We start from the raw sequence: 56,198 nt of genomic DNA on the forward strand, positions 1-56,198 counted from the left end.
GCCGCCATCCGCCAGCGAGGTCGCCGCCGGGCGTTGCAGGTCGATCTCCGGCGAGGCCACCGTCAGCGACGCGCTGGAGGTGCCGGAATTGCCCAGGCTCGACGTGAGATCGCCGCTGGTGTTGCTGTAGCTGCCGTCGCTCGCGGCGGTCACATCCGCCTGCACCGTGCAGCTGGCGCCCGCGCTCACCGTGCCGCCGGTGTAGGAGATGGTGCTGCCACCGCCGCTCGCCGTCAGCGTGCCGCCGGTGCAGGTGGTGGAGCCATTGGGCGTCGCCGCAACCTCCACCCCCGCGGGCAGGGTGTTGGTGAAGTCCAGCGCCGTCGCCGCCGTTGCATTGGCGCTGTTGTCGATGGTGAAGGTCACCGTCGCGGTTCCATCCGCCAGGATCGTCCCCGGCGCGATCGCCTGACTGAACGCAGGAGCCTGCGTCGCCGTGCCGCTCACGGTGAAATTAAAGGGATCTTCGTCCGCGTCACTGTTGACGAAAGACAGACCGAAGGAGAACGCGCCAGCCGCCGTCGGCGTGTATTGCACGTTGAACTGCGTGGTCCCGCCCGCCGCGGCGACGGTTGTGCTCCCGGGCGCGCTGATCGAATTTACGGTGACGTTGCTCGCAGCGGATGAGATCGCCGTGGCCACGGTCAGGTCCGCGGTTCCGGTGTTGGTGATCGTATAGGTGAGCGTCTGCGCGCTGCCCGACGCCACCGTTCCCTGCGCATCACTGCCACCATCCGCAACCGTGTTGGTTGTCGAGGAGGTCAGATCGCTGATCTCGGCTTCGGCATTGATCGTGCCCGAGATGGTGACATTGAACGTGGTTTCATCCGTGCCGTCATCGGCGTCGTTGGTGGTGAAACTGAACGGGACTGTGAACGTCGCGCCATCGGTGGTGGAGCTGGGGGTGAAGGTGATGCTGATCGCATCGGTTTCCGTGCCGCCCGCTGCCACGGAGGCCGTATCGATGGAGGTGGAGCCGAATGACGCATTGGTCGGGGCGCCCGGCGTCAGGCCCGACAGCGTCAATGTTTCCGACCCACTGTTGCTGACGTCATAGGTGATGGTGGTCGGGGTGCCGCTGTTGATCGCCGTTGCAATCGTATCGGTGCCGCCATCCGCCACGCTATTGCCGGTGGATGAGCTGAGATCGTCGATCTCTGCCGCGCCATCGATCGTGCCTGACCCTCCTCCCGATGCCGTGTAGCTGAAGCTGAAAGCTGTGCCGCCGTGCGAGCCGCTCACAGTACATCCTGCTGCGCAATCGACTCCGTTCAGACTACTGCCATCCGCATCAAGTGTCCCCTGCGGGCTTCCGTTGTTCACCGAGAAGACCAGATCACGCGCATCGCTCGCCCCTTCATTCAGGATGAAGTTCGTGAGGGACCCAGAATTGATTTGGATTTGTATCCAATCTTTAGAGAGAATAGCCGGAAAAGCTGCGTCGTCTTGCAGGGTGCATTCATCGTCTGTGAGGTTCAGGGTAATCGGGTTCGTCGGCACCGTATTCGCCGGACAATCGGTGAAGGATGCCAGCGCGGCCTGTGGCATCAGGCCAAGCGACAGGGCCAGAAACAAGCCAAGCGCGCAGAGCCATTTTGCAATCCGGGCTCTGGCCGTGAGATGACCAGAATCCAAACCTGCCTTGTCGCTGCAACTGACCCCGGGCGTGCCGCCGTGCCTAAACTCAACCATGACCAATCCGTTTTCAAACTGCCAATCGCGCAGGAAGGAAACGCCCATGCGCGAAACAAATTACATCCACCACTAGATTTTGAGAAATTTCAAAACAAGTATAATTTGCAGATCGACATCTGCGAGCTTCCAATCGACGCCAGATAAACATAACAACTATAGGCACTTATATACAAAAAATATATGCCAAACAACTGCCACACACGCGGCCTGAGACTTCGGTGAAGGTGGCGCGCAGCGGGTCAAGAACCGGCGCGGGGGCCTCAGTGTGATAATTATATGAATTATTTCATGACACTAACACGCACCTGCGTTTCAAAGCCACCCTTACATCCCGGCGCGCCTTGCCGAACGCAACTGCATGCACCGGCTGAACGGAAACGCGACACAAAATCAACCATAGGAATATTTTTATTGTCAAAGTGACGAGACTTGTGTGAGGCTCGAAGAATCATAGAGGCGCATTTTCAAACTCAACCCTTGGGGTATTTTATGCACACCCACGGGACCTTAATCGGTTTCAACCACACCAGAAACGCGCGCCTTGGGGGAGATTATGTCAGAACCATTTCTCGCTGAGATCCGCATTGTCGGGTTTAATTTTGCGCCCCGGGGCTGGGGCTTCTGCGACGGGCAGATCCTGCCGATCAATCAGAACCAGTCACTCTATTCGCTGCTGGGCACCACCTATGGCGGCGACGGGCGCACGTCCTTTGCGCTGCCCGATTTGCGCGGCCGCACCCCGCTGCATGTCGGTGAGGGTCACAGGCTTGGTGAAAGGAGTGGCGAGGAGACCTCGACGCTGAGCGTCAGTGAGATGCCCGCTCATAAACACAACGCGCGCGCCTCAGCGTCGGCGGGGAACGCGACCACTCCGGCCGGGCACCTCCTCGGCGCAGAGGCGACACCGGATGCCGCCTATCACTCTGCCGATGCGGGGACGCTGGTCGGCCTGCACTCCATCACAAATGTTGGCGGATCGCAGGCTCATGAAAACATGCAGCCCTACCTCGCGGTCAACTTCTGCATTGCCCTGCAAGGGCTGTTCCCGTCGCGCAACTGATCACGAAAGGACACAGGATGTCGGAACCCTTTGTAGGTGAAATCCGCATGTTTGCGGGCAACTTCGCCCCCCGCGGCTGGGCCTTCTGCGATGGGCAGTTGCTGGCGGTATCGCAGAACGACGCGTTGTTTTCCCTCTATGGCACCATCTACGGCGGCGATGGCCGCACCACATTTGGCCTCCCCGACATGCGGGGGCGATTGCCGGTCCACGCGGGAACCGGCCCGGGGCTCAGCCCCCGCCGCCTGGGCGCGAAGGGCGGCGCTGAAAAGGTCACCCTGACGGTCAATCAATTGCCCAGCCACACGCATCCGCTGCAGGCCTCCACTGCGCTTGCAGAGGCGGTCAGCCCGCAGGACAACGTTCTGGCGACGGGCGCCGGGATTGCCCATTACACGACCTCCGACCCGTTTGTGCAGATGTCGTCGCAGATGGTGACCCACACGGGTGGATCGCGATCCCACACCAACCTGATGCCCTATCTGTGCGTGAATTTCATCGTGGCGCTGTTCGGCATCTACCCGAGCCGACACTAGGAGGCGAAAATGTCTGAACCCTTTATCGCTGAAATCCGGATCTTTGCCGGGAATTTTGCACCGCGCAGTTGGGCGTTTTGTAATGGTCAGCTTTTGCTGATCGCCCAGAACACCGCCCTGTTTTCGCTGATCGGCACCACCTATGGCGGCGATGGCCGCAGTACAACGGCGCTGCCGAATTTGCAAGGGCGCGCGCCGATGCACCCCGGACGCGGCCCGGGCCTGACCTCCCGCCGCCTTGGGCAGCGCGGGGGCAGTGAACAGGTGACACTCACCGAAGCGCAGCTTCCCAATCACACCCATACGGCCATGGCCAGCACCGAGTTCGCAGATACAAGCACGCCGAGCTCCTCGACCACGCTTGGCAACACCGGCTTCGACACTCTCTACCAGACCGATACCGACTCCAAACACGTCGACCTGGCATATGAGGCGATGCCCGAGGCGGGCGGCGGGCAGTCGCACAACAACATGCAGCCCTATCTGACTTTGAATTTCATCATCGCGCTTCAGGGCCTCTATCCGTCACGCAGTTGACCCCTGCCCCAGCGACATCGCCTGCGCCAGCCCAGCCTATCGGAAGGACATTTCGACATGTCAGTTGAAGACGCCACCCCCGCAGAATTCGAAGGAAATGTGGTCACGGAACCGAGCTACTTTCGGATCTTCTTTACCGCCCTCACACCGGCGGGCGCGTTGGGTTACAAGGACCAGACGGTCGAAAACGGCGGTTTTGACAGCGGCTTCACGGCCTTGACCAACACCAGCTATCAGCCGGAGCATTTGAACGCGTCGGTCACCCAGGATGGATATGTCTCCGTTCTGGCTGTGGACGCGGCCACCGGAGACCTGACCTATATCCGAGAAACCCGGAACGAGGACGCCGACAGCCGTTTTGCGCCGCCTCAGACCCTGGGCAAGCCGGACGGGGTGAGCGGCGTTCTTGATACGGTGCTGATCAATGGTCTGACCGGACGCGCGAACGTGTTCCTGTCCAGTGCCGAAGCGGACAATTCCATCTGGTGGAAGTTCCAGAATTCCAACACCGTAGTTGAGAAAACCGTCAAAGTCGTGCCCCCCGGCACCGAGACACCGATCGAGGTGACAGTGCCCGTCGAAGTGCCGCCAGCGCAGATCTGGTCGGACTGGCAACAGCTGCCCGGTGCGCTTGTCAGCCTGACCGCCACGCAGAACGCGGATGGCCGCCTTTTTCTGGCCGGTATCAACGCGAATGGGGTGGCCTATTTGAACCTCCAGTCCAGCGACAGGCCATTCTTGCCCGAGGGCTGGAGCGGCTGGCAGGACATCTCCGAAGGGCTGACCGGCTTCGAACAGATCGTCTGTGGCCTCGACCATAACGCGCTGGTCCATATATTCGCGCGGATCGGCGACAAGATCTACATGAAGCTGCAACAACAGGTCAGTTCCAGCAGCTTTGGCGGCTGGGTGCTGTTTGCCTCCTTCGGGTCACCGGTGCATACGATGGATGTGTCCACCTCGCCCCTAGGCGGTCTCTACCTTGTCGCGCAACTGAGCTACGGGGCAAACTGCCCGGTCTATGCAAAATACCAGACCGGGACCGGATCGGATGACTGGTCCAGCCCGGCCGTCATCGGGCATGTCTATCAGAACTGCAACCTGATGCTGCAATCCAACGCGGACACCAGCCTCAGCCTGTTTTCGCTCGACCCGGACACCGGCAAGGCGGCTTATCTGCGTCAACAGTCCCTTGGCCATTGGTCGGCGACATGGACCGAGCTGGGGGCGGGCTATGCCGCGATCGCGACCACACAAGACATCACGCCAAACCCGTCATGATCCCTGCGTCCGTCCTCTCCGCAAAGTTCGAGGTGCGACGGCAGTCGACCGCCCCCCTGCCAGTGCAGGACCGTGCAGCGGCTCTGGGGCTGGGGTATCGATGGATCAGGCCCGAGGACTTTGATTTCCTCGCGGCGCTCTATCGAAGCACACGTGAAGCCGAGCTGGATCGCACCCCCTGGGACGAGACAGAGAAACAGGCATTCATCGCGATGCAGTTCGAGGCACAGCATGCTCATTACCAGGCGCATTATCCGCAGGCGCTGTGGCTGGTGGTTCTACGCGACAAGACCCCCGTCGGGCGCTTCTATCTGGAACGGTGGGACAGCGAACACCGCATTATCGACATTGCGATCATACCCGAGGCGCGGGGCCAGGGCCTCGGACGTGCAATCCTGTTGGACCTTCAGGACGAGGCCCAGGCTGCGGCAAAACCGGTGAGCATCCATGTGGAAAAGGCCAACCCGGCGCAAACGCTCTACCGTCGCCTTGGATTTCGCACGCAAGAGGACAAGGGCGTCTACGATCTGATGCGCTGGGATCCCCCGCCGATCAGGTAAAGATCGCCTCATACTGAATGCCCGCGTCCTTTTCGGCGACCGGCACCAGGAAAAGCTCCTGCTCGCCGAACTCCTGCTCAAACAGACGATAGACCGATTGTTCCAGCACGGGCGATTTTGGCCCCTGCCACAGGGTGGAGAACGCCCCGCCCTCGCGCTCTCCCGCGCCCAGGGGCTTTACCTCGATCAGCGATAGCTGCACCTCATCCGCAACCGACCGCACGTCGAACACCCGGTTGAGGAACGCTTCGAAATCACCGGAGGTGAGCGATTGCAGAGTGGCCATGTGATCTCCTTGAGCGTGGGGTTTGGTCCCGCACCCATGGTGCGCAACTTATGCGACGCTAACCGAACACCCCCACAACCGTAAAGCCCGTTTCCCATGCCAGACCGCTGTGACCCGCAGCCACGCCAATTGCCGACCGCGAACACCTCGGCACGTTGCCGAAGCCAAGGCAACAACGGGTGATCTGGGCGGTTCGGTTCCCGTTCCAAGTTGGTCAGGGGTGGCCACCGCAGCCCCTTTTGCAAAAGAATCCTTGCATTGATGCGGCAGAGCGCCCATCTGTGCAGGGCTAACGTTTCTTCTCTTCGAATTTCTGCTTCCGCCCAAACGGTATCAGTCGATCGACTTGGATCAACTTTTGCCGACCTGTCGCAATCCCGCGGACAGACTTTTTAGGAGATTACGGATATGGCCAATGGCACCGTGAAATGGTTCAACTCTACCAAAGGCTTCGGCTTCATTCAGCCTGAAGATGGCACTCAGGACGTGTTCCTGCACATTTCCGCAGTTGAACGCGCCGGCATCAACCGCATCGATGATGGCCAAAAGGTCACCTACGACCTCGAAAGCGGTCGCGACGGGCGCACCTCTGCCGGAAACTTGGCACTCGCATGATTGCCATTGCCGGGGACACGGACAGATGACCGAACCCCCGGCAAACAAGGACGCCCCGGATATCTTTGCATATCTCTCGGTGTCCGCTGCAAAATCAAAATCTTCGGAATCTTTGTCAGCGGCCGATCGGACAACACTTGTCGTCAAGCGCCTGCGCGACGAGGAAGCCAAGGCCAACGCTGAAAAGACCGCACGTCTGAGAGCGTTTCGCAAAAAGACGGATCCGAGATAGAGGGAGCGACCCGCTCCCTCGATACCCGATCGCACCTTGTGAACGCACGCAGGGTGCAATTCCTTTTTCAAGCGAATGCGTTGGATGAATTCACCTTCGAAGGGTGAGTGTCGCGCATCTCAATCGCAGGCCCCGCGGCCCGGATCGCCGCGCCCTCCCTGCAAAACCTCTCCGGCAGAAAATCTGATATGCGACAGTGCCCCTGAACAGTGCGCCCAGCCGTGCCTTGCGCCCCGTTGCGATGCCTCCAATCGATCAGACCCTGCGGGAACGAAAACGGGGCAGAACGCTACAATGGGTGACTTTGTGGGAAACTGCCAAGTTCCGGCCATTCCCGAGGTTCGCATGAAGTTCTGTAACCCATTGATTTAATGGCGGGGAGACAGGGATTCGAACCCTGGGAACGCTCTCACGTTCAACGGTTTTCAAGACCGCCGCATTCGACCACTCTGCCACCTCCCCGGTCACAGATCGAACTGCGGAGCGGTTTAGGATGCCGATGGCGCAGTGGCAAGGAGAAATCCGCAAGACCTGCCGCATTGCCGCCAACATCACAAACACGCAATCTGTCGCCCATTGCCCCGCTCAGGCGGAAAGGCAGGGTTTCCATACCAAATCACAGCGTTTATGGTTTGCTCAAAGGCGCGGAAGACCGGAAAACCGGCACAGCCCGAACAGATGCCGCGGCAGCGGTTCTTTGGGCGCAAGCGCTGAGGCGAATACGGATACAGGCGGACCATGAGCAGGCAGGACAGGCGCATGAGCGATAGAAACTTGAAACGAGCGGCCCCGCGCAAGCCCGCCAGGGCGGGGTTGGCCCTGGCCTTGGTCAGCACATTGGCGTTGACCGCCTGCGAAGAGGGCGCGAACCTTTCGTTCCTCCAACCCAAGGGCGAGGACACCCAGGGCCTGGCCAGCAATTCCACCAAACTCGTGGAACGGGATGTCGAAGCCCCGGATGTCTTTCAGGTTACCGAAGCGGGCCTCTGGGACGGGCGCCCCTCGATCGGCGGTGTCTGGGTCGCGCATCCGGATGTCAACGAACCCGAACGCGTCATCATTCGCAACAACGCCAACGGCAAATTCGTGATCGGCGCGCTGTTCCGCCGCGAACGCGCCCTGCCCGGGCCGCGCTTGCAGGTGTCCTCCGATGCGGCCTCGGCGCTGTCGATGCTGGCTGGCGCTCCGGTGGAGCTGAATGTCACGGCCCTGCGGCGCGAGGCGGTTGAGGAAACCCCGCCGGAGACCGCGGTGCCGGAGATCGAAGGCCTCGAGGACGACGCGGCACCGGTCGCGGCGAGCGCGGAGGTCGAAACCCAGGCGCTCGATCCCATCGCAGGCGGCGCAGCAGCGGCGATCGAGGCCACCGCACCGGCGGCGACACCGGCCCCAGCCCCTGCCCCATCGCAGCCCACTGCGCCGCAACGCTCCGCGCTGGCAAAACCCTACATCCAGATCGGCATCTTCAGCGTCGAGGCCAATGCCAAACGCACCGCCGACCAGATGCGCAATGCCGGCATCATTCCCACGGTCTATGAGCAATCCTCCAACGGCAAACCCTTCTGGCGTGTTGTCGTGGGCCCGGCCCAGTCCAAGGGCGAGCGGTCGCAATTGCTCAAGGCCGTGAAGGACGCGGGCTTTGGCGATGCCTATGCGGTGACCAACTGACCCGGGCCCGCGCCCGGATCAGCGATATGAGACAAGCGACGAAGGGAGACCCTTCCCCATGACCATCCGCTTTACCCCCGTTCTCCGCCTTGGCGCCCTGGCCGGGCTTTGGCTGGCGGCTGCCGCCCCCGCCGCGCTTGCCTTTGACACCAAGGCGCGGGCCGCCTTTGTGGTGGATCAGGGCACCAACACGGTCCTGCTGGACAAGAACGCCAACGCGCCGCTGCCGCCGGCCTCGATGTCGAAGCTGATGACGCTCTATGTCGCCTTTGAGGCGGTGCGCGACGGACGCCTCACGATGGACGAGCGGCTGCCGGTCAGCGAACACGCCATGAGCTACAAGGGCTCCACCATGTTCCTGGACACCACCGACCGGGTGCGGGTCGAGGATCTGCTGCGCGGCATCATCGTGCTGTCGGGCAATGACGCCTGCGCGGTGATCGCCGAGGCGCTCAGCCCCGATGGCACAGAGGCCGGCTTTGCCCGCTACATGACCCGGCGCGCCCGCGAGATGGGCATGACCGACAGCACCTTCATGAACTCCAACGGCTGGCCCGACCCCAGCCACCGGATGTCGGTGCGCGACCTGGCGATCCTGGCCGAACATCTGATCGAGGATTTCCCCGAATTCTACCCGATGTTCGCCGAGCAGGAATTCGAGTTCGACGGCCGTGCCCCGTCCAATACCCGCAACAGGAACCCGCTCTTGCAACTCGACATCGGTGCCGATGGTCTCAAGACCGGGCACACCGAAGAAGCCGGTTACGGGCTGGTCGGATCCGCCAAGCAGGGTGACCGGCGGGTGATCTTTGTCATCTCCGGCATGGACAGCACGCTCGACCGTGCCGAAGAGAGCGAGGCGATCGTCAACTGGTCCTTTCGCCAGTTCACCAAAAAGACCATAGCCCGCGAGGGTCTGGCCGTGGAACAGGCCGAGGTCTGGATGGGCGCCAGTCCCACCGTCGGACTGGTGCCGCCGGAGGATCTGCAAATCCTGCTGCCGGCGCTTTCCGATGATGCGGTCAAGGCGGAAGTGGTCTATACCGGCCCCGTCACCGCGCCGATCCAGGCCGGTCAGCAGCTTGCCGAGCTGGTTGTGCAGCCCGAGGACCTGCCCGAAATGCGCCTGCCGCTGGTGGCGCAGAGCGACGTGGGCACCGGTGGCTTTCCGGTCAAGGTGATGACGGCGGCCCGGGTCCTGGTGAAGCGCTTTCTGAACGGCCCCGAGGACGCATTGTGAACGACAGCCAAGGCCGCGGCCTGTTTCTGACCTTCGAGGGCATCGACGGGTCGGGCAAATCCACTCAATGCCGCCTGCTGGCGGAGCATCTTCGCGGCCTTGGCCGGGAGGTGGTTCTGACACGCGAACCCGGCGGCTCGCCCGGGGCGGAGGAAATCCGCCGGCTGGTGCTCGAAGGGGACCCGGACCGCTGGTCGGCGGAGACCGAGATCCTGCTGTTCACCGCCGCGCGCCGCGATCACCTGGAGCGCACCATCCGCCCTGCCCTCGCGGCGGGCAAGGTGGTGATCTGCGACCGGTTCGCCGACAGTACCCGCATGTATCAGGGGCTTTCGCGCGGCGACCTGCGCGCCACCGTCGACAGCCTGCATGCGCTGATGATCGGGCGCGAACCGGATCTGACCCTGCTGATCGACATGGATCCGGCGACAGGACTGGCCCGGGCCAAAGGACGCCAGGGGGCGGAGGAACGGTTCGAGGATTTTGGTCTCGACCTTCAGAAAAAGATGCGCGCGGGCTTTCTGTCGCTTGCCGAGGAATTTGCGGATCGGTTCCGCATCGTCGATGGCGCGCAGGATATGGACAGCGTCGCCGCCGATGTGGCGCGCATCGTGACCGAGGCGCTGGACGCAGCCAAATGAGCGATACCGACGACCTCCCGCGGGCCGATCAGGCCGAGGGTGCGCCGCATCCGCGTGAAACCGCCCGGCTGTTTGGCCATGCCCAGGCAGAAGCGGATTTCCTGCGCGCCTTTTCCTCGGAGCGGCTGCATCATGCCTGGCTCATCATGGGGCCGCGCGGGGTGGGCAAGGCGACGCTGGCCTGGCGCATCGCCCGGTTCCTGCTGGCGACCCCGGCACAAGAGGACGACGGGTTGTTCGGCGCGCCGCCGCCGCCCACCAGCCTCGATATCGACCCGGATCACCCGGTCAGCCACCGCATCCAGGCCCTGGCGGAGCCGGGCATGGCCGCCATCACCCGCAGCTACAACGACAAGGGCCGCCTCAGGGACCAGATCGTGGTCGATGACATCCGGGTGCTGAACAAGTTCTTCGGGTTGTCCTCTGCCGAGGGCGGGCGCCGCGTGGTCATTGTCGACAGCGCCGACGAGATGAACGTCAATGCGGCCAACGCCCTGTTGAAAATGCTCGAAGAACCGCCGGCGCGCACCACGCTGCTGCTGATTTCCCACCAACCGTCGCGCCTGCTGCCGACGATCCGCTCGCGCTGCCGGACCCTGCGGCTTGGGCCGCTCGGCGCCGAGGACATGCAAGCCGCGCTGGAACAGGCCGGGGCCGATCTGCCCGCCGATTCGACCCATCTTGCCGCCCTCGCCGCGGGCTCTGTCGGGGCCGCGATGCGTCTCTTGTCGCTCGACGGGCTGAAACTCTATGCCGAGGTCCTGAAAATCGCAGACAGCCTGCCCCGGCTTGACCGGCAGGGCGCGATGGCGCTGGCCGAACGCGCCGCCGCCCGCAACGCAGGCGAACGGTTCGAACTGATGCTGGGGCTGATCGACCTGCTGCTGGTGCGGCTGGCGCGCACCGGCGCCACCGGCCAGCCGCCCCTGCCCCAGGCAGCCCCGAACGAAGGCGCGATCCTGTCGCGCCTGTCGCCGGATCCTCACAGGGCGCGGGCCTGGGCCGACCTGGCCGCCCGCGTGACCGACCGCACCCGCCACGGGCAAGCGGTGAACCTTGACCCTGCGGCGCTGGTCCTAGATACGGTGTTCAAGATGCAGGAAACCGCCGCGCGCTGACCGGCCCGACAGCCCCGGCGCGCATAAGGGCGCAACCGCGACAGTTTGACCGCGACAGAGGCAACCATGACGACCCCGCAGATCACCGACAGCCACTGCCACCTCGATTTCCCGGATTTCGACGGCGAATTGCCCGAGGTCCTCGCCCGCGCGGCAGAGGCCGGCGTGACCCGGATGGTGACCATCTGCACCCGGCTGAAGAACGAACCCGCCGTGCGCGCTCTGGCCGAGGCACATGCGCCGGTGTTCTATGCCGCCGGCACCCACCCGATGAGCGCCGCCGAAGAACCATTGGCCACGGTGGAGGAACTGGTCGCTCTGGCGCAGCACCCCAAGTTCGTCGGCATCGGCGAGACCGGTCTGGATTATCACTACACCGGCGACAGCGCCGAGGTGCAAAAGCAGAGCCTGCGCATTCATATCGAGGCCGCGCAGGAGACCGGCCTGCCGCTGATCATCCACGCCCGCGCCGCCGATGACGACATGGCGCGCATCCTGCGTGAAACCCATGCGCAGAAAGCGTTTTCCTGCGTGATGCATTGCTTCTCCTCCTCTGCCGAACTGGGCCGTGCGGCGCTGGATCTGGGGTTCTACCTGTCGATGTCCGGCATTGCCGCCTTCCCCAAGAGCCAGGAGCTGCGCGACATCTTCGCCGCGGCCCCCGTCGACCGCATCCTGGTGGAAACCGACAGCCCCTACCTTGCGCCGCCGCCCTATCGCGGCAAGCGCAACGAGCCCGCCTATACCGCCCATACCGCCAAGGTCGGCGCCGAGGTCTTTGGCCTCGACTACGGCGACTTCGCCGCCCGCACGCAGGAGAATTTCGACCGCCTGTTCTGGAAAGCCGCTGCCTATGAGGCCGCCGCCTGATGCCGGAACTGCGCTTCACGATCCTCGGCTGCGGGTCTTCCGGTGGCGTGCCGCGTCTGGGCGGCCACTGGGGCGACTGCGACCCCGACAACCCCAAGAACACCCGCCGCCGTTGCTCCATGCTGGTGGAGCGTGACGGGCCGGACGGCACCACCACGGTGCTGATCGACACCAGCCCGGACATGCGCGGCCAGCTCCTCGATGCGGGCGTCGGGCGTCTGGATGCGGTGGTCTATACCCATGCCCATGCGGATCATGTGCACGGGCTCGATGATCTGCGCATGATCGTCTTCAACATGCGCGAGCGCATCCCGGTCTATGCCGATGCACCCACCCGGGCGGATCTGATGGACCGGTTCGGCTATGCCTTCATCCAGCCCGACGGGTCGAGCTACCCGCCGATCCTGGAGATGCGCGACATCGACGGCGCGTTCGAAATCTCCGGCGCCGGGGGGCCGATCCCGTTCCTGCCGTTCCTGGTCAATCACGGCGGCATCGACGCGCTTGGGTTCCGTATCGGCGATCTGGCCTATCTGCCGGATGTCGCCCGTATCCCCGAGTCCGTGGTGCCGCTGCTCGAAGGGCTCGATTGCTGGGTTCTGGATGCGCTGCGCCGCAGCCCGCATCCAACGCATTTCTCCTATCAGGACGCGCTGGCCTGGATCGACCGCATGCAGCCCGCCCGTGCGGTGCTGACCAATATGCATATCGACATGGACTACGACACCGTCGAGGCCGAAACGCCGGACCATATCACCCCCGCTTTCGACGGCATGGTCATTCATTCGGATTATTGATCTAAACGCCTTCAGACCTCGCGCCAGGACGACCTACAATGATTTTCAACCTCATCAATGTCGTCCTGCCGGTCTTTGTTGTTGTCGGGGTCGGCTACGGGCTCACCCTGCGCGGCGTGTTCCAGCAATCCCAGATCGACGGGCTGATGAAATTCGCCCAAGGGGTCGCCATTCCCTTCCTGCTGTTTCGCGCCATGGCCGGCATCGACCTCGGGTCCGGCTTTGACCCGCGCCTGCTGGTGTCGTTCTACACCGGGGCGGGCACCTGTTTCTTTGCCGGTTTCCTGGGCGCGCGCGTCCTCTTCAAACGTGAATGGGAGGACTGTGTCGCCATCGGCTTCTGCTGCCTGTTCTCCAACTCGGTTCTGCTGGGGCTGCCGATCACCGAACGCGCCTTTGGTCCGGATGCGCTGGTCGGCAATTACGCCATCATCGCCTTCCACTCGCCGTTCTGCTATGCGCTGGGGATCACCGCGATGGAGATCATCCGCAATCGCGGCCAGGGCGGTGTGCGCACCGTCACCTCCGTGCTCAATGCGATCTTCCACAACAACCTGATCCTCGCGATCCTCGCCGGATTTGCGTTCAACCTGGCCGGCATCACCCTGTGGGAACCCGTGGACGATGCGCTGGCATTGGTGGCCTCTGCCGGCCTGCCCACGGCGCTATTTGCGCTTGGTGGCATCATGGTGCAGTACCGCCCCGAAGGCGATCTGCGCACCATCGCCATGGTCTGCGGTATTTCGCTGCTGCTGCATCCGGCGATCGTCTTTGGCCTCGGCTCGGCGCTGGATGTGCGCCAGGACCTGTTCCGCTCCGGCGTGTTGAACGCGGCCATGGCGCCGGGGGTCAACGGCTACATCTTTGCCAATATGTACGGTCGCGCCAAACGAGTCGCCGCGTCCTCGGTGCTGATCGCCACCGCCTCCTGCGTGGTGACGGTGCTGCTGTGGCTGACCCTGCTCAGCTGACCGCTGCGGCAAATCGACAGCACAGCGACCGTAAAACGGTCACAAAAGCAGCAAATGCGGCGTCGCGGCATTGGGGATTGAATCACTTCCGTGAACTTCTGCCCTGCCCCCTTGAACCCTCGCCCAGATCGGGTAAGACACGGGCCGCAATCCACACAGTTTCAAGGATCTCCCATGTTTGCTGGACAAAAACTTCCCCAGGTGACCTTCCGCACCCGTGTACGCGACGACAGCATCGAGGGCCCCAACCCGTTCCGCTGGCAGGACATGACCACTGCGGATTATTTCGCGGGCAAGCGCGTGATCCTGTTCTCGCTGCCGGGGGCCTTCACCCCCACCTGCTCCACCTACCAGCTGCCCGGTTTCGAAGACGGTTTTGCCGATTTTCAGGCCGAAGGCATCGACGACATCTACTGCATGTCCGTCAACGACAGCTTCGTGATGAACAAATGGGCCGAAGCCCAGGGCATCAAGAACGTCAAGGTGATCCCCGATGGGTCCGGCGAGTTCACCCGCAAGGTCGGCATGCTGGTGGCCAAGGACAACCTCGGCTTTGGCATGCGCTCCTGGCGCTATGCGGCGATCGTCAACGACGGCGTGGTCGAAGCCTACTTCGAAGAGCCGGGCCGTGACGACAACCACGCCGAGGACCCCTATGGCGAGTCCTCGCCCGAGAACCTGCTGAAGTACCTGAAAACCAAGGTCACCGAAGCCGCCTGATCCAATCGCCCCGAACCCCTCGGGGGATCGTCAGCATTATCACGCCCCGCAGGATGTCTTGCGGGGCGTTTCATTTGCCGGACCCTCTCGGGAAACGCCCGGTTGCGTCGCCGGTGCGGCGTTTCAGTCCCGGAACACCCGGGCGGCCAGGGCAACCCGCGACACCGCGGTGACAAAGCACAGCACCGCAAAGACATAGGCCAGCGGGACAAACGCCCCCGGCAGGCAGCACAGAAGCACAAAAAACCCGATCGTTTCAGCGCCTTCGAGCAACCCGCCGGTGAAATACAGCGTCTTTATCCCGCGCGCCTCGGTGTGCATCTCGCGTTTTTCGGCCAGCACCGCATAGCCGAGGAAACTCGTACCGTTGACATAGAAACTGCAGATGAGCACGGCCCCCGCCAGACCGTTGACGTCAGGTGCCAGGGCGACAAAGGCAAGCGGCACCGCACCGTAGAACGTGAAATCACAGACGATATCGAGATAGCCGCCGAAATCGCTGGGTTTCCCGGCCCGCGCGACCGCGCCATCCAGACCGTCGGCCAGCCGCGACGCCAGCAGCGGCAGCAGCGCCCAGCCGGTTGCGCCGCAGGCGATCAGCAGCGCCGACACCAGTCCCAGCGCCAGCCCCAGCAGGGTGATCTGGTTGGCGGTCACACCACGCGCCGCCAGGCGTGCACCCTGGGTGTTCAGCATCGGATCAATGAGCGGGCGTATCTTGGCATCAAACATGGGTTTCATGTAGCCGCATTGCCCTGAAACATCCATTCACGTTGCTGCTGACATATCGTGACCGCGCGCCGGGGCCCTGCCCCCCCTGTATCTCGCCTGAATCTCACCTGTATCTCGGCGTCGCCCTTGCCGTCCGCGCATGTCAGTCTTTGCCACATGACACAGATCAGCCGCCCCCCGCTCACCACCATTTCAGGTCAGGACATTGGCCGTTTTTCCTTTGGTTGCATGCAGTTCGGAGGACGCGCCGACGCGCGGGCCTCGACAGAGATGTTCACCGCCTGCCGGGCCGCCGGGCTGCGCCATTTTGATACCGCCTGGGTCTATACCGAGGGCGCCAGCGAAGAGCTGCTCGGCACGCTGATCGCGCCCGAGCGCGAACACCTCTATATCGCAACCAAGGTCGGCTACACCGGCGGGGCCAGTGCGGCCAATATGCAGGCGCAATTCGACACCTGCCGCCAGCGGCTCGGTCTTGATACCGTGGACCTGCTGTATCTGCACCGCTTTGACCCGGAAACGCCGCTGGAGGACACGCTGACCTGTTTTGCCGAGCTGAAACAGCGCGGATTGATCCGGCACGTGGGCCTGTCCAACTTTGCCGCCTGGCAGGTGATGAAGGCCGTGGCGCTGGCGGCGCGCCTTGGCCTGCAAATCGACGTGCTGCAACCGATGTATTCGCTGGTCAAACGTCAGGCGGAGGTGGAACTGCTGCCGATGTGCATGGATCAGAACATTCTGCCCGTGCCCTACTCGCCGCTGGGCGGTGGGCTGCTGACCGGAAAATACGCCCGGGGTGGCTCCGGTCGGCTGAGCGAGGACGCCCGCTATGCCGCGCGCTACGGGCAGGACTGGATGCATCAGACCGCGCGCGAGCTGCTGGACATCGCCGCGGAACTGGGCACCGATCCCGCAACCCTGGCCGTGGCCTGGGCCGCCGCGCATCCCGTGCACCCGGCGCCGATCCTGTCGGCGCGCTCTGCCGAACAGCTCGCCCCGTCGCTGGCGGCAACCCAATTCGACATGTCGCCGGATCTCTATGATCGCCTCTCTGCCCTCAGCCCGCGCCCCGCACCCGCAACAGACCGGTTGGAGGAAGCATGATCGACTTTCTTGTCATCGGCGGCGGCGTGGCCGGTATTGCTGCGGCGGCGCATCTGGCGGAACTGGGCAGCACCCTCTTGCTGGAGCGCGAGGATGTGCTGGGCTTTCATGCCTCGGGCCGCTCCGCCGCGATGTTCGAAGAGGACTACGGCCCCGCCCCGATCAAGGCGCTGTCGCAGGCCAGCCGCGCGTTTTTCGAAACCCCGGGCGACGGGCGCGACAGCTACCTCAGCCCGCGCGGGTTGATGCTGGTGGCCCACCAAGATCAGCGCGCGGGATTTGAGGCGGACCTGGCCGAGCTGGACCTGGCCGAAATACCGGTGGCGGAGGCCCTGACCCGTGTTCCGATCCTGAGCCCGGACAAGGTGGCCTTTGCCGCCGCCCATGACACCGCCACCGATATCGACACCGACCGGCTGATGGGAGACTGGACCAAGCTCTTGCGCCAACGCGGTGGCGACACCCGCACCCGGCAGGAGGTCACCGCGCTCACCCGGCACGGCGCGGGCTGGCGGGTGGAAACCCGCAGCGACAGCTTTGAGGCACGGCAGATCGTCAATGCCGCCGGGGCCTGGGCCGATGTGATCGCCGAGATGGCCGGGGTCCGGCCCGTGGGTATCCAGCCCAGACGCCGCTCGATGGCGCAGCTGCCCGCGCCCGGCGGACATGATGTCAGCGGTTGGCCGATGCTGATGGGCGTGCACGAAGCCTGGTATGCCAAGCCCCAGGCCGGCAAGCTGCTGGTCTCGCCCGCCGATGCCGATCCGGTGCCGCCACAGGATGCCTGGGCGGATGACATGGTGCTGGCCGAAGGGCTGGCCCGCTACGAGGAGATGGTCACCACCCCGGTCACCCGGCTCGAGGCCAGCTGGGCCGGGCTGCGCAGCTTTGCCCCCGACGGGGTGCCGGTCTTTGGCCAAGATCCCCGGCAGCCTGGCTTCTGGTGGTATGCCGGCCAGGGTGGCTACGGGTTCCAGAGCGCCCCGGCCTCGGCCCGACTGCTGCACGATCTGGTGACGGGCCGTGACCCGGAAATCGACCGCGACCTGATCGCCGCGCTTAGCCCGGAAAGGTTCGCCTGATGCCGTTTCGATCCGTTCCCGGGCAGGCCTCGGTGGCAGAGGCAACCGACGGCGGCAAGCTCTTTGCCCCCGCTGCCGCCCGCAACCTCGCCCCGCTGCTGGAGGTGGTGGAGGCACAGGCTCCCGCCCGGGGCCGCGCCTTGGAAATTGCCAGCGGCACCGGCCAGCATGTGGTGGGCTATGCCCGCGCCCTGCCCGGCCTTGACTGGCAGCCCAGCGATATCGACCCCGGTCGGCGCGCCAGCATTGATGCCCATGTGACAGAGGCCGGGTTGACGAATGTGGCAACCGCCGCCGCACTGGATGCCACCTCACCCGGCTGGGGGGCCTTGATCGGCCCCTTCGATCTGATCGTGCTGGCCAACCTCCTGCACCTGATCAGCGCGGATGAGGTCCGCACCGTGCTGACCGAGGCGGCGATGGCACTGTCGCGCACCGGTCGCATGGTGATCTACGGCCCCTTCGCCCGCGACGGGCAGCTGGTCAGCGAGGGAGACCGCAGTTTTCACGCCGCACTCACCGCCCATGACCCCGACATCGGCTACAAAGACGTCGCACAGGTTGCGAAATGGGCCGCGGAGACGGGCCTGACCCTCGCCGCACCGGTGGAGATGCCCGCCAACAACCTCTGCTTGATCCTGTCCCGCACATAAGATGTGCATAAACTTGACGTTTTTGTAACAGCCGCCCCTCAAAACCCGGCGTCGGCGCGCCTATTTCTGCTGTACAAAAAAGAAGCAGAGTCCTTGTCCATGGTGCAGTTTTCCCGCTCCGGCGCCGCCGTTCCTCCCCGCAAAAAGACTGTCCATGGCTTGGTGCCGATGTTGACAGCCCTCCTGCTGACCAGCGCAGCCGCCCAGGCGCAGTCCAGTTTCCTGCACAGTCTTGATTTTGATGGCGACGGGGTGGTCACGGTGGAGGAAGCCATCGCCTCGCGCAATCTGCAATTCCCCAACGTCGATCTGGACGGGGATGGCCAGCTCAGCGCGGAGGAGTTTGACCGTCTGCTGCTGGAGGCCCGCGACCGCTATGCCAGCCTCGGTCAGGCCTATATCGCCAAGAACCCCAGCCCGGGACGGATTGATGCCTTCACCTTTTCCGACAGCGATGCGGATGGCTACATCTCGCGACAGGAATACTATCGCAGCTCCGCCCGCTTTGCCCGCAGTCTTGACCGCGATGGCGACGGCATCATCAGTCGCGAGGACCTGATGCGCTGACAGCCGACCAAGCCGGGGCCCGCACGGACAACCGGTGTGGCCACTGTCAGTGCGCCGGGGCCGGAGACGGCGGTGCGCCGCGGGCGGAGGCCTCTTCGACCTGCGCGCGGGCGATCTCCAGCGCCGCCTCCAGCGCTGCGGGCTCGTAGACTTCGGACACGCCGCAGCGCAGGACAACCCCCTTGGGCAACAGCGGTTGCAGGCTCTTGCAGAGTTGCTGCCCCAGTTCGTAGCTTTCAAACGACCGCCAGCCCGCCAGTGCCACCAGGAAATCGCCGCCGCCCAGCCGATACAGGCGTTCGCGCGTGTTGAGCATCGATTCGACCTCCCGAACAACGCGGGCCAGCACCTGGTCCACCCGGTCTCCCTGCTGGCGCGCGCGCAGCTCCAGAACCCCGTCCAGGCGCAGCAGCACCAGCCCCACCGGCGCGATCGCCGGGATCAAGGCCCGGTCTCGCTCCAGTCGCGCGCGCCCATAGGCCCGGGTGAGCGGATCGCGCCCTTCGTCCAGGTCCAGTTTGGCCCGCAACGACAGGATTTCGCCCTCGGCCAGCCACAGGTAGGCGGAGGCAATCAGGCCGGCAGCAAACAACCGCGCCGCATTGGGCGCATCCCCTTGCAGGAAGATGAGGACGGGCACCAGCACGATCAGCGCCAGCCGCGCCGGCAGATGTTGCGACGACCGCCCCGCAAACCGCAGGCCGATCAGGGTCGGAAACATCCAGATCGCACCGGCGATGCCGACGTAATGCGTGGTCATCAGGATCGTCGCTGTCAGCACCACAACCAGGACCGACAGCGGCACCGGTGGTCTGCGCCCCAGCTGCAAGGCGGTCAGATTGACGAGGATAATGCCAGCCAGGCACACTAGGATCACGGCCAGCGGCAGATGGTTCATCAGCACGCTTTTGACCGCCAGGCCGAGAAACAGCACGATGCAGAAGACGCGGGTGAAAAGGTCCAGCCTCTGCGGCGGGATCGCCCCAAACACGGAAAGTAGGTTACTCACTATCACTGTCCCGGCTACCTCTGACGCCGCGATTCCGCAGCGGTGTACAGATGCGCACAATATCCCGGACCATATCCGAGTGGCCAAGAAAAAACGCGCCCCGGCGGTGCCGGGGCGCGCGTGTGTTGCATGCGCCTGACAGCCCTGTCCAGCAGGGCTGCGGGGCGATGTCGGATCAGCCGTCCTTGCGGATGGTTTCGTTTTTCGGGTCATAGGGGCTGTCGCAGGTGACAACCGCATCCCAGAGCTTGTCCTGCATCTTGACCTGCAGCTTGGTGCCTTCGACCGCATACTCGGGCTTCACATAGCCCATGCCGATGGATTTCTCGAAGGCCACCGAGTAGCCGCCGGAGGTCAGACGCCCAACGCGGGTGCCATCCTCGGCATAAACCGCCTCGTGTCCCCACGGATCGGCATCGCTTGGCCCGTCGATCAGCAGGGTGCAGCATTTGACGCGCACACCGGTCTCTTCCAGCTTGTCCTTGCCGAAGAAGTCCTTGGACAAATCGACAAAGCGCGGCAGGTCGGCTTCGAGCGGGGTCGCGTCGCGGCCCAGTTCGTTACCAAAGGCACGGTAGGATTTCTCCTGACGCAGCCAGTTCTGCGCCCGTGCGCCGACCAGCTTCATCCCGTGCTTTTCGCCTGCCTTTTCCAAGAGGTCGAACAGGTAGTTCTGCATCTCCATCGGGTGGTGGAGCTCCCAGCCCAGCTCCCCGGTATAGGCCACACGGATCGCATTGACCGGGCACATGCCCAGCTCGATCTGACGGGCCGACAGCCAGGGGAAGCGCTTGTTGGACAGCGCCGTCTCCGGGTCGGCATCGACGATCACCTCTTTCAGGACATCGCGGGATTTCGGACCGGCAATGGCAAAGACGCCCCACTGGGTGGTCACATCCTGCAGCTCGATGCGGCCGAACTCGGCTTCCTTGTCCTCGATCGCCTTCTTCAGATAGTCGGCATCGTACTCGGTCCAGGCACCGGCGGAGACCAGATAGTACTCGTCATCCTTGAGGCGGACGATGGTGTACTCGGTGCGGGTGGTGCCCGCCACGGTCAGCGCATAGGTCAGGTTGATGCGGCCCACTTTCGGCAGCTTGTTGCAGGTGAACCAGTCGAGGAAAGCCGTCGCGCCGGGCCCCTTGACGATATGCTTGGTGAAGGCGGTCGCGTCGATCAGGCCGACACCCTCGCGGATCGCCTTGGCCTCGTCCACCGCATGTTGCCACCAGCCGCCGCGACGGAAGGACCGGGCTTCTTCGTCAAAATTGTCCGGCGCATCCACGGGGCCGAAATAGTTCGGACGTTCCCAGCCGTTCACCCAGCCGAACTGAGCGCCGCGGGCCTTTTGACGGTCGAACGCGGGCGCGGTGCGCAGCGGGCGCGCGGCGGGGCGCTCTTCGTCCGGGTGGTGCAGAATGTAGACGTGCTCGTAGCACTCTTCGTTCTTGCGGGCCGCGAATTCGGTGGTCAGCCAGTTGGAGGAGTAGCGTTTGGGGTCGAGCGACGCCATGTCGATCTCGGCCTCACCGTCGACCATCATCTGCGCCAGATAATAGCCGGTGCCACCAGCCGCAGTGATGCCGAAGGAGAAGCCCTCAGCCAGCCACATGTTGCGCAGACCCGGCGCCGGACCCACCAGCGGGTTGCCGTCGGGGGTGTAGCAGATCGGGCCGTTGAAATCGTCCTTCAGGCCGGATTCGGCACAAGAGGGCACACGCTCCGCCATCGCCATGTACTGATCCGCGATCCGGTCCAGATCGAGCGGGAACAGGTCCGCCCGGAAGCTGTCCGGCACGCCATGTTCAAACCGTGCCGGGGCGCCGTGTTCATAGATGCCGAGGATCCAGCCGCCGCGCTCTTCACGTGCGTAGGATTCATTGTCGGCATCACGGATGACGGGGTGCTCCGGGTTGCCGGCCTCGCGCCATTTGACCAGCTCGGGGTCCTTGTCCATGACGATGAAGGTGTGCTCCACCGGGATCGCGGGCATCTTGATGCCCAGCATCTTGGCGGTGCGCTGCGCGTGGTTGCCGGAGGCGGTCACAACATGCTCGGCGGTGATGACGACCTGCTCGTCGCTCTCCACGAGGTTGCCGCCCTTCTCCACCATCTTGGTGCAGGTGACTTCCCAATGGGTGCCGGTCCAGTGGAAGGCATCGGCTTGCAGCTTGCGCACGATTTCCACACCGCGCTGACGGGCGCCCTTGGCCATCGCCTGGGTCACGTCGGCGGGGTTAATATAGCCATCCTCGGTGTGATAGATCGCGCCTTTCAGGTCGCCGGTCTCAATCAGCGGCCAGCGCTCCTTGATTTGCTCCGGGGTCAGCCACTCGTAAGCCACATCGCAGGTCTCTGCGGTGGAAGCATAGAGCATATACTCGTCCATGCGTTCCTGGGTCTGCGCCATGCGCAGGTTGCCCACCACCGCAAAGCCCGCGTTGAGGCCGGTTTCTTCCTCAAGGGTCTTGTAGAAATCCACCGAGTATTTGTGGATGTGGGTGGTCGCATAGGACATGTTGAACAACGGCAGCAGGCCAGCCGCGTGCCAGGTGGAGCCGGAGGTCAGCTCGTCACGCTCGATCAGCATGACGTCGTCCCAGCCAGCTTTGGCCAGATGATATGCGATCGAGGTGCCGACGGCACCACCACCGACAACAAGTGCTTTGACTTGGGTTTTCATGAGCCCGCTCTCCGAGTTCTCTGATTCACGATTGAATCGGTTATGGAGGAGAGTTTAGCGAGGGTGCGAAATCAGTCCGACGCAAAAACTGACAAAACCGACTTCGCGCAGCGGTTTCCTCAAATAGATACGGCAGAGAGGCCGGTTTCGCAGGGATATAATGTTGCGCGCCGCGCGGATGCGGGTCAGCAGTCCAGCACATTACCCCGCCGCACGCAGGGTCGCTGGGCGTCCTCTGCCGCGCCGGATGTCGCATCCCCCGGTAGAGTTTGACCATATGCGGCATCAAATTGCCCGGCGTGCGCCGCCTGCCCCGACCCCTGGACAGAGGTCGGCAAGAGCGCCACATCCTCCCCCGGGGCCTCAAGGCCAAGGATCGCCAGACGCGCCTGCAACACACCGCGATAGGCCATCATCGACACATCAAGCGGCGACGCTGGCCCGCGCAGTGTCTCGCCGCGCAACCGCCGCTGCACCGTCTCGATATAGGCCATGCGGTCATAAGAGGTGATCGTCTGCCCCGCCGCCTTGGCTTGCAAGTCGACATCCACGGCGATGATCATCACCCCGACGAGCAGAACATTCGTGTAAAGGCGCAGCAGCCAGATGGCGCGTCTGACAAGAAACATGCAAAGATCCCCGCCCCGATTTAAACCCAATTTCCCGGGGCCAGACCTAGCGGGGAGATGAGGCAGAAATTTGACGGGGATCTGTTTGCCTCAGTCAGTCAGAGAGGATCTTGCCGGGGTTGAGGATATTGTCGGGATCGAGCGCCGCCTTCACCGCCGCCATAAAGCGGGTTGTCTCGCCCAGCTCGCGGCGCAGATAGGGCCGCTTGCCCTGCCCGATGCCATGCTCGCCGGTGCAGGTGCCCTCCATCGAGATCGCCAGATCGTTGAGCCAGCCGACATAGTCGTCCGCCTTGGCGCGCTCCTCGGCGCTCTCCATGTCGATCAGCAGGAGCGCGTGGAAGTTGCCGTCGCCCACATGGCCAACCATCGGCGCCATCAGCCCCATCTCCTCGGCCTTGGCGCGCGCGGTGGAGACACATTCCGCCAGTCGCGAGATCGGCACGCAGACATCGGTCGAAATGCCCTTGGCGCCGGGGCGCAACCCGAGGCAGGCCCAATACATGTCGTGACGCGCCTGCCAGAGCTTGTTGCGCTCTTCGGCAGTCGATGTGGCGGCGATGTCGAAGCCGCCAAATTCCTCGGCGATCTGGGCAAAGGTATCGGCCTGTTCCACCACACCCGCATCAGAACCGTGAAACTCCAGCAGCAGCAACGGCACTTCGGGCAGGCTCAGGCCAGAGTGCTGATTGGCGGCGCGCACGCTCATCTCGTCGAGCAGTTCGATGCGGGCCACGGGGATCCCGTACTGGATGGTCATCATCACCGCACGGCAGGCCTCATCCACCGACCGGAACGAACAGCGCGCCGAGCGGATCGCTTCGGGGATGCCCTGGAGGCGCAGGGTGATTTCCGTGATCAGCCCCAATGTGCCCTCAGAACCGACCAGAAGGCGGGTCATGTCATAGCCCGCAGAGGATTTTTTCGCCCGCGATGCGGTGCGGATGATGGTGCCATCCGCCATCACCGCCTCCAGGCTCAGAACATTGTCCTTCATGGTGCCATAACGCACCGCATTGGTGCCGGAGGCCCGCGTCGCCACCATGCCGCCCAGCGACGCATTGGCCCCGGGATCGATGGGAAAGAACAGCCCCTGGTCACGCAGATAAGTATTGAGCTGCTCGCGCGTCACGCCGGGCTGCACCACCACATCCAGATCCTCCGGGTGCACGGCAAGGATCTTGTCCATCCGCATCATGTCGATGCAGATGCCACCGGCAGGCGCATTGACGTGCCCCTCCAGCGACGTGCCGGTGCCAAAGGGAATGACCGGCACACCAAACTCCGCGCAGACCTTCACGATGTCAGCAACCTCCTCGCGCGAGGTGGGAAAGACAACCGCGTCCGGCGCTTGGTTCTCGATCCAGGTGGTGGTGTGCCCGTGCTGTTCGCGCAGGGCCTGCCCGGTCTGAAGCCGGTCGCCAAACTGCGCAGACAGCGCCTCGACCGCGGCTGTGATCCCGCCTTCGTTGCGGGGCAAGGTGGTGGCCTGAACCATGGTGGTGTCCTTTCACAATCTCGGGACGGTCAACACGGCAGATGCTTCATTTGCCTTGTTAACGATCATGTCGGCGCACTCTAGGCCGCCGGTCGTCACAGCTCAAGCCCATGACGCATTGCCCCGGTTCGGGAGGGGCCAGGGCCCCTGCCCGCCTACCGGCCGAGCGCGATGCCTTCGCGGCGCGGATCTGCACCGCCCTTGAGGCTCTCGCCGATCTCGATCGCGTGCAGACCGGAGTTGAGGTCGCGGATATTGACCTCAAATCCCATGTCCGTCAGCGCAGCCTCGAAGGTCTCGGCCTCTGTGCCGGCCTCCAGATCATAGGTGCCAAAGCGGTTCACCGCATGCGGAAGCGACAGCGCTTGCTGCACATTGAGCCCCCAATCGGCCCAGCCCACAATCGCCGTGGCCACATAGCCGATGATGCGGCTGCCGCCCGGAGAGCCGATCGCAAGAACCGGTTTGCCGTCCTGCATCACGATGGTCGGCGCCATCGAGGAGCGAGGGCGTTTGCCCGGCTCCAATCGGTTCGCGATCGGCACCCCATCGCTGTGGCTGCGGAAGGAGAAATCGGTCAGTTCATTGTTCAATAGGAACCCGTTGGTCATCAGACGCGAGCCAAACCCGTTCTCGATCGTCGTCGTCATCGACAGCACGTTGCCGTATTGGTCGACGATGGAGATATGCGAGGTCGAGGGGAACTCGATGCTTTCGTCATCGGCCCAGATCAGCGCGTGGTCAAACGCGGGCGTGCCGGGGGCGACGCTGTCCAGTGCCGTGTCGCCTTGCAGCAGCTTTGCGCGCTCTGCGAGGTACTCGGCATCCACCAGACCCTTGGTGGGCATCGGCACAAAATCACTATCGGCCATGTAGCGACCCCGGTCGGCAAAAGCGAGGCGCGAGGCATCGCCGATCAAGCGCCAGCTGACCGGATTGTCTGCCCCAAGCGCTGCCAGATCATAGGGTTCAAGCATGCCGAGGATCTGCCCCACGGTGAGCGCGCCAGAGGAGGGCGGACCCATGCCGCAGGCTTCATAAGCGCGGTAGCTGGCGCAGACCGCCGGGCGCTCCTTCACCTGATAGAGCGCCAGATCAAGCTCCGACAAAACGCCCGGATTGCCAGCAGCGCTTTGCACCGTGCGGACGATGTCCGCTGCGACAGGGCCGGTATAGAACGCATCCGTGCCCTCCATCGCGATGCGGCGCAGCACATCGGCGTAGGGCTGGTTGGTGATGACCTGACCAGCCTCTAGCGGGGCACCCTCGGGCAAGAAGTAGGCCGCGGTCTCGGGGAACCGGCTCAGGCGCTCCGCATCGTTTGCAATCGATTCCGCCATCCTTGGCGACACAGCAAAGCCCATTTCCGCCAGCCGGATCGCATCGGTAAACAATCCGCCCCAGTTGGATTCCCCCCATTTGCGATGTGCGGTCTCCATCAATGCCGGTGTGCCCGGCGTGCCGACGGAACGACCACCGACCACCGCATCGAAGAACTTCAACGGCGCGCCGTTTTGATCCTGAAACAAGGTCGGGGTCGCCGCAAGCGGCGCGGTTTCGCGCCCGTCCAGCGTGCTGAGCGCGCCGGTCGTGGCGTCATAATAGACAAGGAAAGCGCCGCCACCGAGGCCGGAGGATTGCGGCTCCACCAGCCCCAGAACCGTTTGCACCGCAACCATCGCATCTGCCGCCGTGCCGCCGTCGCGCAGCACCCGTGCGCCCGCCTCGACCGCGAGCGGGTTGGCGGCGGCGACCATCCAGTCATCGGCCAGCACCGGCTCGCCCGCGTTGCGGGCCGCCATCGCGGCAGATGCCGCATCAGAGAGCACCAGGCCCGCCGCGCCGGGGCCGATGGTTGCGGTTTCAGGCGCGACAGCATCCGCGGCCTGCTGGGCAATCAAAGGCGTTGCAAGGGACGCCAACAGCGCCCCTGTCAAAAATGTCTTTTTTCATATCGTCCTCCCAAAACGCGCCGCCCGCAAAAGGCCGGGCACGGCGCCTACAACATGGAGGGCACCACCTGATCCGGTGGACGGTGCCCATCTTCAAATGTCTTGATGTTCAATAGAACCTTTTCGCCCATCTCGATCCGCCCCTCGAGCGTCGCTGACCCCATATGCGGCAGCAGCACCACATTGGGCAGCTCGCGCAGGCGCGGGTTGATGGTGGTGCCGTGTTCATAGACGTCAAGGCCACAGCCTGCGATCTCGCCACCGCGCAGGCCGCGCGTCAGGGCGTTCTCGTCGATCACCTCACCGCGAGAGGTGTTCACGATCACCGCATCCGGTTTCAACAGCTTCAGGCGACGGGCGTTCATCAGATGAAAGGTCGAGGGCGTCGACGGGCAGTGGATCGAGATCACATCCATCCGCGCCACCATCTGATCGAGGCTCTCCCACCAGGTGGCGTCCAGCTCTTCTTCGACTTCGGGGCGCAGGCGGCGGCGATTGTTGTAATGGACCTGCATGCCAAAGGCGCGGGCCCGGCGTGCGACCGCCTGACCAATGCGCCCCATCCCCAGGATACCAAGACGACGCCCCGCCAGACGCCCACCCAGCATGGCCGTCGGGGACCAGCCCTCCCAGTCGCCGCGCTGCATGATGGCGAGACCTTCGGGAATGCGGCGCACAACGGCCATGATCAGCGCCATGGTCATATCGGCGGTGTCATCGGTCAGCACACCGGGTGTGTTGGACACCAGAATGCCACGCTGACGCGCGGTGGCGACGTCGATATTGTCGACCCCGGCGCCATAGTTCGCAATCAGCCGCAGCCGCTCTCCGGCCTGCCCCAGCAGGCTTGCATCAATGGTGTCGGTGACCGTCGGCACCAGCACATCGGCCTCTTTCATGGCGGCGGCCAGCTCTTCGCGGCGCATCGGGGTGTCATCGGTGCGCAACCGCACGTCGAACAGCTCACTCAGGCGGGTTTCCACCGGCTCTGGCAACCGTCGCGTAACAACAACACTCAGGCGTTCTCTGGGCACGTGCCTTCTCCCTCGGGCTATGCAAGTCGATCCATTCCATGGCATCGTGTCGCAAGATAATTGCGGGCACAAGCACCCTTCCGCCCCAGCCTGCGTTGCGTTATGCACGCGGTCAGGATCAGCGGGTGTCAGGATCATAAAAACAAGGCGCCCGGGACAAGAATGGGCATCGAGGCCGTGCAGAACATCTTTGGATCACAAGGTCGCAGGCCACGCCCGCGCAGCAGAACGGCCGCGCAGAGGCTGCTTGGCGCGGTCGTGGCGGCGTGTCTGGTGGTGATGTTCTCACTGGGGACGTCCGAACAGGTCTCGGCGCAGGCCGCCGCAACCGCGCAGAAACGCGGTCCGGTGACCAATCTGCCGCTGCCGCGGTTCGTCTCCATGAAGGCGGCCGAGGGCAACGTGCGGCGCGGCCCGTCCCTGACCCACCGGATCGACTGGGTGTTCAAACGCCGTGGCATGCCGCTGGAGATCATCGCCGAATACGGCCACTGGCGCCGGGTGCGCGACCGCGACGGCGCCGGCGGCTGGGTGCATTATGCGCTGCTGTCCGGCATTCGCACCGTGCTGGTGGAGGAAGACATGCTCCAGGTGCGCGCCCAGCCCGCGCCGGACGCCCCTGTAATGGCCGCCTTCGAACTGGGCGTGGTCGCCCAGCTTGGCGCCTGCCAGATCGACTGGTGTGAAATCACCGCCGGCGGGCATTCCGGCTGGGCCCCGAAGAGCAAGCTTTGGGGCGTGGCCCCTGACGAAGTGCGCGAATAGGCACGCGGGTCGTGCACCGCTGTCCGCGCGCCGCCCGCCGTGGCTGTCAGTGACCCGCCACGGGCCGTAGCTTGGCCCGCCGCGGCCCTGTGCCCGGCGTGCGCGGCGCAAGATAGGTGCGGATCAGCTCGCTGCGATGGGCAAAGACCTTTTCATCGGTAAAGGGCGCCGCATCCGCATGCGCGCGTGTCATCAGATGGCCCAGCGCGCAGCGATCCGCATTCAGCGCCGCCACGCTGTGCGCCAGCGCCTGCGACTCGCCCCGGGGCACCAGGACCCCGCCCCCATGGGCCGAGATCAGATCCCGGGCATAAGCGCCGTCATAGCCCATGATGGGTGTCCCCGCCGTCAGCGCCTCAATCAGGCAGCGCGGCGATTCCGCTGTCTTGTGACAGAACAGGAACAGATCCGCATGCTGCAAGCGCGCCCGCACCTCGGCGTGGTCTTCGACAAATCCGGCCAGCCGCACCCGATCCTGAAGCCCGGCGCGCAGAACCCGCGCCCGCATCGCCGCAAGGCAGCTGCCATCCCCGAGCCATTCGGCCTCGAAGGGCACATTCAGCACCGCCAGCCGTTCCAGCACGGACAGCCAGTCCATCGGCCCTTTCATGCCCTCGGCGCGACCGGCATAGACGATGCGAAGGGGGCGCCGCGCCACGGCAGCGCGTTTGTACCGCAAGCGGGACAGGGTGATATGATCCGCATCGGAGATATGAATATCATGCACCAGCTGCGGGTTCCGACTGAACCGCGCATAGGCGTCAAAGGTCTCGCGGCCGTGAAACAGGCCGAGGTCCGCACGTGAAATCAGCGCGCGCTCCAGCCAGGCCATCGGCCGCCGGTAAAGCCGGGACTTCAGCTGCTGCTTCCAGTTTCCCCACTCGCGGGATTGGCGCAGCACATCGGATTCGACCCGGTCCGTCCAGATCGCAAACCGTTTGCCCAGTCGCAACGCCTCCATCGCGCAGACCGCGCCCCAGTCGCCGAACAAACCGCCGATGGCAAAACTGAGGTAATCCCCCTGCGCGATCAGGGCCCGCAAACGCCGGTGGTGATGAGGCCAGCAGCGCAGAAACTCCAGCGGGCTATAGGCCGAGGGCACCGTTTCCAGCCGAACGCCCGTCAGCGGTGCCATGGCCTCGGCCAGCGGCATCCAGCCCTCGGGGTGCGGCCCGGGCTTTTCCGGCATCACCACGGTGACCTGATCAAAATGCCGCGCCCACAGCCGCAAACCGTTAACGGCCTGACGCTCGATATAGAGGTCCGGCCCCTGCCGGAACACCGGTACGGGCGCATATAGAACCAAATGCCCTCCTGAACTGGCCCGCATTGTCAGATCCCCCACATTCAGATGTAAGAATATTATCGCAAAACCGCTCTTTGCGCAATTCTGCTTCTCATTTATCGGGCGGCGCGGCCCCGGGAGCGCAGCCCGGGTCCCCCCGCCCGGGCCGCGCCCGCACCGGGGCCAAGGCGTTTACCATAACGCCGCAGGTCTGATTAACCACGTCGCCGTTGTGCTCTGCACGCACGCGACCGCATAGTCCCGCTGCGCAAAAGGCGAGGCAAACCCGCGCATGGATAGTCAAAACCGGAAAACTTGCGCCAACAAAGCGGCCTTTGCGCAACCAGCCAATTGCGTTGCGCGATGCACTGGTCTAGGAGAGGCGTGTAGACATGATGCATGTCCGGACCCAGGCGCAGACCGTCTGTTGCTCCGGATCAGCCACCAGGTGACGCGGCAGCCACGCCGCAGAGACGACAAAAACAACTTCCGTATTCGTAGAAAGGTTGTGGAACATGGCAGAAAACTCAACGCCGGACATTTTGTATACCATCGTAGACGAAGCGCCGGAGCTGGCCTCGGCCTCCTTCCTGCCGATCATCCGCAAGTTCGCGGATGCTGCTGGTGTCAGCGTCGGCACCAAGGACATTTCTCTGGCCGCGCGGATCATCGCGACCTTCCCGGAGAACCTGACCGAAGAGCAGCGCCAGAGCGATGACCTCGCCGCGCTGGGCGAGCTGGTGAAGACCCCCGACGCCAATGTCATCAAACTGCCCAACATCTCTGCCTCCGTGCCGCAGCTGGTGGCCGCGGTCGAGGAACTGCAGGCGCAGGGCTACAAGCTGCCCGACTACCCCTACGAGCCGTCCACCGACGCGGAAAAGGAAATCCGGGCGCGGTATGACAGCATCAAGGGCTCTGCCGTGAACCCGGTGCTGCGCGAAGGCAACTCTGACCGCCGCGCCGCCAAGGCGGTGAAGAATTACGCCCAGAACAACCCGCATTCGATGGGCGCATGGGTTTCCGACAGCAAAACCAAAGTCTCGTCGATGCCGGGCAATGATTTCTATGCAAACGAGAAATCCGCCACCATCACCGCCGACCAGGCGGGCGACGCGAAGATCGAATTTGTCGCCAAGGACGGTTCTGTCACCGTGCTGAAGGATGCTTGGCCGCTGGCCGAAGGCACCGTGGCCGATGCGACCTTCATGTCCGTCAAGGCGCTGTCGAGCTTCCTCGAAGGCGCGATCGAGGACACCAAATCCGATGGCACCATGTTCTCGCTGCACATGAAGGCCACCATGATGAAGGTCTCCGACCCGATCATCTTTGGCTACGCGGTGAAAGCCTGGCTGAAGCCGGTGTTCGACAAATACGGCGATGAGCTGAAGGCGCTGGGCGTCAATGCAAACTCCGGCATGGGCGACCTCCTGGAGCGCGTGAAGGACAAGCCCGAGATCCTCGCAGCCGTCGAAGCGGTGCGCGCCGAGCGTCCTGAAATGTACATGGTCGACAGTGACAAGGGCATCACCAACCTGCATGTTCCGTCCGACGTGATCATCGACGCCTCCATGCCGGCGGTGATCCGCGCAGGCGGCAAGGGCTGGGATTCCCAGGGCAACAAGGGCGACGTGAACTGCGTCATCCCCGACAACTGCTATGCCACCGTCTACGACGAGACCATCAACTACTTCAAAGCCAATGGCGCGTTGGACGTGACCAAGGCGGGTTCCGTCGCCAACGTCGGCCTGATGGCACAAAAGGCCGAGGAATACGGCTCCCACCCGACCACGTTTGAGGCACCCGCAGACGGTGTGATCCGTGTGGTTCTGGCCAATGGTGACACGCTGCACTCCCATGACGTGGAGGCCGGCGACATCTGGCGCGCCTGCACCGTGAAGAAAGCCCCGATCGAGAACTGGATTCAGCTGGCGCTGGACCGCCAGCGTCTGACCGGGTCGGAGGCGATCTTCTGGCTCGATGCCAACCGCGCCCATGACGCCGAGCTGATCAAATACGTGCAGCCCGCGCTGGAGGCCGCAGGTGTTGCGGACAAGTTCCAGATCCTCGCCCCGCGCGAAGCGACCCGTCAGTCGCTCGAAACCATCACCGCAGGCAAGGACAGCATCGCCATCACCGGCAACGTGCTGCGCGACTACCTGACCGACCTGTTCCCGATCCTGGAGCTGGGCACCTCGGCCAAGATGCTGTCGATCGTGAAGCTGATGAACGGTGGCGGCCTGTTTGAGACCGGCGCCGGTGGCTCTGCCCCGAAACACGTGCAGCAGCTGGTTGAAGAAAACCACCTGCGCTGGGACTCGATGGGTGAGTTCTGTGCCCTGGGTGAAAGCCTCAAGTTCTTGGCGGACGTCAAGGGCAACGACAAGGCCGGCGTGCTGGGCGCCGCGGCAGAGGTCGCGACCCAAGGCATCCTCGACAACAACAAGTCGCCGGACCGCAAGGTCGGTCAGCCCGACAACCGCGACAGCCACTACTGGTTCGCCCGCTACTGGGCCGAAGCGCTCGCGGCGCAGACCGAAGACGCGGAACTGGCCGAACACTTCAAGCCGATCGCCGATCAGCTGGTCGCCAGCGAGGCCGCGATCCTGTCCGAACTGGCCGCGGCGCAGGGCAAACCGGCCGATATCGGCGGCTACTACCACCCCTCGGTGGACAAGAAGGCCGCAGTGATGCGCCCCTCGGCAACGCTGAACGGCATCATCGGCTAAGCCAGCCACCATCGACGTGATGACAAACGCCCGGGCCCTGTCCCGGGCGTTTTTTCTGGTCGCTGCGCCCATTTTGGGGGGCTCGTTCGCCCGCCCTGCCCCATGCGCACCGCGCGCGCCCTCTGACCGGGCGCGTATCATTTTAGCCAAATTGATCCCGCATCTCTGGCCGCATCGCTGCGCCGCCGGGCAAAGTCTGCGGGTCTGTAAAGCCCGCATTAGTCATTTTGCCGCAAACAGGGTGTAAACGACAACTTGCAAGGCTTTCCCATCATGCCCGCCGCTTTCTACGGATTGTCCACCCGGATCTATGCCCTCGTGGCTCTCGCGCTCATCACAGCAGCCAGCCTGACCTTCTTCATTCTCGATCGCGCCTCAAAGGAGGCCTACTCCCTGCGCATGGGCGAATTGCGTCATGTCACCGACATCGGTCGCAGCCACATCGAGGCCTATGACGCCCGCGTCAAGGCCGGGGAGCTCACCCTCGAGGAGGCGCAGGCTGCCGTTGCCGAAATTCTCAATGACCTTCGGTTCGGGGAAAACGGTTATATCTACGCCTTTGACAGTGACATCGTGTACAAGGTGCACCCCTTCCGCCCGCAATGGGTCGGCGGCGAGAGCCAGCGTGACCTGACGGATGTGCACGGCAACCGGATCTTTGACACCATTCTTGGTGCGCTGGATGAGAACGGACGGTCCGAATCCACCATCTTCTTTGAAAACCCCGCCACCGAACAGGTCGAACCCAAGCTGACCTACGCCCAGTATTACGAACCCTGGGACTGGTATCTCGGAACCGGCGCCTATGTGAACGACATCGAGGCCGACATTGCGCAGATGCGCATGGAGGCCTTGGGCGGTCTCGCGGCCGTGCTGGCGGTGATGATCGGCGTGTCGCTGCTGATCCTGCGCCACACGCTGCCGCCGCTGAACGCGCTGAAAGATCGCATGACCACGATGTCGGACGGGGACCTCGACAGCGATGTGCCCGGCCTCAGGGACCGCAGCGAGATCGGCCAGATGGCGCAGGCGGTGGCCAATTTCCGCGACGGTTTGCAGATGCAGGCGGCGCTGGAACGCGAGGCCCAGATCAAGGATGAGGACCGCCAGCGCGTGGTGGCCATTCTCGGTCAGCGACTGGCGCGCTTTGCCGAAGGTGACCTGACAGTGCGCGTCGATGACGACATGCCGGAGGAGTTCCGCCAGGTGGCCGAGGATTTCAACACCACGGTGACCCGGATTTCCGACCTGATGCGCCAGATCTTTGCCGGGGTGATGCATATCGAACAGGAAAGCGAATCGCTGGACTCCTCCTCGCGCGAACTTGGCATGCGCACGGAGACCCAGGCCGCCTCGCTGGAGGAAACCTCGGCCGCGCTGACCGAACTCTCCGCCTCGGTCAAGAACTCCGCCGAAGAGAGCCGCTCGGCCTCCGAACGGGTGCAACAGGCCAGCGAACGCACGGCCCGGGGCGCGCAGGTGGTACGCCAGACCATCGATGCCATGCGCGGTATCGAGGAAAGCTCGCAGAAGATCTCCTCCATCACATCGCTGATCGACGACATTGCCTTCCAGACCAGCCTTCTGGCCTTGAACGCCGGGGTCGAGGCGGCGCGCGCAGGCGAAGCGGGCCGTGGCTTTGCGGTGGTTGCCGGCGAAGTGCGCGCCCTGGCGGGCAAATCCTCGGATGCGGCGCGCGAAATCGCGGAGCTGATCGCAAATGCCAGCCGCGAGGTGGAAACCGGTGTGACGCTGGCCCGGGATTCGGGCACCGCGCTCGATGAAATCAACGAGCACATCACCGCCATCAACGAAACCGTTTCGGCCCTTGCCGAGGCCGCCCGCGAACAGTCCACCGGGCTGTCGGAAATCACCTCGGCCGCCGATCAGCTGGATCAGGTGACCCAGCAGAACGCAGCGATGTTCGAAGAGACCTCGGCCGCGACCCAGCGCCTGCGGGACGAGGCCGGTTCACTGGCCCAGAACGCGCGCAAGTTCCAGCTGGACGCGGACGACGCCACTGCGCTGCGCCGGGCGTCCTGACCCCGGGCCGCCCCCCCCCCCAGCTTGGGCAAATACGGGCCGGGCGCGCGCGACCAACCGCGGGCGCCCGGCCCTCTTGGTGTTTCGTACAGAGGCACCCGAGCCGGGCCGGAGCGCCCTTTCGGGCCAGGCCAAAAGCCCGGCACAGAGTCCGACACACAGACCGGCACACAGGCCGGCACACAGACCCGCGCGCCCGGTGCGGAGGCCGGACCGTTCGGCGGGGGCCAAGGACAGCGCCCCCCAGGGGATCGCGCAGGCGACCCTGCCACCTCGATGAAGCTTCGGGACCTCCGCCGACACATGGCCGTCATCTGAATATGGTTTCATCGGCGCACTGCCACGTGTTCAAAGGCGCTGCCCCATGGTGGACTCCCAAAAGATCCCGCACCGCGGTCATGAGGTTCTGGAGGTCCTGGCCCGGTTCGGCGGCTCCGCCCGCAACGCGCAGATCGCCCATGCGCTGGGGGTCTCCGAAGAGACCATCCGCCGACTGGTGCGCAGCCTCGCCCACGCGGGCAAAGTCGACCGGGTGCACGGCGGCACCGTCCTGCGGCCCGCGCATGGCGCGCCGGTGTTTTCCACCCCGCTGGCCACCAATACCGCCGCAAAATCCGCCATTGCCCGCACCGCCGCCGCGCTCCTCAGCGACCGCATGACGGTCTTTGTCAATGTCGGGTCCACCACCACCTATGTGGCCGAACACCTGCGCCAGCACAGGGAACTCACCGTGGTGACCAATTCGCTGCCCGCGATGGCCGCCCTTGTCGGCCACAATGGCAATCGGGTCTATCTGACCGGCGGTCAGGTCCTGTCCGGCGAACGTGGCAGCTTTGGCAGCATGGCGGAAACGCAGGCGCAGCAGTTTTCCTATGACGCGGTGATCTTGGGGGCGGACGGTATCTCGCCGCGGCACGGCTTTGTCACCAGCAATCCGCAAGAGGCGGACCTCACCCATGCCGTCGCCGTCCGGGCGGATCGGGTCATTGTGGTCGCCGATCTCTCCAAACGCGATACGCGCGCGCCCTTCGTGACCTGCCCCCTCGACCGGGTGAGCGATTTTGTCACCGATCAGGACCCCGATCCGGAGCTCGCCACCGCGCTCCGTGAATGGGGCATCACCACCCATACCGCGCCGTCCGCCGACGAAGGCGCAGCGGCGCAGACGAATACGCGCGCCCCCCGGAACTAAGGCCAGCCGCCGTCAGCGGCGCGCCTCTTTCTGCTCTGCCACGGTCCGGGCCACCAGATCCTTATACAGCGCCCGGATACGTGTGGTCACCGGACGCGCGCCAGTGCCGATCTCCTTGCCGTCGATCGAAGCCACCGGCGTCTGCGCGCCGAAGGTGCCGGTCAGAAAGGCCTCATCGGCACCATAGGCCTCATAGAGCGAAAAGTTCTTCTCAAACACCGGGATGTCGTTGGCGCGGCACAGGTCGATCACATTCTGCCGGGTGACCCCGTTCATGCAGTAATCCCCGGTCGAGGTCCAAACCTCGCCCCGCCGCACGATGAAGAAATTGCAGGCATTGGTGGTGTTCACAAACCCATGCGGGTCCAGCATCAGCCCCTCATCCGCGCCCGCCTGTTCCGCTTGCAGGCAGGCGATCACGCAGTTCAGCTTGGAATGGCTGTTGTATTTGGCATCCTGGCTCATCGGCAGGCCACGCACCTGCGGCACAGTTGCAAGGCGGATGCCATGGGTCGAGAGGCTTTCGGCCGGTTTCGAATGCTCCACGATGGCGACCACGGTTGGTCCCCATTTCGACAGGGCCGGATGCTGGAACGGTTTGGCCTTGGGGCCGCGGGTGATCATCAACCGGCAATGGGCGTCGCCGGTCATCCCGTTGGCCGCTGCGGTCCGGTCAAGGATGTCGCGGATGTCCTCCGGCCCCATACCGATCTCCAGCGACACCGACTTCAGGGAATTGAACAGCCGGTCCATATGCGCGTCGAAAAACGCCCACTCGCCATCATAGAGCCGCATCCCCTCCCACATGCCATCGCCCAGCATGAAGCCGGAATCATAGACCGAGACCTTGGCCTCCGCCTTGGGCACGATCTCGCCGTTCACATAGATCTTGATGTGATCGTTGCGGTCATCTGCCTCGGCGTCATGGGTGGAATGGGTGGGGCTCTGGTCCAGTGTCATGCGGGATCTCGTCTGTTGTCTCTTTGCAGGCAGACAGACCATGCGCCCGCCCGGCTTGGCAAGGGGCGGCGACCTATATGTCCAGAACAGGTGGCGCGGAGGTGGCCTCCGCCTGGATGAACCGGTGCAACGCCCGCGCCGCATCCGAGGTCAGCAGGCTGCTGTCGGACAGGGTGCAGACCCAGGGGCACGGGCCCACCTGCCCCAGCGGCGCCATCAGCCGCCCCGCCGCCAGCCCGGCGCGGGCAAACACTCCGGGCACCACCGCAACGCCCTGTCCGGCCTCCGCCAGGGCGATCACCGACCCGAAGGTGTTGGCCTGACAGGCTCCTTCCGCGCCCGGGTCGGCGGCAGCGACGGGCAGCCCGAAGGAGCGGAACACCTGCGGCCAGACCTCCGTCCGGCCGAGACTGTGGATCAGCCGGGCGCGCGGCAGATCCTGCGGACCGCTCAGCCGCCCCACCTGCGCCTGATAGGAGGGCGCGCAGACCGCCACCAGCTGGTCGCGCCACAGCGGCAGGCTGGCGCGGTCCAGGGTTTCCTCATGCACGTTGGTGAGGATGATGTCGGCAATCTCCGGCGGCTCGTCCACCCAGACGCGGCCATGGATGGTCACCGCCGCGCCGGGATGCTGCGCGCCGAACCGAGCCACCAGATCCGCCAGCCAGTGATCCACCAGGCTCACCGGGCAGGAGATCACCACCCGCTCCGCCCCGCGCCGCCGCAGGATCGCATGGGTCGCCTGTTGCACCTGTTGCAAGGCCTGCTGCACCCCCGGCAGATAGGCATTGCCCAGCGAGGTCAGCGTCAGGGAGCGCGGATGGCGCACGAACAGCGGCCCGCCGATATGCTGCTCCAGCGCGCGGATGTGGCCGCTGACGGCGGCCTGGGTCAGGTGCAGCTCCCGCGCCGCCTCGGTAAAGCTGAGCATCCGGGCCGCGGCCTCGAAGGAGCGCAGATAGTTCAGCGGCGGCAGATCCTGCATCATCGTCCTTTCCCGCATGCAAGTCACCTCATCAGCGGCCCATGACCCCGGTTTCATGTGGTCTTAGGGGCCGGATTGTCCATGTGTCAAGCGCCACGCTGCGCGTTAGGCTTGCACAAAACAGCAGATGAAGGACCTTGGACCAGATGGCCAGATCAGGACGACGGGGCGGCCGCGGCGGCATGTCCGCCCGTGCGGAGAACAAGATCGAACAGCTCCCCTGGAGCCAGACCCACCTGCCCTACCAGCCGCTGGAAGTGGTCACCGAAGAGCAGCTCGAACAGATCCACCGCACCTCCATGCGGGTGCTGTCGGAGGCCGGCATCCGGGTGATGAGCGAGACGGTGATGGATCTGTTTGCGGACGTGGGCGCCATCGTGGACCGGGACGAGATGACCATCCGCATCGACGAAAGCATCGTCGCACAGGCGCTGGAAACCGTGCCGCAAAGCTTTGACATGGTGGCGCGCAACCCTGCAAAGTGCATCACCATGGGCGGCCGCGCGATGAACTTCGGCCTGGTGGCGGGCCCCCCGAACACCCACGACATGATCAACGGCAGACGTCCCGGCAACCACGAGGATTATTGCAATTTCATCCGCCTGGCGCATCACTTCAACGCGGTCAACATCATCGGCAACCAGGTGGTGGCCCCGATGGAACTGCCCGCCAACACCCGCCACCTGGACACCTATCTGGCCAACCTCACCCTCTCGGACCTGACCTTCCACTGCACCGCCATTGGGCGCGGACGGGCGCTCGACGGCATCAACATGATGGCGATCAGCCGCGGCATCTCCGTCGAGGAGATGCGCGCGGTGCCCGGCGTGGTGACGGTGATCTCGGTGAACTCGCCGCGGCTGCTGGACGAGGCGATGACCGACGGGCTGATGGCGATGGCCGAACATGGCCAGCCGGTTAGCATCACGCCCTTCACCCTGATGGGGGCGATGACGCCGGTGACCCTGCCCGCCGCCATGGCGCAACAGAATGCCGAGGCGCTGTTTGGCGTGGTGCTGACGCAGCTGGTGAACCCGGGCACGCCGGTGCTCTATGGGGCGTTCACGTCGAACGTGGACATGCGCTCCGGCGCGCCGGCCTTTGGCACGCCGGAAAACACCAAGGCCAATATCATCGCCGGTCAGCTGGCGCGGCGCTACCGGGTGCCCTACCGCACCTCGAACGCCAATGCCTCCAACTGCGTCGATCTGCAGGCCGCCTATGAGACGATGATGTCGACCTGGGGGGCCACCATGGGCGGGGCCAACCTGATCTACCACGCGGCGGGCTGGCTCGAAGGGGGGCTGACCGCCTCGATGGAGAAATTCATCCTCGATGTCGAAATCATCCAGAACATGAAGGAATTCATGAAGCCGATCAGCTTCAGCGAGGATGAGCTGGGGCTGGAGGCGATCAAATCGGTGCCCACCGGCGGCCATTTCTTTGGCGCCGCGCATACGATGGAGCGTTACGAGACCGCGTTCTATCGCCCGTTGTTGTCGGACTGGACCAACTACGAGAATTGGGAGGCCGCCGGCGCCAAGGACGCGCTGACCCGCGCCACTGCGCTGTGGCAGCAGGCGCTGCGCGAATACGAGGAACCGGCGCTCGACCCGGGCGTGGCCGAGGCGCTTGATGCCTATGTGATCCGCCGCCGCGAAGAAATCGGCGCGGGGGAGCCCTGAGCCTCCACAAACCCCAGACCGGAACCCGCTGACCGGAGAGTGACCGATGTTGCAGGACAAACCGCAGCACATGTCTGAGGAAGAGACCGCAGCGCCCGCCCCGACAGGCCCGGTGAGCGCGCCTGTGCAGCGCTTTGTTCTGATGCTGCTGCCGGGGCATTCGCTGCTGTCGGTGAGTGGTTTTCTGGACACGCTGGCACTGGCCAACCGGCTCTGCCGCGCGCAGCCCCTGACTAGCCTCTGCGTCACGCTGGACGGGGCGCCGGTGACCTCGTCCTGCGGCCTCGCCCTACCGGTTGCGGGCAGCCTCCGGGATCTGCGGCGCAGCGATCTGCTGTTGCTCTGCGGCACGCCTGACATCCCGCGCGCCACCCTGGATGCGGTCACCCGTGGCCTGCGCAGCGCCATGCGCCACGGGGTGCGTTGCGGCGGGCTGGAGCGCGGCGCCGAGGTGCTGGCCATGGCCGGCCTGTTGACCGGCAAGTCCGCCACCACCCATTGGCGCCATCAGAGCAGCTTTGCCGAAGGCTATCCGCAGGTGGTGCTGGCGCGCTCTGCCTTTGTCTTTGAGCACGACAGCTTTTCCTGCGCGGCGGGCACCGCGGCGATCGACCTGGCGCTGTGTTTCATTCGCAGCCTGCTGGGGGGCGAACTGGCCGATCAGGTGGCGGATGAGCTGAGCTATACCCAGCAGCACCGGCTACAGGCGCTGACCTCCGACATCTCGCCCCATTTCGCCCATGTCACCCATCCGCGCCTGCGCCGGATCATCCGGGCGATGGACGACAATGTCGAATACCCGCTGCCGATGCAGAGCTTTTCCGAACTGGTGGGCATCTCGCAGCGGCAGGTGGAACGGCTGTTCCTGCGCTATGTGGGCCTGCCGCCCAAGCGGTTCTACGACGACCTGCGGCTGGACCGGGCGCGCAATCTGCTGTTGCAGAGCGAGATGCCGATCACCGAGGTGGCCATGGCCACCGGATTTGCCTCGCCGAGCCATTTCTCCAAGAAGTTCCGCCTGCGCTTTGGTCAGACGCCGTTCGAGCTCCGCTCCGGGCGCGTCACCAGCGTCTAGCGGAAGCGGCCGCCCTGCTCGATCACCTCGATCTGATAGCCATCCGGGTCGGCGACAAAGAAGAACCGCGCCACCCGTTCGCCGCCGGGGCGGAAATCGACGATGTCGCGCGGCGCCCCACCGGCGGCCTCGACCCGGGCGCGGGCCGCTTCCAGATCGGCAACCACAAGCGCGATATGGCCATAGCCATCACCCAGATCGTAAGGCTCCGTGCGGGATTTGTTGACGGTCAGCTCCAGCTCGAAGGTGCTTTCGGGGGCGGTCATGTAGATCAGCGTGAAGTCGTCGAAATCGAGCCGGTCCGCGATCTCCATCGCAAAGGCGGCCTTGTAGAAGGCCACGGAGGCCTCCTCGTTCAGAACGCGGATCATGCTGTGGGCAAGTTTGGTCATCGGCTGCGCCTCGTGTTGACTGCGGGTCCGGGACTGCTCAAACCGCAGTGGCAAACCGATTGCAACCCCCGGCCTGCCCAGGGCCGTCCAATGCAAAAACGCCCGACACTTGGCCGGGCGTTTTTCATAAATCGCGTGTCGGGGTCGGGATCAGCGCGCGCCGTTGCCCTTTGCCAGTGCGTGATAAAGGACACCGCCCAACAGCGCCCCGATCACCCAGTTGTAGCCGGAAAGGAAGCCGAACCAGGGCACCCAGACGGTGGCCACCGAGAAGATCCCCGCCAGGGCAAAGGCCTTGACCGCCGCGCCGTTCCAGCCGTAGTTGTAGTGGTAGGCGCCGCCTTGCGTGTCGTAGAGATCGGCGAGGTTCAGCTGCTCCTTGCGGTGCAGGTAGTAGTCCACGATCATGATGCCGAAGATCGGCGCCAGCGTCGCTCCCAGCGTGTTGACAAAGCCGCTGATGCCGAACTGGCTGATGAAGCTGGTCCAGAAACCGCCGATCACCAGCGCAAACACCGAGGTGATGAGCCCCGCCTTGCGAAAGCTGATGGTCTCGGGCGACAGGTTGGCGATGCCATTCACCGCCGGGATGAAATTGGCCACCAGGTTGATGCCCACCGTCGCCGCAAAGAAGGTGATCGCGGCAATGATGCCCAGCAGCACGCTGTCGGTGCGCTCGACGATCTCGGTCGGGTTGATGATCTCCTCGCCAAAGACCACGGCCGCACCGCCGGTGGTCAGCAGCGCCAGCGCCGAGAACAGGATCATGTTGAACGGCAGACCGGCCAGGTTCCCCTTCACCATCGTCGGCTTGTCCTTGGCATAGCGCGAGAAGTCGGAGAAGTTGATCATCACCGCCGAGAAATAGGCCACCATGGTGCCGATGATGGCAATGAAGCCGTTGAACTCGGTCCAGAAGGTGCCCTCGGGATTGGCAAAGATGGTGGCGGTGGCCGACAGCAGCTCCCCGTCGGAGCGTTGCCACAACACCACCACCAGTCCGATCATCACCACATAGACAAAGGGTCCGGCGATATTGAGGAAGGTCTCCACCCAGTTCATGCCGCGCCAGAAGATCACGATGTGAAAGCCCCAGACCAGCACGAAGGACAGCCAGTCGATGCCGGTGAGGCCAAAGATCTCTGCCCCGCCGCTCAGCCCGGTGAGCGAGCGGATCAGCAGCGCCAGCGCGGTGGAGGCGAAATAGACCTGCACCCCGTACCAGAACACCGCCACCGTGGCGCGCAGCACCGCCGGCAGCTTGGCGCCCTCGGTGCCGAGGCTGGCGCGGGCCAGCACCGGATAGGGGATGCCGTATTTCTCGCCCGCAGCCCCGGAGAGGTTCACCATCCACATCACGAACAGGCCCGACACCACCAGCGCCGCAAAGGCGGTCCAGCCGCCGACGCCATAGGAGATGAACAGAGACGCCACCAGCGAGTAGCCGAACAGCGACTGCACGTCATTGGCCCAGATGTTGAAGATGGCGAACCACCCCCAGGTTTTTTCCTCCGGCGTCACCGGGCTCAGGGTGTTGCCGGTGGGGTCCAGCGTGCCGCTGTCCGCCAGATGCGTGTGTTCCGTGGATGCCATGTCAATCTCCCTGTGACGGCCCGCGCGGCGCTCTTTTGAAAAGTTTTTACATTGCCGCGTTATTAAGCTTGCACGTAACATGTTAGAGAGTATTCTAGATGGGACGCTATAAGAAAATTCAGATAAGACTTTAAGGCCTGCATTGTTAATGCAGGTCGGGGGGAGAGTTATGAACCAGGCACAGGGCGCTCAGCTTCAGACCGATCTGGCCCAGGCCGCGCTCTGTGATGCGCTGCGCCAGGGGATCCTGCGCGACGGGCAGTTCGTGTCCATGCCGCAGCTGGTCGACCTGATCGGCTATCCGCTTGCCGCGGTGCGCGAGGCGGTGAAATACGCCAGCGCCCAGGGGCTGCTGACCACGGTGCCCAAGCGCGGCGTGCAGGTGATGGAGGCGCGTCCCGAAACCATCCGCGCCTGTCTCGATTTCCGCATGGTTCTGGATCAGGAAGGCGCCCGCCGCCGCATTGCCAAAGGCGCCTTGAGCGGGCTTGATGACCTGCGTCAGCAGCATCAGGACATGCTGGCCGCCGCCGGTGCCTCCGACAGCGACGCCCAGCCGCCCCGGGCCATCGCGGTCGACCTGTCGCTGCACGACTACCTGTCAGAAGGGCTCGAAAACGAACAGCTGGCGCGGGTCTATGGCGCCAACCGGATGCGCATTGCCATTATCCAGAATGCCCGGCCCTTCCTTCAGGTGCGCATCGTTTCGGCGATGGAGGAGCATCTGGCCATCATCGATGCCCTGGAACTGGGCGATGCCGAGGCCGCCGTGCAGGCCATTTCAACCCATTGCGCGCAAACCCTGCGCTGGTGGGGTGTTGCCTGACGCCAGCGGCCACACCACCGCCCCCCATCACGTCACGGTGAGACGCCCGCGATACCGGATGTCGAGGCGTGCTTGCGCTGCTATCGAATAACAGGCAGCTTTGCGGTGTTATACGTGCATCCGGATTGTCAGATCGCCCATTCAAAGGACGCCCCGCCATGTCCCGCTTCTTTCTCGCCCTGCCCGCCCTCGCCCTGATTGCGGCCTGCGCCACGCCGCAGGAACGCTGTATCCGCCAGGGCGCGGCCGAACAGACCCGGCTCCTGAACGAGATCAAGGAGACCGAGAACAATATTTCCCGCGGCTATGCGATCCACCGCCAGACGGTGCCGGAAACCGTGTTCTACACCTGTCGGCGGGTACGGGATGGCAAGGTGGTGGGCTACTACCCCTGCCCCGAGACCTATTACCGGACCATCGAAACACCGGTCGCCATCGATGTTGCCGAAGAACGCAAGAAGCTGCGCGGTCTGAAGGACGCGTTGCCGGGGGCCAGCACCCGCGCCGCCGAAGCCGCCGCGCAATGCCGCATCCTGCACCCCGAATAGCCCCGGCTCCGACCACGCGCGCCCCCGCCCTCCGCTGCCCGTTCGCAAAGGACCGCCCATGCTCCGCCTTCTGACTGCCGTCACCCTGTTCTTCCTGCTGCTGCCCGCGCTGTCGACGAGCGCACGTGGCAGCGATGGGTTCAGTGGCCGCCCCGGCTGGGGTCTGCGCCTGAACGACGACAGCACCGAGGCGATCGTGACCCAGCTCAGGACTGATTTTCGCCGCTGCCAGGGCGCGCCCAAGGTCTATCGTTACGACTGCTACCGTCGCAGTTACCGCACCGGAGCCCACGCCCTGCGCGGCAGCCGCGAATACGCCCCGATTGCCCAGGCGCTCGCATTGGTGGAACAGCGCATCGGTGCCGCGGTGGAGGCCAACCTCGACCCCAGCCAGCCCAACCTGCGCGAGAACATCTTTGTGCAGCATCGCGCCGTCAAACCCGACGCCGTGCCCGCGATCAAACAGGCCACATTGGCAGCCATGGAAGAGGCCACCACGATCCTGCTGCGCACACCGGACAACGAACAGAAAAAGCATTTCCAGCGCGTTGCCGCCGTGATCCAGTCCAACAAGGTGCTGCTGCGCTCTGCCCTGATGCGGCTGCCGGGGCCCTTGCGCAGGCTTGCAACCCTGCCCGCCTTCGCCCCGCTCGGCTAGGCGCGCACGGCTTTTGCCCGGGGGGCGGAACCTGCCGCTAGGGAAACCGGGATCACCCGTGCTACGCTGCCTGTACCGAGCAACGACGGAGCAGGTCGATCATGCGATTTCTCATTCTTCTTCTGACCCTTGCCACCTTTGTCCCGGGGCCGGGCGCCCATGCCGGAAACCGGGGCGACGGCGGCGGTGGTGGCGGCCGCGATTCGAGCAATACGGTCAACAACCGCACCACCCGCGAGGTGGTCAGGCTGCTGGAGAGCGGCGTCGGCGAGTGCCTGCAACTGTTCGAGGCCTACCGTTTTGACTGCATCCGCAAGACCTATGGATTTGCCGCCCGCAAGATCAAGGGCGGGATCGACTACCAGCCCGCCTACGAGGCGCTGCGCAGCGTGGAAAAACGGGTCGAAGCCGCGGTAAACGCCAATGCCGATCCCACCGCCAAGCGCATCCGCAAGGGGCTGGTGCGCTACAGCGCCGTCAAACCCGCGGCCGTTGCGGCGGTCAAACGCGAAACCATCCGCGCCATGGAGGACGCCAGCACCGTTCTGCTGCGCTCCCCGGCGCCGCATCAGAAACCGCATTTCCAGAAAATCGCCGCGGTGATCGATTCCAACAAGGTGCTGCTGCGCTCCGCCCTGTTGCGCGGGCCGGTACAACTCTACCGACTGGCGCTTGGGCTCTGGCCGGTCGCACAGCTGTCGCATCGCGGTTAGAACAAGGAGACCCCTCATGCGCGTCCTGCTGATCTGCGCCCTTCTTGCCCTGGCTGCGCCCCTGACCTCTGCCCTGCTGCTGCCGGTCGCGGGGGCACGGGCACAGGATCACGACGGAGCCAGCCGCGATGCCCCGCGCGGCCTGTCCACCCGCACCACCGACGGGCTGATCCGGCAAATCGACCGGGATCTCTACACATGCTACAAGCTGGGCGATCTCTACTACTACGATTGCTACCGCAAAACCTTTCGCCGCGCCGCATCGACCCTGCGTGGCAACCGGGATTACGAGGCGGCCTATACGGCGATGAAACTCTGCGAAACCCGCGTCGGGCGCGCGGTCGATGCCAACCTGGCGCCCGACCTGCCGCGCAAGCGGGCCGGGTTTGTCAGCTATGTCGCCATCCGTCCCGACGCCTCCGCCCGCCTGCGCCAGACCACGCTGGATGTGGTGGAAGAGGCAAAAACGGTGCTGCTGCGCGCGCCCTCTGCGGGGCAGAAACCGCATTTCCAGAAGATCGCCCAGGCGCTCGATTCCACCAAGGTGCTGCTGCGCGCCGCGGCCCGGTCGTGGATCACCTGGTGGCAGCAGCTGGCGTGATGCCCCGGGCCCTGCGCCCGAAGCCCGACGCGGTTACTCAGGCTGACGGAACGTCGCCACCACATCATACATCACCGGCTCGAAGCTGCGGCATAGCGTGTTCAGCACCCGGTTGCGCTTGCGCATCTCTTCGCTGCGCAGCATCTCCATGAAATCCTCCCGGTGGCGCCACTGGGAATAATTCGCCACCCGTGTCTGGGCATCATTCACATGCAACCCCGCCGCGACAAAGCCGGGCTGGTGGGAAATAAAGGACGCATAGGCATCTTCCAATGCGTCAATCAGGTCCTGGCACGTGCCCGGCGTCACTTCGAAGGTGGTGATAACCGTCTGCACGTCGTTGGATTTTGCTATCGTCGGCATGAGATCCTCCCTGGCATCCTCTCTTTCAGACTATGGCACCTGACTTGAAAGTCGACAGAATTTCGCTCTACCCTGGGTGGAGTTAGCCGCTCTGGGAGGATCCGCCTGTGCGTCACGCCATCGCGATTGCCCTGTGTTTGCGGCTGTTGATCTGCGCGCCGGTTGCGCAGGCCGGGGCCTGGCTGGAGCCCGACGGCGGCGGGTTTCTGTCCAGCAGCGTGCGGGCCCGTCCGACGGGGGGCGAGATCGGGACATATGCGGCCTATGGGGTGACGCCGAACCTGACCTTCGGGATCGACATCAACCGCAGCGAGGACGCCGGGTTTCCCGCCGCCCATGCGCTGGTCTTTGCCCGCCTGCCCCTGCGCCAGCGCGACGAGGGTTGGCAACTGGCGCTGGAACTGGGCGCGGGAGTGGCGCGCACGGGCGCGGAGTGGGCCGGCATGCAACGGGTCACCCTGTCCGCCGGGCGCGGGCTGGACTGGTCCGCCGGTGGCGGCTGGGTCTCGGTGGATCTGTCGCGGGAATGGCGGCAGGGCGGCGCACAACGCGCCTGGAAGCTTGACGGCACGCTCGGGGTCCATCGCGCGCAGGGCCCCGCACCGATGATCCAGCTGGAACTCTACCAGCCGGATGACGGCGAGATGATCCAGAAGCTGTTGCCGGCCCTGCGCTGGCAACTGTCGGAGAGCCGCGACCTGGTCGCCGGGCTGGAATGGCGGTCCTTCGGCGATGCTCGGCTTGGCCTCAAGCTGGAACTGTGGCACAGGTTCTGAGCCCCGCCAGCACCACCCTGCCCGCCCGGCCAGTCCCCACGCACCGGAGCCAGACATGTCAGACCGCCCCCCCGCCTCGCCGATCCGCCCCACTGATGCCGAAGCGCGCAGCCTCGCATCAGATCTGATGCAGAGCGCGACATTTGCCGCCTTGGCCACGCTCAGCGCGGCAGGCCACCCGGTGCAGAGCCGCGTGGCCTTTGCGCTGGATGCTGGCGGGCGGCCGATCTCGCTGGTGTCCACCCTGGCGCAGCATACGCAGGCGATCGCCGCGCGCCCGCAGGTGTCGCTCCTGATCGGGGAGCCCGGCGACAAGGGCGATCCGCTGACGCATCCGCGCCTGACCCTGAACGGACGCGCCGAGATCCTGCCCAACGCCTGCCCCGCGCATGAGGAGATGGCCGCGCAGTATCTGCGCCGCCACCCCAAGGCCAAGCTCTACATCGGCTTTGCCGATTTCCACTTCGTGCGGTTCCAGATTGATGAGGCCTTTTTGAACGGCGGTTTTGGCAAGGCTTATGTGCTCACCCCCGCCGATCTGGGCCAAACCGCCTAGCGGTCGATGCGGATCAGCGCCCGCACGGTGCCGCGCACGGCCTGTTCCCAGACGATGTCGATCTCGTCATGGTTGCTGCCTTCCTGCGTGCGCACATAGTGGCCGGGATACACCACCGCGCCGCTGCTGCCGCGCAGTGATCCCTCAACGATCACTGCATCCACCGCGCGGCTGTAGCCCTGAAACGGCAGCGTGCCGCCGGTGGGTATGGTCCAGGTGCTTGCGGCGGAGTTCTGGTCAAACTCCACCCGCAGCGGATTGCGGCACTGGGTGCTGACGTTGTGAAAGCTGTTGGCGTCAAAGAACACGTCCTTTGAGCGCGAGAAATCGAGAGTGGCAAAGCTGGTATCGACCCGCTCGGCCCGGTCGATGGTGCCGTTGATCGACCGGAACTTGTTGCCGGTCACCGATACCCCATTCAGAAAATGCCCGCTGCCATACGGCTTTATCACGATATAGCTGAACCAGCTCGCCACATCGCCGCTGAGGAACACATTGTCGGTGATCGACATGGCCGCAAAGGAGAACCCGCCGGTGAAATCGGGGTTTGCGTCATATTCATTGGTCCACTCGATAAAGCAGTTGTCGATGTAGTTTTCCGAAATCGTGTGCGAGGCATAGGTATCCGTCACCACGATCCCGGCGGTGCGGATGCCGCCCGCAACGCTGTCACCCTGAAAGAAGTGGTTGCCGGTGACCGTGTGGTTTGACCCGGCCATCACCGCCCAATGCAGGAACCGCGTGGCGCGGTTGTGGCGCAGCTTCACATCGTTGGAGTTCACGTTGAGCGCAATACTCTCGCGATCCGCCACATCCATAGCGTCCTCGTCCGACAGGAACTGGCAATTGTCCACCAGCATGCCCTGACAGCCGCTGCCGATCGAGGTGATCCCGCGCGCCTTGGGGCGGGTAAAGAAACAGTCGTGCAGCGCAAAGACGGTGCCCGCCGGCGCCAGACGCAACGCGCTGGCGACGCCGTTGCACTGGAATTCCACGCCGGAGATACCGAACTTCTTCAGCGCCGAGAAGCCGGAGAAATCCAGCATGTATTTGAACGCGGTGAAGGTGAAATTCTGCGTCCCTTCCGCGTCATACAAGGGCTGGCTCAGGGTCAGCTCGGTCGCGCCGACGTTCTTTGCGGTGACATAGACCTCGCGCCCGACACCTGCACCCTCGACCAGCGCCCCCACCGGAATGGCCGAGATATTGGCCACATTGGTCAGTTTCTTCTTGTCGGAGCTGTCATAGGTCGCCTGCGCGGTGATCACGTCATGATCCCAACTCGCGCCCGCCTGCGCCGTGAACTGGCCGTTGCGGATATAACGGCGGGTGGCATAGCTGGTGCGATTTGGCACCGCCGCCTGCATGTCGATGGGGCCGCTGACGGCAATGCTGCGCCCGCCGAGGTCGAGACTTTCGTGATCGACACTGTTCAAAAGCGCCTGAAACGCCTTCTTAAAGGCCAGCTCCTCATCCCCAAACGCCGCCGCATAGGTCGGGTAGTCATAGCTCTTGGTCAGCAGGAGCATGGCGCTGTCGGGCATCGACAACGTGCCCTCAAAGATCACATCATGATTGAGCGACAGCGTGTTGTTGATCCGGAATTCGCCCTCGGGCACCAGAATGCGACGGCCATTGGCGGCGTCATCCGCCGCCTCGAACGCGGCGTGGCAATTGGTGGTGCCATCGCCCACAGCGCCAAAATCGGTCACATCCACCACGCTCAGCATATCGCGCAAAAAGACACTGGTGATGTCCTCGATCACGATATCATCGACGCGGATCACACCACCATTGGCCCCGGTCAGGTTCAGCCCGAGGTGCCCGTAGGCGGCGTCCAGCCCCCAGGGCATATCAACGCCGGAGCGACTGCCGGTGCCGACGATGGCCTGCACCTCGACCACCTCGCCATAGGCGCTGAGGGTGATGCCCGGCCCGCTCTCGATCACGCCAGAGACATGGGAGTTGTTGGCCGCCCCGGCCCAGCCCGCGATGCGCACGGTGGGAAAAGCGCCGCTCATGGCTTTGACGCGGGCGGTCACCCGCAGATAGCAGCCCGGCAGGATCGGCGTTTCGCCCATGTAGCGCAGCCGCTGGGTGCTGTCGGTCTTTTGCAGCTCCAGACAGCCGCCAAAATCCGCGTCCCCCGCAACCACGGCGGCATTTGCCGCCCCGTCATAGGTGTCGGAGCCGGGTGTGCCATTGCCGCTCGACCAGACGTCCAGACCGTCGGTAAACGCGGGCGGCATCAGTTGCAGACCGTCGGTGATTGCCTTGTTCATGAAAAACCCTTTCCTGTTCCACCACGCCGGGATTGGGAAAGGGTTCTATCAGGTCGGGTTTAAATCCCGCTCAGGACGGCGTGCGCTGGTCCGGCAACAGCGGCGGCCGCGCAGGCCGGTTCAGACGTTTGCCCCGGGCGCCTTCAGAAGCTGCACCGCGTTGATTTTCCATCCTGTTTCGGTCTCGACCATCTGGTAATCCAGCATGTGGATACTGCCATCTGCATCGGTCACCATGACCCGTTGCCACAGGTTGCCGGCGACCTCGCGCAGCTCCAGATAGCGCACCTCGGCGGGGCGCCAGACCATCGGATAGCCCTGCTCCACCATGGTAGCAAAGCGCTCCGGCGTGCCAAAGAGCTGGCGGATGCCCGGTGATGCAAACCCAAAGGCGGCCTGCGCGTCATCGGACAGGAAGGCCGCGATCTGCGCGTCAATCACGCTGGTGATCGGCTCTTTCTGTGCCTGCGCCACCACGCCCCAGCTTGCCCATGTGATCCCCGCCGCCAGTGCTATCGCCACGCCCATACGCATTGTGTTCCCTCCCGAACAGATCCTGTCCTAAGGGGACCTAGCGTGGCAGCCCGCACAGTCAAAACGCGCCCCGCCCAGCGCAGTGCGGTCAGGCGGCGAAATCGCAGGCGGAACAGGCACCAAAGGGCTTTTGCCGCATCAGCTTGGTCATGACCGATCCAAGCGCCGCGATCACCTCCAGCACCGGGGTCACGGGGGGCGGCGGCATCTGGGTGCTCATCGACGCCATCAGGCCCGGGCCGGAGGATTTGGTGACACGCCCGCCTTCCAGCACGTCCTGGACCTCCGGCAGCATCTCGAACTGGCTTTGCAATTCGGCGGCCGGCAGCGGCACGGCAATGCGTTTCTTGGCCCAATGGGTGTACATCGCATTGATCCGCGACTGGCCCGCCGGAGTCAGCGCATCCTCGCCAAAGGCCTCGTGGATGACATCCAGATCGGCCATCTCTGCCGCCAGCGCCATCAGGATCGGCAGCGGTGTCTTGGTGCGCGGCACTGGAAAGCTCTGAAGCGCCTTGTACTGGCTCTTGAGCTGTTCGATGAAGGCGGGCGTCAGCGGCGGCTTGTTCAGCGCCGCGGTGCTGCTGGCCAGCCCCGCCAGCTGGGTCGCCAGTTTCAACTGCGCCGGGGGCAGGCCAAAAGCGGGCAGCCGCATCTTTGGCAGGCGGGAGGCAAATTGCAGCGTCGCGTTCTGTTTGGCGAGGCTGGTGCCGCCATCGCCCAGCGCGGCGCTTTCGTTCAGCTCCATCTCCATCACTTCGAAGGGGCAGAGCCCCTGCGCGCGCAGCGCCAGCGTCATATGCGCGCCAAGGGCAAGGTGCTGATAGCTCGGCTGGGGCATCTGCGGCGGCAGCGAGCGGGTCTGCGCCATCACGTTTTCCTCAAGGCTGAGGATCGCCTGCGTCAGTTCCTCCTTGAGCGCCTCGAGGTCGTCCAGCGGGAACAGTGCCGCGGGCACCGCCAGCCGCGCCGCCAGGGCCAGCACCGGCCCGCCGCCGGACGGCAGATCGCTGGGCAGCGTGCCATTCGGCGCCTGCGCCACGATATTGGCCGCCATCCAGTTCTGGTCCTGCGGCAGCATTTCGGCCAGGTTCAGATCGGTGCGCGCGCTGAGGTTGGCGTTCAGCTTCATCAGCTTGAGCATATTGGACAGCTGCGGCGGCGGCGCATCCACCCGCAGGCTGTCCCGCGTGGTCGATGGCAGCGCCATCGGCAGTTCCAGATCCTTGCAGAAACAGACCATGCAGGGGGCTCAGCCGCCGATGATCACGGTCGGCGCCCCGACGCTGACCATGCCGCCATGGGCACAGGTGTCGATGACGATGCGCACCGCGGGCTTGCCACCGACCAGCACGGTCGAGGAGCCTTTGGCCAGCGTGTCGGGCGGGCCGACGCAGACCGCCATGTCGCCCATCACCGCCTGTGGCAATCCGCAGGTCAGCACCGTCGGCACACAAGGACCGGAGACCGGCCCACCCACATGCGGAATGGGCGGCACGCCGGGCGTCACCATGGGGCAGACATGCATATCCGAGAGTCGCGCCGCTGGCATCATAATGAAGTCCTCCGAAATAACCTTGGGTAGAAGATAAACACCTCAACGGCCAAAAAGAAGTGATCCGTCGCAGAAGTTTTTTGAAAAACCCGCCGGTGGAGACAAAACAGGCGCCCGTCGGGGCGCCTGCTGCAAGGTCACATGGACAAAATCGGCTGTCAGACCAGCTCGCCCGCCAGGGCGCTCTCGATCAGCGCGATGCTGTCCTCAACGCCATAAAGCGCGATGAAGCCGCCAAATCGCGGGCCCTGGCTCGCGCCCAAGAGCACCTCGTAGATCGCCGAGAACCACGCACGAAGGGGTTCGAACCCGTGGATCTTGCCGATGGCAAAGACCACGGACTGCAGGAACTCGTCGTCGGCAAAATTGGCTTCGGGCAGCGGATCATCATTGCCGACCAGCTCGTTTTTCTTGGCGATGGCCGCCAGTGCCGCCTCTGGCGAACGCAGCGCATCGGCCAGATCCGTGAGGGCTGCGCGCTCCTGATCGGTGGGCAGACGGTAGGTTTTTGCGGGCTTCACGAAGTCATTGAAATAGCGCACCGCATGGCCTGCGGCCTGATCCATGCCGGGATGGGTCTCGGCGGTGGCGTCGGGCGCGTATTTGTTGATGAAGCCCCAGAGGGTTTCCTTGTCCTCGGCGTTGGAGACGCTGGCGATGTTCAACAGCATCGAGAACGGCACCACCATATCCGACTGCGGGACATTGCCGCCGTGGATGTGCCAGACCGGGTTGTTGAGCTGCGACTTCAGGTCCTGACCGTGATAAGCCCGCAATTGCTGGTGATATTCATCCACCGCCTTGGGGATCACGTCAAAATGCATCCGCTTGGCGGTCTTGGGCTTTTGATACATGAAATACGCAAGGCTCTCGGTCGAGGCGTAGGTCAGCCACTCGTCGATGGAGACGCCGTTGCCGGAGGTCTTGGAGATCTTCTGGCCGTTTTCATCGAGGAACAATTCATAGGTGAAATGCTCCGGCGCGCGCTGGCCCAGCACCCGGCAGATGCCGTCATAGATCGGCGTGTTGGTGGAGTGATCCTTGCCGTACATCTCAAAATCGACGCCAAGCGCGGCCCAGCGGGCGCCAAAGTCCGGCTTCCACTGCAATTTTACATTGCCGCCGGTCACCGGCAGGGTCCATTCGCGACCGTCCTCATCATCAAAGGTGATGGTGTAGGTCTCGGCGCAGACCTTTTTCATCGGCACATAGAGCACGCGGCCGGTGTCCGGGTGGATCGGCAGGAAGATGGAATAGGTCTGGCGGCGTTCTTCGCGCAGCGACTTCAGCATGATCGCCATGATGTCGTCGTATTTTTCAACCGCGCGCTTCAGCACCTCGTCGAACTGGCCGGAGCCGTAGAACTCGGTGGCGGAATAAAACTCATACTCGAACCCGAAGGTGTCGAGGAAGCGGCGCAGCATGGCGTTGTTGTGATGGCCAAAGCTCTCATGCGTCCCAAACGGGTCCGGCACCGAGGTGAGCGGCTTTTGCAGATGCTCCGTGAGGCTCTCGGAATTGGGCACGTTGCCCGGCACCTTGCGCATGCCGTCGAGATCATCGGAAAAGCAGATCAGCTTGGTCGGAATGTCGGAGATCACCTCGAAGGCGGTCTTGATCATGGTGGTGCGGGCCACCTCGCCGAAGGTGCCGATATGGGGCAGACCGGAGGGGCCGTAGCCGGTCTCGAACAGGACGAAGCCCTTCTCCGGCGCGCCCTTGGCGTAACGTTTGAGAACACGGCGTGCTTCTTCAAACGGCCAGGCTTTGCTCTTCAGAGCTTCTTCGCGCAGATCAGACATTGAGGGACTCCATCGGTGTCTGTGAGGTCAGTCCGCCACCCCATGTGGCAGGACGCACCCCCTTATGAGAGAGGCAGCGCCAGAGTCAACAAGCCCTGCCCGTCACGCGGCGGTTTTGCCGCCTGCACTGGCCATATGTCATCCGCCGTTGCCATCCCCCGACAAATCTGTACACCACTCCCCTGATGAGAAACGCGTTTCCCTTCTTGCGCCCGGGCATGACGGTGGGCCTGTTGGGTGGATCCTTTGATCCGCCCCATCACGGGCATGTGCAGATCTCGCTTGCGGCGCTCAAGCGGTTCAACCTCGATCAGCTGTGGTGGCTGGTCACCCCCGGCAATCCGCTCAAGGAAAACCCGCCCGCCTCGATGGCGCGGCGGATGGGGGCGGCGCGCGAAATCATGCACCACCCCCGGGTGCGGATTTCCGACATCGAAGCCCGGCTGGGCACGCGCTACACCGCCGAAACCCTGCGCCACCTGCGCAAGACCTACCCGCATGTGCGCTTTGTCTGGTTAATGGGTGCCGACAACCTGGCCCATTTCCACCGCTGGAAGGACTGGCGCAATATCCTCGACACGGTGCCGGTGGGGGTGCTGGCGCGCCCCGGCGAACGGATCTCCGCACGTCTGTCGCCTGCCGCACGCAGCTATCGGGCAGATCGCATTCCCGCATCGCAGAGCCAACGGCTGGCCCGGGCCGACGCCCCGGCCTGGTGTTTTGTCAATGTCCCGATGGTGGATGCCTCCTCGACCGAGATCCGCCGCCGGGGAGACTGGTCCGACTGACGCCCGCGCCACGGCCCCCGGGGCATTGCACGCAGGCGTCACAAAAACTTCTTTGACATATTACCCTCAAAGCATTTGCCGAATGGCAGGGAATTTGATTCAAAATACGCAACATGATCTCACGTCGCCGTTTCATAACCACCGCCCTTGCCACGCTTGGCTCCAGCTCCGCGCTTGCCAATGCCCCCAGCTACACCCCGCGCCCCCGGATGCGCGGCCTCAACCCGCTGAGCCCCGGGCGCGACGGGCTGGAGGCGATCCTCAAGAACGCCGGCCTCTCGGGCGAGGTGGTCTGCGCCGTTGCCGATGCCCGGAACGGTCAGGTGCTGGAGAGCGCCGACGGTGACCGCGGTCTGCCACCGGCAAGCGTCGCAAAGGTGGTCACGGCGCTCTATGCCCTCGATACGCTGGGCGCCGGCCACAGGTTCCGCACCCGGCTGATTGCAACCGGCCCGGTGCAGAACGGCGTCTTGCAGGGCGATCTGGTGCTGGTGGGGGGCGGTGATCCGACCCTCAGCACCGACGGGCTGGCCGACCTCGCCGCAGGCATGAAGGCCGCGGGCCTGCGTCAGGTCTCGGGGCGGTTTCTGGTCTGGGACGGCATGCTGCCCTTCGTCAAATCCATCGATCCCGGTCAACCGGATCATGTGGGCTACAGCCCCGCCGTCAGCGGCATTGCCCTCAACTTCAACCGCGTCCATTTCGAATGGAAACGTGCCGGCGGCAGCTGGGCCGTCAGCATGGACGCCCGCACCCAGAAATACCGCCCGGAGGTGTTCACCTCCAAGATGGCCGTGGTGCGGCGGGATCTGCCGGTCTACACCTATCAGGACAAATCCGGCGTCGATCACTGGACGGTGGCCAGCGGCGCGCTTGGCAATGGCGGGGCGCGCTGGTTACCGGTGCGCAATCCCGCGCTCTATGCCGGCGACGTGTTCCAGACCCTCGCCCGTTCCCATGGCATCGCCCTGCCCAACCCCAGGCAGGTGGCACGGATGCCCTCCGGCAGCCTGATCGCCCAGCATCAGAGCGACCCGCTGCCAGTGCTGCTGAAGGGCATGCTGAAGTACTCCAACAACCTGATGGCCGAGATGATCGGCATGAGCGCAAGCCTGCAACGGGACGGGCGACCGGGCTCGCTTGCGGCCTCGGGGCGCAGCATGAGCAGCTGGGCCACCGCGAACCTCGGCATGCAGTCCTGTCGTCTGGTGGATCATTCCGGCCTCGGCGATCAGTCGCGGCTCAGCGCCAATGACATGCTGCGCGCACTGGTCCTGGCCCATCGCGACGGGGCGCTGAAACCGCTGCTGAAACGGATCTACCTCCAGGACGCCAAGGGGCGCCCGATGAAGACCCATCCGGTGCAGATCGCCGCCAAGACCGGCACGCTGAATTTCGTCTCCGGGCTGGGCGGGTTTGTCACTGCCGAGGACGGGCGCGAGCTGGCGTTTGCGATTTTCTCCGCCGATCTGTCGGCGCGCTCCCGCATCAGCCGTGCAGAACGCGAACGTCCGGCGGGCGGCCGCAGCTGGAACCGGCGCGCCAAACGGTTACAGCAGGCATTGCTGGCGCGCTGGGGGCAGGTTTACGGCAGTTGACCGCCCCCAGCGGCCCCAATCTCGGCGCCCGCACCCCCGGATAAGACCAGTTTGCCGGTTTCCGGGGCAGACCACCCCTCCGGATAAGCCCAGAATCCAGTTTTGGTGGGGCCAGTGCACTCGT

General features: G+C 64.3%; 55 protein-coding genes and 1 tRNA gene. 35 read left to right on the forward strand and 21 right to left on the reverse strand.

Annotated features, from left to right (window positions below):
- On the reverse strand, positions 1-1,242 hold a 1,242-nt coding region (locus tag MHM88_RS15150), incomplete at its 3' end, for a beta strand repeat-containing protein (protein ID WP_370687496.1).
- Positions 1,243-1,395: 153 nt separating this feature from the next.
- On the opposite strand from MHM88_RS15150, the gene MHM88_RS15155 reads away from it, so the two are divergent.
- The 6 genes from MHM88_RS15155 to MHM88_RS15180 all read left to right on the forward strand — a co-directional run bounded on the left by MHM88_RS15155 (position 1,396) and on the right by MHM88_RS15180 (position 5,669).
- Positions 1,396-1,839 carry a hypothetical protein gene (locus MHM88_RS15155; protein ID WP_239367117.1) on the forward strand — a complete coding sequence of 148 codons (444 nt, stop codon included), beginning with the start codon at positions 1,396-1,398 and terminating at the stop codon, positions 1,837-1,839.
- A 409-nt stretch (positions 1,840-2,248) separates the two neighbouring features.
- The gene (locus MHM88_RS15160; protein ID WP_239367134.1) at positions 2,249-2,755 is read left to right on the forward strand and encodes a phage tail protein; all 507 of its coding nucleotides are present in this window, start codon (positions 2,249-2,251) and stop codon (positions 2,753-2,755) included.
- Positions 2,756-2,772: 17 nt separating this feature from the next.
- A complete protein-coding gene (locus tag MHM88_RS15165; RefSeq protein WP_239367140.1) occupies positions 2,773-3,291 on the forward strand; it encodes a phage tail protein in 519 nt (172 codons plus the stop codon).
- Positions 3,292-3,300: 9 nt separating this feature from the next.
- Entirely contained in the window at positions 3,301-3,828 is a 528-nt protein-coding gene (locus MHM88_RS15170; protein ID WP_239367154.1) for a phage tail protein, read from the forward strand.
- Between the two features lie 57 nt (positions 3,829-3,885).
- On the forward strand, positions 3,886-5,109 hold the full coding sequence (locus MHM88_RS15175; RefSeq protein WP_239367156.1) for a hypothetical protein: 1,224 nt from the start codon (positions 3,886-3,888) through the stop codon (positions 5,107-5,109).
- Positions 5,106-5,669, forward strand: a complete 564-nt coding sequence (locus MHM88_RS15180) for a GNAT family N-acetyltransferase (RefSeq protein WP_239367175.1) — start codon at positions 5,106-5,108, stop codon at positions 5,667-5,669. The genes MHM88_RS15175 and MHM88_RS15180 overlap by 4 nt, the downstream gene beginning before the upstream one ends.
- Here the strand turns inward: MHM88_RS15180 and MHM88_RS15185 are convergent.
- On the reverse strand, positions 5,662-5,955 hold the full coding sequence (locus tag MHM88_RS15185) for a hypothetical protein (RefSeq protein WP_239322874.1): 294 nt from the start codon (positions 5,953-5,955) through the stop codon (positions 5,662-5,664). The genes MHM88_RS15180 and MHM88_RS15185 overlap by 8 nt on opposite strands.
- A 408-nt stretch (positions 5,956-6,363) precedes the next feature.
- Between MHM88_RS15185 and MHM88_RS15190 the strand changes: the two genes are divergently transcribed.
- Positions 6,364-6,570 carry a cold-shock protein gene (locus MHM88_RS15190; protein ID WP_239322873.1) on the forward strand — a complete coding sequence of 69 codons (207 nt, stop codon included), beginning with the start codon at positions 6,364-6,366 and terminating at the stop codon, positions 6,568-6,570.
- A gap of 25 nt (positions 6,571-6,595) precedes the next feature.
- Positions 6,596-6,802, forward strand: coding sequence for a hypothetical protein (locus MHM88_RS15195; RefSeq protein ID WP_239367178.1), 207 nt, complete (start codon positions 6,596-6,598; stop codon positions 6,800-6,802).
- Positions 6,803-7,174: 372 nt separating this feature from the next.
- Here MHM88_RS15195 and MHM88_RS15200 read toward each other — a convergent pair.
- A tRNA-Ser gene (locus MHM88_RS15200) sits at positions 7,175-7,264 on the reverse strand.
- Between the two features lie 297 nt (positions 7,265-7,561).
- Here MHM88_RS15200 and MHM88_RS15205 point away from each other — a divergent pair.
- The 8 genes from MHM88_RS15205 to MHM88_RS15240 all read left to right on the forward strand — a co-directional run bounded on the left by MHM88_RS15205 (position 7,562) and on the right by MHM88_RS15240 (position 14,827).
- Entirely contained in the window at positions 7,562-8,470 is a 909-nt protein-coding gene (locus MHM88_RS15205; RefSeq protein WP_239367180.1) for an SPOR domain-containing protein, read from the forward strand.
- Positions 8,471-8,528: 58 nt separating this feature from the next.
- On the forward strand, positions 8,529-9,710 hold the full coding sequence (locus MHM88_RS15210; RefSeq protein ID WP_239367182.1) for a D-alanyl-D-alanine carboxypeptidase family protein: 1,182 nt from the start codon (positions 8,529-8,531) through the stop codon (positions 9,708-9,710).
- Positions 9,707-10,351 carry a dTMP kinase gene (tmk, locus tag MHM88_RS15215; RefSeq protein ID WP_239367184.1) on the forward strand — a complete coding sequence of 215 codons (645 nt, stop codon included), beginning with the start codon at positions 9,707-9,709 and terminating at the stop codon, positions 10,349-10,351. Before MHM88_RS15210 ends, tmk begins: the two co-directional genes overlap by 4 nt.
- On the forward strand, positions 10,348-11,469 hold the full coding sequence (locus MHM88_RS15220; protein WP_239367186.1) for a DNA polymerase III subunit delta': 1,122 nt from the start codon (positions 10,348-10,350) through the stop codon (positions 11,467-11,469). The genes tmk and MHM88_RS15220 overlap by 4 nt, the downstream gene beginning before the upstream one ends.
- 66 nt (positions 11,470-11,535) lie before the next feature.
- The gene (locus MHM88_RS15225) at positions 11,536-12,339 is read left to right on the forward strand and encodes a TatD family hydrolase (protein ID WP_239367188.1); all 804 of its coding nucleotides are present in this window, start codon (positions 11,536-11,538) and stop codon (positions 12,337-12,339) included.
- Positions 12,339-13,136 (forward strand): MBL fold metallo-hydrolase, encoded by a 798-nt coding sequence (locus tag MHM88_RS15230; protein ID WP_239367190.1) that lies wholly within the window; start codon positions 12,339-12,341, stop codon positions 13,134-13,136. Before MHM88_RS15225 ends, MHM88_RS15230 begins: the two co-directional genes overlap by 1 nt.
- A gap of 38 nt (positions 13,137-13,174) precedes the next feature.
- Positions 13,175-14,107, forward strand: coding sequence for an AEC family transporter (locus MHM88_RS15235; RefSeq protein WP_239367192.1), 933 nt, complete (start codon positions 13,175-13,177; stop codon positions 14,105-14,107).
- A gap of 174 nt (positions 14,108-14,281) precedes the next feature.
- On the forward strand, positions 14,282-14,827 hold the full coding sequence (locus tag MHM88_RS15240; RefSeq protein ID WP_239322864.1) for a peroxiredoxin: 546 nt from the start codon (positions 14,282-14,284) through the stop codon (positions 14,825-14,827).
- Positions 14,828-14,950: 123 nt separating this feature from the next.
- Here MHM88_RS15240 and MHM88_RS15245 read toward each other — a convergent pair whose 3' ends face one another.
- The gene (locus MHM88_RS15245; protein ID WP_239367376.1) at positions 14,951-15,559 is read right to left on the reverse strand and encodes a CDP-alcohol phosphatidyltransferase family protein; all 609 of its coding nucleotides are present in this window, start codon (positions 15,557-15,559) and stop codon (positions 14,951-14,953) included.
- A gap of 156 nt (positions 15,560-15,715) precedes the next feature.
- Between MHM88_RS15245 and MHM88_RS15250 the strand changes: the two genes are divergently transcribed.
- The 4 genes from MHM88_RS15250 to MHM88_RS15265 all read left to right on the forward strand — a co-directional run bounded on the left by MHM88_RS15250 (position 15,716) and on the right by MHM88_RS15265 (position 18,965).
- Positions 15,716-16,663, forward strand: coding sequence for an aldo/keto reductase (locus MHM88_RS15250; RefSeq protein WP_239367194.1), 948 nt, complete (start codon positions 15,716-15,718; stop codon positions 16,661-16,663).
- Entirely contained in the window at positions 16,660-17,745 is a 1,086-nt protein-coding gene (locus tag MHM88_RS15255; RefSeq protein WP_239367196.1) for an FAD-binding oxidoreductase, read from the forward strand. Before MHM88_RS15250 ends, MHM88_RS15255 begins: the two co-directional genes overlap by 4 nt.
- Positions 17,745-18,398: a DUF938 domain-containing protein gene (locus tag MHM88_RS15260; protein WP_239367199.1), complete on the forward strand. Its 654-nt coding sequence runs from the start codon at positions 17,745-17,747 to the stop codon at positions 18,396-18,398. Before MHM88_RS15255 ends, MHM88_RS15260 begins: the two co-directional genes overlap by 1 nt.
- A gap of 168 nt (positions 18,399-18,566) precedes the next feature.
- Positions 18,567-18,965 (forward strand): calcium sensor EFh, encoded by a 399-nt coding sequence (locus MHM88_RS15265; RefSeq protein WP_239367220.1) that lies wholly within the window; start codon positions 18,567-18,569, stop codon positions 18,963-18,965.
- Between the two features lie 46 nt (positions 18,966-19,011).
- On the opposite strand, the gene MHM88_RS15270 is transcribed toward MHM88_RS15265, so the two are convergent.
- From MHM88_RS15270 to MHM88_RS15295, 6 genes are all read right to left on the reverse strand, one after another.
- Complete coding sequence (locus MHM88_RS15270; RefSeq protein ID WP_239367222.1) at positions 19,012-19,974, reverse strand: GGDEF domain-containing protein; 963 nt, start codon at positions 19,972-19,974, stop codon at positions 19,012-19,014.
- A gap of 175 nt (positions 19,975-20,149) precedes the next feature.
- Positions 20,150-22,657, reverse strand: a complete 2,508-nt coding sequence (locus MHM88_RS15275) for an FAD-dependent oxidoreductase (protein WP_239367224.1) — start codon at positions 22,655-22,657, stop codon at positions 20,150-20,152.
- A 185-nt stretch (positions 22,658-22,842) separates the two neighbouring features.
- On the reverse strand, positions 22,843-23,286 hold the full coding sequence (locus MHM88_RS15280) for a hypothetical protein (protein ID WP_239367226.1): 444 nt from the start codon (positions 23,284-23,286) through the stop codon (positions 22,843-22,845).
- Positions 23,287-23,380: 94 nt separating this feature from the next.
- Positions 23,381-24,784: an FAD-binding oxidoreductase gene (locus MHM88_RS15285; RefSeq protein ID WP_239367228.1), complete on the reverse strand. Its 1,404-nt coding sequence runs from the start codon at positions 24,782-24,784 to the stop codon at positions 23,381-23,383.
- Between the two features lie 155 nt (positions 24,785-24,939).
- Positions 24,940-26,709, reverse strand: coding sequence for a gamma-glutamyltransferase (gene ggt / locus MHM88_RS15290; RefSeq protein ID WP_370687500.1), 1,770 nt, complete (start codon positions 26,707-26,709; stop codon positions 24,940-24,942).
- Between the two features lie 74 nt (positions 26,710-26,783).
- Positions 26,784-27,770 (reverse strand): D-glycerate dehydrogenase, encoded by a 987-nt coding sequence (locus MHM88_RS15295; RefSeq protein WP_239322854.1) that lies wholly within the window; start codon positions 27,768-27,770, stop codon positions 26,784-26,786.
- Between the two features lie 279 nt (positions 27,771-28,049).
- On the opposite strand from MHM88_RS15295, the gene MHM88_RS15300 reads away from it, so the two are divergent.
- A complete protein-coding gene (locus MHM88_RS15300; protein WP_239367377.1) occupies positions 28,050-28,535 on the forward strand; it encodes an SH3 domain-containing protein in 486 nt (161 codons plus the stop codon).
- A gap of 46 nt (positions 28,536-28,581) precedes the next feature.
- On the opposite strand, the gene MHM88_RS15305 is transcribed toward MHM88_RS15300, so the two are convergent.
- Positions 28,582-29,841 (reverse strand): glycosyltransferase, encoded by a 1,260-nt coding sequence (locus MHM88_RS15305; RefSeq protein ID WP_239367232.1) that lies wholly within the window; start codon positions 29,839-29,841, stop codon positions 28,582-28,584.
- Positions 29,842-30,335: 494 nt separating this feature from the next.
- Between MHM88_RS15305 and MHM88_RS15310 the strand changes: the two genes are divergently transcribed.
- The 3 genes from MHM88_RS15310 (at position 30,336) to MHM88_RS15320 (ending at position 35,784) form a co-directional block, all read left to right on the forward strand.
- Positions 30,336-32,549, forward strand: a complete 2,214-nt coding sequence (locus MHM88_RS15310; RefSeq protein WP_239367234.1) for an NADP-dependent isocitrate dehydrogenase — start codon at positions 30,336-30,338, stop codon at positions 32,547-32,549.
- Positions 32,550-32,822: 273 nt separating this feature from the next.
- Positions 32,823-34,592, forward strand: coding sequence for a methyl-accepting chemotaxis protein (locus MHM88_RS15315; RefSeq protein WP_239367236.1), 1,770 nt, complete (start codon positions 32,823-32,825; stop codon positions 34,590-34,592).
- Positions 34,593-34,956: 364 nt separating this feature from the next.
- Positions 34,957-35,784, forward strand: coding sequence for a DeoR/GlpR family DNA-binding transcription regulator (locus MHM88_RS15320; RefSeq protein ID WP_239367238.1), 828 nt, complete (start codon positions 34,957-34,959; stop codon positions 35,782-35,784).
- Positions 35,785-35,796: 12 nt separating this feature from the next.
- On the opposite strand, the gene MHM88_RS15325 is transcribed toward MHM88_RS15320, so the two are convergent.
- Both MHM88_RS15325 and MHM88_RS15330 read right to left on the reverse strand, forming a co-directional pair.
- Positions 35,797-36,744, reverse strand: a complete 948-nt coding sequence (locus tag MHM88_RS15325; protein ID WP_239367240.1) for an aminotransferase class IV — start codon at positions 36,742-36,744, stop codon at positions 35,797-35,799.
- Positions 36,745-36,817: 73 nt separating this feature from the next.
- Complete coding sequence (locus MHM88_RS15330; protein WP_239367242.1) at positions 36,818-37,747, reverse strand: LysR substrate-binding domain-containing protein; 930 nt, start codon at positions 37,745-37,747, stop codon at positions 36,818-36,820.
- A gap of 128 nt (positions 37,748-37,875) precedes the next feature.
- Here MHM88_RS15330 and MHM88_RS15335 point away from each other — a divergent pair, with 128 nt between their 5' ends.
- Together MHM88_RS15335 and MHM88_RS15340 are read left to right on the forward strand one after the other, a co-directional pair.
- Positions 37,876-39,414 carry a trimethylamine methyltransferase family protein gene (locus MHM88_RS15335; RefSeq protein ID WP_239367244.1) on the forward strand — a complete coding sequence of 513 codons (1,539 nt, stop codon included), beginning with the start codon at positions 37,876-37,878 and terminating at the stop codon, positions 39,412-39,414.
- Between the two features lie 46 nt (positions 39,415-39,460).
- Positions 39,461-40,489, forward strand: coding sequence for a GlxA family transcriptional regulator (locus MHM88_RS15340; protein WP_239367246.1), 1,029 nt, complete (start codon positions 39,461-39,463; stop codon positions 40,487-40,489).
- Here the strand turns inward: MHM88_RS15340 and MHM88_RS15345 are convergent.
- Together MHM88_RS15345 and MHM88_RS15350 are read right to left on the reverse strand one after the other, a co-directional pair.
- Positions 40,486-40,881: a VOC family protein gene (locus MHM88_RS15345; RefSeq protein WP_239367248.1), complete on the reverse strand. Its 396-nt coding sequence runs from the start codon at positions 40,879-40,881 to the stop codon at positions 40,486-40,488. The two genes, MHM88_RS15340 and MHM88_RS15345, sit on opposite strands and share 4 nt — an antisense overlap.
- A gap of 150 nt (positions 40,882-41,031) precedes the next feature.
- Positions 41,032-42,474 carry an NCS1 family nucleobase:cation symporter-1 gene (locus MHM88_RS15350; RefSeq protein WP_239367250.1) on the reverse strand — a complete coding sequence of 481 codons (1,443 nt, stop codon included), beginning with the start codon at positions 42,472-42,474 and terminating at the stop codon, positions 41,032-41,034.
- A gap of 169 nt (positions 42,475-42,643) precedes the next feature.
- Here MHM88_RS15350 and MHM88_RS15355 point away from each other — a divergent pair, with 169 nt between their 5' ends.
- From MHM88_RS15355 to MHM88_RS15375, 5 genes are all read left to right on the forward strand, one after another.
- A complete protein-coding gene (locus MHM88_RS15355; protein WP_239367252.1) occupies positions 42,644-43,300 on the forward strand; it encodes a GntR family transcriptional regulator in 657 nt (218 codons plus the stop codon).
- A 158-nt stretch (positions 43,301-43,458) separates the two neighbouring features.
- Positions 43,459-43,848, forward strand: a complete 390-nt coding sequence (locus tag MHM88_RS15360; RefSeq protein ID WP_239322842.1) for a hypothetical protein — start codon at positions 43,459-43,461, stop codon at positions 43,846-43,848.
- 58 nt (positions 43,849-43,906) lie between these two features.
- On the forward strand, positions 43,907-44,506 hold the full coding sequence (locus MHM88_RS15365) for a hypothetical protein (RefSeq protein ID WP_239367254.1): 600 nt from the start codon (positions 43,907-43,909) through the stop codon (positions 44,504-44,506).
- Positions 44,507-44,607: 101 nt separating this feature from the next.
- Complete coding sequence (locus tag MHM88_RS15370) at positions 44,608-45,219, forward strand: hypothetical protein (protein WP_239367256.1); 612 nt, start codon at positions 44,608-44,610, stop codon at positions 45,217-45,219.
- 16 nt (positions 45,220-45,235) lie between these two features.
- Positions 45,236-45,820, forward strand: a complete 585-nt coding sequence (locus MHM88_RS15375) for a hypothetical protein (RefSeq protein ID WP_239367258.1) — start codon at positions 45,236-45,238, stop codon at positions 45,818-45,820.
- Positions 45,821-45,853: 33 nt separating this feature from the next.
- On the opposite strand, the gene MHM88_RS15380 is transcribed toward MHM88_RS15375, so the two are convergent.
- Positions 45,854-46,183 carry an antibiotic biosynthesis monooxygenase gene (locus MHM88_RS15380; RefSeq protein WP_239322838.1) on the reverse strand — a complete coding sequence of 110 codons (330 nt, stop codon included), beginning with the start codon at positions 46,181-46,183 and terminating at the stop codon, positions 45,854-45,856.
- A gap of 107 nt (positions 46,184-46,290) precedes the next feature.
- Here MHM88_RS15380 and MHM88_RS15385 point away from each other — a divergent pair, with 107 nt between their 5' ends.
- Together MHM88_RS15385 and MHM88_RS15390 are read left to right on the forward strand one after the other, a co-directional pair.
- Complete coding sequence (locus MHM88_RS15385; RefSeq protein ID WP_239367260.1) at positions 46,291-46,959, forward strand: hypothetical protein; 669 nt, start codon at positions 46,291-46,293, stop codon at positions 46,957-46,959.
- A 55-nt stretch (positions 46,960-47,014) separates the two neighbouring features.
- Positions 47,015-47,515, forward strand: coding sequence for a HugZ family protein (locus MHM88_RS15390; protein ID WP_239367262.1), 501 nt, complete (start codon positions 47,015-47,017; stop codon positions 47,513-47,515).
- Here MHM88_RS15390 and MHM88_RS15395 read toward each other — a convergent pair.
- The 5 genes from MHM88_RS15395 to MHM88_RS15415 all read right to left on the reverse strand — a co-directional run bounded on the left by MHM88_RS15395 (position 47,512) and on the right by MHM88_RS15415 (position 53,688).
- Positions 47,512-49,797, reverse strand: coding sequence for a glycosyl hydrolase family 28-related protein (locus MHM88_RS15395; RefSeq protein WP_239367264.1), 2,286 nt, complete (start codon positions 49,795-49,797; stop codon positions 47,512-47,514). The genes MHM88_RS15390 and MHM88_RS15395 overlap by 4 nt on opposite strands.
- 120 nt (positions 49,798-49,917) lie before the next feature.
- The gene (locus tag MHM88_RS15400) at positions 49,918-50,331 is read right to left on the reverse strand and encodes a DUF4864 domain-containing protein (protein WP_239367266.1); all 414 of its coding nucleotides are present in this window, start codon (positions 50,329-50,331) and stop codon (positions 49,918-49,920) included.
- An 88-nt stretch (positions 50,332-50,419) separates the two neighbouring features.
- Entirely contained in the window at positions 50,420-51,574 is a 1,155-nt protein-coding gene (locus MHM88_RS15405) for a hypothetical protein (protein ID WP_239322833.1), read from the reverse strand.
- 9 nt (positions 51,575-51,583) lie between these two features.
- Positions 51,584-51,886, reverse strand: coding sequence for a PAAR domain-containing protein (locus MHM88_RS15410; protein WP_239322832.1), 303 nt, complete (start codon positions 51,884-51,886; stop codon positions 51,584-51,586).
- A gap of 158 nt (positions 51,887-52,044) precedes the next feature.
- Entirely contained in the window at positions 52,045-53,688 is a 1,644-nt protein-coding gene (locus tag MHM88_RS15415) for a lysine--tRNA ligase (RefSeq protein WP_239367268.1), read from the reverse strand.
- A 185-nt stretch (positions 53,689-53,873) separates the two neighbouring features.
- On the opposite strand from MHM88_RS15415, the gene MHM88_RS15420 reads away from it, so the two are divergent.
- Entirely contained in the window at positions 53,874-54,476 is a 603-nt protein-coding gene (locus tag MHM88_RS15420) for a nicotinate-nucleotide adenylyltransferase (RefSeq protein ID WP_239367270.1), read from the forward strand.
- 113 nt (positions 54,477-54,589) lie between these two features.
- Positions 54,590-56,074, forward strand: a complete 1,485-nt coding sequence (gene dacB / locus MHM88_RS15425; protein ID WP_239367272.1) for a D-alanyl-D-alanine carboxypeptidase/D-alanyl-D-alanine-endopeptidase — start codon at positions 54,590-54,592, stop codon at positions 56,072-56,074.
- Positions 56,075-56,198: the final 124 nt, after the last annotated feature.

The organism is Epibacterium sp. MM17-32 (assembly GCF_022348205.1).
GTDB lineage: Bacteria > Pseudomonadota > Alphaproteobacteria > Rhodobacterales > Rhodobacteraceae > Epibacterium.

Bases quoted from the DNA above. Each gene is read 5' to 3' on its own strand.
- MHM88_RS15265 (WP_239367220.1), top strand. From the start codon at position 18,567: ATGTTGACAGCCCTCCTGCTGACCAGCGCAGCCGCCCAGGCGCAGTCC.
- MHM88_RS15375 (WP_239367258.1), top strand. From the start codon at position 45,236: ATGCGCGTCCTGCTGATCTGCGCCCTTCTTGCCCTGGCTGCGCCCCTG.
- MHM88_RS15195 (WP_239367178.1), top strand. From the start codon at position 6,596: ATGACCGAACCCCCGGCAAACAAGGACGCCCCGGATATCTTTGCATAT.
- MHM88_RS15345 (WP_239367248.1), bottom strand. From the start codon at position 40,881: ATGACCAAACTTGCCCACAGCATGATCCGCGTTCTGAACGAGGAGGCC.
- MHM88_RS15190 (WP_239322873.1), top strand. From the start codon at position 6,364: ATGGCCAATGGCACCGTGAAATGGTTCAACTCTACCAAAGGCTTCGGC.
- MHM88_RS15300 (WP_239367377.1), top strand. From the start codon at position 28,050: ATGTTCTCACTGGGGACGTCCGAACAGGTCTCGGCGCAGGCCGCCGCA.
- MHM88_RS15240 (WP_239322864.1), top strand. From the start codon at position 14,282: ATGTTTGCTGGACAAAAACTTCCCCAGGTGACCTTCCGCACCCGTGTA.
- MHM88_RS15230 (WP_239367190.1), top strand. From the start codon at position 12,339: ATGCCGGAACTGCGCTTCACGATCCTCGGCTGCGGGTCTTCCGGTGGC.
- MHM88_RS15390 (WP_239367262.1), top strand. From the start codon at position 47,015: ATGTCAGACCGCCCCCCCGCCTCGCCGATCCGCCCCACTGATGCCGAA.
- MHM88_RS15380 (WP_239322838.1), bottom strand. From the start codon at position 46,183: ATGCCGACGATAGCAAAATCCAACGACGTGCAGACGGTTATCACCACC.
- MHM88_RS15175 (WP_239367156.1), top strand. From the start codon at position 3,886: ATGTCAGTTGAAGACGCCACCCCCGCAGAATTCGAAGGAAATGTGGTC.
- MHM88_RS15355 (WP_239367252.1), top strand. From the start codon at position 42,644: ATGAACCAGGCACAGGGCGCTCAGCTTCAGACCGATCTGGCCCAGGCC.
- MHM88_RS15260 (WP_239367199.1), top strand. From the start codon at position 17,745: ATGCCGTTTCGATCCGTTCCCGGGCAGGCCTCGGTGGCAGAGGCAACC.
- MHM88_RS15370 (WP_239367256.1), top strand. From the start codon at position 44,608: ATGCGATTTCTCATTCTTCTTCTGACCCTTGCCACCTTTGTCCCGGGG.
- MHM88_RS15320 (WP_239367238.1), top strand. From the start codon at position 34,957: ATGGTGGACTCCCAAAAGATCCCGCACCGCGGTCATGAGGTTCTGGAG.
- MHM88_RS15225 (WP_239367188.1), top strand. From the start codon at position 11,536: ATGACGACCCCGCAGATCACCGACAGCCACTGCCACCTCGATTTCCCG.
- MHM88_RS15315 (WP_239367236.1), top strand. From the start codon at position 32,823: ATGCCCGCCGCTTTCTACGGATTGTCCACCCGGATCTATGCCCTCGTG.
- MHM88_RS15395 (WP_239367264.1), bottom strand. From the start codon at position 49,797: ATGAACAAGGCAATCACCGACGGTCTGCAACTGATGCCGCCCGCGTTT.
- MHM88_RS15235 (WP_239367192.1), top strand. From the start codon at position 13,175: ATGATTTTCAACCTCATCAATGTCGTCCTGCCGGTCTTTGTTGTTGTC.
- MHM88_RS15185 (WP_239322874.1), bottom strand. From the start codon at position 5,955: ATGGCCACTCTGCAATCGCTCACCTCCGGTGATTTCGAAGCGTTCCTC.
- MHM88_RS15365 (WP_239367254.1), top strand. From the start codon at position 43,907: ATGCTCCGCCTTCTGACTGCCGTCACCCTGTTCTTCCTGCTGCTGCCC.
- MHM88_RS15350 (WP_239367250.1), bottom strand. From the start codon at position 42,474: ATGGCATCCACGGAACACACGCATCTGGCGGACAGCGGCACGCTGGAC.
- MHM88_RS15325 (WP_239367240.1), bottom strand. From the start codon at position 36,744: ATGACACTGGACCAGAGCCCCACCCATTCCACCCATGACGCCGAGGCA.
- MHM88_RS15340 (WP_239367246.1), top strand. From the start codon at position 39,461: ATGTTGCAGGACAAACCGCAGCACATGTCTGAGGAAGAGACCGCAGCG.
- MHM88_RS15210 (WP_239367182.1), top strand. From the start codon at position 8,529: ATGACCATCCGCTTTACCCCCGTTCTCCGCCTTGGCGCCCTGGCCGGG.
- MHM88_RS15415 (WP_239367268.1), bottom strand. From the start codon at position 53,688: ATGTCTGATCTGCGCGAAGAAGCTCTGAAGAGCAAAGCCTGGCCGTTT.
- MHM88_RS15400 (WP_239367266.1), bottom strand. From the start codon at position 50,331: ATGCGTATGGGCGTGGCGATAGCACTGGCGGCGGGGATCACATGGGCA.
- MHM88_RS15310 (WP_239367234.1), top strand. From the start codon at position 30,336: ATGGCAGAAAACTCAACGCCGGACATTTTGTATACCATCGTAGACGAA.
- MHM88_RS15220 (WP_239367186.1), top strand. From the start codon at position 10,348: ATGAGCGATACCGACGACCTCCCGCGGGCCGATCAGGCCGAGGGTGCG.
- MHM88_RS15245 (WP_239367376.1), bottom strand. From the start codon at position 15,559: ATGTTTGATGCCAAGATACGCCCGCTCATTGATCCGATGCTGAACACC.
- MHM88_RS15250 (WP_239367194.1), top strand. From the start codon at position 15,716: ATGACACAGATCAGCCGCCCCCCGCTCACCACCATTTCAGGTCAGGAC.
- MHM88_RS15255 (WP_239367196.1), top strand. From the start codon at position 16,660: ATGATCGACTTTCTTGTCATCGGCGGCGGCGTGGCCGGTATTGCTGCG.
- MHM88_RS15165 (WP_239367140.1), top strand. From the start codon at position 2,773: ATGTCGGAACCCTTTGTAGGTGAAATCCGCATGTTTGCGGGCAACTTC.
- MHM88_RS15160 (WP_239367134.1), top strand. From the start codon at position 2,249: ATGTCAGAACCATTTCTCGCTGAGATCCGCATTGTCGGGTTTAATTTT.
- MHM88_RS15180 (WP_239367175.1), top strand. From the start codon at position 5,106: ATGATCCCTGCGTCCGTCCTCTCCGCAAAGTTCGAGGTGCGACGGCAG.
- dacB (WP_239367272.1), top strand. From the start codon at position 54,590: ATGATCTCACGTCGCCGTTTCATAACCACCGCCCTTGCCACGCTTGGC.
- MHM88_RS15285 (WP_239367228.1), bottom strand. From the start codon at position 24,784: ATGGTTCAGGCCACCACCTTGCCCCGCAACGAAGGCGGGATCACAGCC.
- MHM88_RS15330 (WP_239367242.1), bottom strand. From the start codon at position 37,747: ATGCGGGAAAGGACGATGATGCAGGATCTGCCGCCGCTGAACTATCTG.
- MHM88_RS15420 (WP_239367270.1), top strand. From the start codon at position 53,874: ATGAGAAACGCGTTTCCCTTCTTGCGCCCGGGCATGACGGTGGGCCTG.
- MHM88_RS15170 (WP_239367154.1), top strand. From the start codon at position 3,301: ATGTCTGAACCCTTTATCGCTGAAATCCGGATCTTTGCCGGGAATTTT.
- MHM88_RS15410 (WP_239322832.1), bottom strand. From the start codon at position 51,886: ATGATGCCAGCGGCGCGACTCTCGGATATGCATGTCTGCCCCATGGTG.
- MHM88_RS15275 (WP_239367224.1), bottom strand. From the start codon at position 22,657: ATGAAAACCCAAGTCAAAGCACTTGTTGTCGGTGGTGGTGCCGTCGGC.
- MHM88_RS15335 (WP_239367244.1), top strand. From the start codon at position 37,876: ATGGCCAGATCAGGACGACGGGGCGGCCGCGGCGGCATGTCCGCCCGT.
- MHM88_RS15280 (WP_239367226.1), bottom strand. From the start codon at position 23,286: ATGTTTCTTGTCAGACGCGCCATCTGGCTGCTGCGCCTTTACACGAAT.
- MHM88_RS15205 (WP_239367180.1), top strand. From the start codon at position 7,562: ATGAGCGATAGAAACTTGAAACGAGCGGCCCCGCGCAAGCCCGCCAGG.
- MHM88_RS15360 (WP_239322842.1), top strand. From the start codon at position 43,459: ATGTCCCGCTTCTTTCTCGCCCTGCCCGCCCTCGCCCTGATTGCGGCC.
- MHM88_RS15405 (WP_239322833.1), bottom strand. From the start codon at position 51,574: ATGGTCTGTTTCTGCAAGGATCTGGAACTGCCGATGGCGCTGCCATCG.